This window comes from Streptomyces sp. NPDC054770 (assembly GCF_053611985.1).
This window is the reverse complement of record NZ_JBSHBL010000042.1, coordinates 54,894-100,371: the sequence shown is the minus strand read 5'-3', so window position 1 is coordinate 100,371 and position 45,478 is coordinate 54,894. Positions and strand designations below refer to the sequence as shown.

Genomic DNA, 45,478 nt, shown 5'->3' with positions numbered 1-45,478 from the left:
GAACGCGGGACCCAGCGGCTACGCGGCGGCCCGGCTGCGCCTCCTCACCGAGGGGGCGCGGTCCGGGCCGCCGCGCCGTACCGCCCTCGCCGAGCTGACCGACGAATGGCTGACCGGGCTGTTCGCGGCGGCCACCGAGGGCATCAGGGGCGGCGTCTCCCTGGTCGCCGTCGGCGGCTACGGCCGCAGCGAGCTCTCCCCGCGCAGCGACCTGGACCTCCTGCTGCTGCACGACGGCGCCGACTCCGGCGCGGTGGCCGCCGTCGCCGACCGGCTCTGGTACCCCGTCTGGGACCTGGGCCTGGCCCTCGACCACTCCGTGCGCACCCCCGCCGAGGCCCGCAAGACCGCCGGTGAGGACCTCAAGGTCCAGCTCGGCCTCCTCGACGCCCGCCACATCGCCGGCGACCTGGGCCTCACCTCCGGACTGCGCACCGCGATCCTCGCCGACTGGCGCAACCAGGCACCCAAACGCCTCCCCGAACTCCAGGAACTCTGCGCCGAGCGCGCCGAACGCCAGGGCGAGCTCCAGTACCTCCTGGAGCCGGACCTGAAGGAGGCCCGCGGCGGCCTCCGCGACGCCACCGCGCTGCGCGCCGTAGCCGCCTCCTGGCTGGCCGACGCCCCGCGCGAGGGCCTCGCCGACGCCCGCAGGCGCCTCCTCGACGTCCGCGACGCCCTGCACCTGACCACAGGGCGCGCCACCGACCGCCTCGCGCTCCAGGAGCAGGACCAGGTCGCCGCCGAACTGGACCTCCTGGACGCCGACACCCTCCTGCGCCAGGTCTACGAGTCCGCGCGCGTCATTTCGTACGCCAGTGACGTCACCTGGCGTGAGGTAGGGCGCGTGCTGCGTTCGCGCGCCGTCCGTCCACGCCTGCGCGCCATGCTGGGCGGCGGCAAGCCGGTCACCGAGCGCTCCCCGCTCGCCGAAGGCGTGGTGGAGCAGGACGGCGAGGTGGTGCTCGCCCGCGCTGCACGCCCCGAACGCGACCCCGTGCTTCCGCTGCGCGCCGCGGCCGCCGCCGCCCAGGCCGGCCTCCCGCTCTCCCTGCACGCCGTACGGCGCATGGCGGCCACCGCACGCCCCCTGCCCACGCCCTGGCCCGCCGAGGCCCGCGAGCAGCTCGTCACCCTGCTCGGCTCCGGCCGCCCGACAGTCGAGGTCTGGGAGGCGCTGGAGGCGGAGGGCCTGATCACCCGCCTCCTGCCCGACTGGGAGCGGGTGCGCTGCCGGCCGCAGCGCAACGCCGTGCACATCTGGACCGTCGACCGGCACCTCATCGAGACCGCCGTCCGCGCCTCCGAGTTCGCCCGCCGCGTCCACCGCCCCGACCTGCTGCTGGTCGCCGCCCTGCTGCACGACATCGGCAAGGGCTGGCCCGGCGACCACTCGGTGGCCGGCGAGATCATCGTCAAGGACGTCGCGGCCAGGATCGGCTTCGACCGCGCCGAGGTGGCGGTCCTGTCCACGCTCGTCCTGCACCACCTGCTGCTCATCGAGACCGCCACCCGGCGCGACCTGGAGGACCCGGCCACCGTCCGCCTGGTCGCCGAGGCGGTCGGCTCCCAGGGCACCCTGGAGCTGCTGCACGCCCTGACCGAGGCCGACGCGCTGGCCACCGGCCCGGCGGCCTGGTCGGCCTGGCGCGGCTCGCTCGTCGCCGACCTGGTGAAGCGGGTCTCCGCGGTCCTCGCGGGGGAGGACACCACCGACGAGCCCGAACCGGGCGCGCCCACGGCCGAGCACGAGCGGCTGGCCATCGAGGCCTTCCGCACCGGCGCCCCGGTCCTGGCCCTGCGCGCCCAGACCGAGCCGGCCGCCACGGACGAGGCGCCCGCCGGCGACCCCGAACCGCTCGGCGTCGAGCTGATCATCGCCGTACCGGACCAGCCGGGCGTCCTCCCCGCCGTCGCCGGCGTGCTGGCCGTGCACCGCCTCACGGTCCGCACCGCCGAACTGCGCGCCCTCCAGCTCCCGAGCGACGTCGACGACGGCACCGTCCTGCTCCTCAACTGGCGGGTCGCGGCCGAGTACGGCTCCCTGCCCCAGGCCGCCCGGCTCCGCGCCGACCTGGTCCGCGCCCTGGACGGCTCCCTGGACATCGGCGGCCGCCTCGCGGAGCGGGACGCGGCCTACCCGAGGCGCCGGGGCCGGGTGGCCCCGCCGCCGCGCGTGACGGTGGCCTCCGCCGCCTCCCGGCACGCCACGGTGTTCGAGGTACGGGCCCAGGACGCACCGGGCCTGCTGTTCCGCATCGGGCGGGCGCTGGAGGACGCCGGGGTCCGGGTGCGCAGCGCCCATGTCAGTACGCTCGGGTCCAACGCCGTCGACGCCTTCTACGTGACCGGCACCGACCACGCGCCCCTGCCCGCTGAGGAGGCGACCTCCGTGGCGCGCAAACTGGAGGAGACGCTCCGGGGCTGATCACACGGCCGTGCAAGGCGGGGACCACTTCCTTGCGCGGCCGGATACCCTGGAAGACGCTCACCGACCCCGACTCCGAGGACCGACGCCGCCGTGTTCGACACTCTCTCCGATCGCCTTTCAGCGACCTTCAAGAATCTGCGCGGCAAAGGGCGTCTGAGCGAAGCCGACATCGACGCCGTGGCGCGGGAGATCCGCATCGCGCTGCTCGAAGCCGATGTGGCCCTTCCGGTCGTCCGTGCCTTCATCAAGAACGTCAAGGAGCGGGCGCTCGGCGCCGAGGTCTCGCGTTCGATGAACCCGGCCCAGCAGGTCCTGCTGATCGTGAAGGACGAGCTGGTCACGATCCTCGGCGGCGAGACCCGGCGCCTGCGGTTCGCCAAGCAGCCGCCCACCGTGATCATGCTGGCCGGTCTCCAGGGTGCCGGTAAGACCACCCTCGCGGGCAAGCTCGGCCGCTGGCTGAAGGAACAGGGCCACTCGCCGGTGCTCGTCGCCGCCGACCTCCAGCGCCCCAACGCCGTCAACCAGCTGAGCGTGGTCGCCGAGCGCGCCGGAATCGCCGTCTACGCGCCCGAGCCGGGCAACGGCGTCGGCGACCCGGTCAAGGTCGCCAAGGACTCCATCGAGTTCGCCAAGCAGAAGGTCCACGACATCGTGATCGTGGACACCGCCGGCCGGCTCGGCATCGACCAGGAGCTGATGCAGCAGGCGGCCGACATCCGCGACGCCGTCTCGCCCGACGAGATCCTCTTCGTCGTCGACGCCATGATCGGTCAGGACGCCGTCACCACGGCCGAGGCCTTCCGCGACGGCGTCGGCTTCGACGGTGTGGTCCTCTCCAAGCTCGACGGTGACGCCCGCGGTGGTGCCGCGCTCTCCATCCGCCAGGTCACCGGCAAGCCGATCATGTTCGCGTCGAGCGGTGAGAAGCTCGACGACTTCGACGCCTTCCACCCGGACCGGATGGCCTCCCGCATCCTCGACCAGGGTGACCTGCTCACCCTGCTCGAGCAGGCAGGGAAGGTGTTCGACCAGGAAGAGGCCGAGAAGATGGCCTCCAAGCTGGCGTCCAAGAAGGGCCAGGACTTCACCCTGGACGACTTCCTGGCCCAGATGGAGCAGGTCAGGAAGATGGGCAGCATCTCCAAGCTGCTCGGGATGCTGCCCGGCATGGGCCAGATCAAGGACCAGATCAACAACCTCGACGAGCGGGACGTCGACCGCACCGCCGCGATCATCAAGTCGATGACCCCGGGCGAGCGCCAGGACCCGACGATCATCAACGGCTCGCGCCGCGCCCGCATCGCCAGGGGTTCCGGTGTCGAGGTCAGCGCCGTCAAGGGACTTGTCGAGCGGTTCTTCGAGGCCCGCAAGATGATGTCCCGCATGGCCCAGGGCGGCGGCATGCCGGGCATGCCGGGGATCCCGGGCATGGGCGGCGGCCCCGGCCGGCAGAAGAAGCAGCCGAAGCAGGCCAAGGGCAAGCAGCGCTCCGGCAACCCGATGAAGCGCAAGCAGCAGGAGCTGGAGGAGGCCCAGCGCCGCGAGGCCGCCGCCCAGGGCGGGAACGCCTTCGGGGTGCCGCAGCAGGGCGCGGAGAACTTCGAACTGCCGGACGAGTTCAAGAAGTTCATGGGCTGAGCCCACCGACGCGGTACGCGGGGCCTCACTCAGGGCCCCGCACCCCTGACCGCTGCGCATCTCAGCGCCCCGAGCCTCAGCGCCCCGAAAGGGGCGCGGGGAACTGCGCGACCAGCCCCCACGCGGCCGCACCCGGACGACGGCGGCCCCCCCCCGCAAAAACGTCAGCGCACCCGCGCAATCAGATACCGGAACACATTCGGCATCCACACCGTCCCGTCAGGACGAAGGTGCGGATGCAGCGCCTCGGCCAGCTCCTTCCCGACCTGCTCCTCGTCGGCCGCCGCGATCCCCGCGTCGAACAGCCCGGTCGACAGCAGCCCACGCACCGCGCTGTCCGTGTCGGCGTACCCGAACGGACAGGAGACCCGTCCGGAACCGTCGATCCGCAGGCCGGCCCGCTGGGCGACCTCCTCCAGATCGTCACGGCAGGCCGGCCGCCAGCGCCCCGCGCTGCGCAAAGGATCGGCCAACTTCGCGGCCACCCGCAGCACGGACGAGGTCGCACAGCGCTCCGGCGGACCCCATCCGGCCAGCACCACCGCCGCCCCGCGCTCCGCGAGCGGCGTCGCCTCGGCGAGCAGGTCACCGAGCCGCTCGGCGTCGCCGGCCCGGCAGCCGATCGGGTCGAAGGCGGTGACCAGGTTGTACGCCGGTGCCTCAGGGTCCGCCGCGTCCCGGGGTGCGCCCTCGACGATCCGGGCGGCCCGGCCACGCGCGCGTGCGCTCGGGGCCGGGTCGGGCAGCAGGCGTTCACGGGCGAGGGCGAGCCGTTCGGGGGCGGAGTCGACACCGGTGACCGTGGCCCCTCTGGCCGCCGCCATCAGCAGGGCGAGACCGGAACCGCAGCGCAGGCCGAGCAGCCGGGTGGCGGGGCCCACTTCGAGTCGCTCGTGGACGGTCTCGTAGAGCGGCACCAGCATCCGCTCCTGGATCTCGGACCAGTCACGCGCGCGTGCCCACAGGTTCACGCGGGGGGTGGAATCCGCGTGAGACCGGTGCTGCCGCACGAGCGTAGGTGTCATAGGTAAGCGCCCCAATCCGCCGAGAGTTACGCACTGACCGATTCCGTGGCCCCCGTGCCGTGCGCTCGCACTTCCCACCTATGCCACATAACTCCGGGCTCGCGGTGGCGTCCAGAGGTCGCGGGTCCCGGCTTGTACGAGGGCTGTGACTGTGGCGAGATTTCACATCCCGGCAACTTGGGGCTCTACCATCGGACCCACGACACGGCGGTTCTGGCCATGGTCGGCCCGCACCGTGCCCGCACGGAGTCCGGTCCACGGGGCCGGGCCGGTGCCGTACCGGCGACGGGCTGCGGGTAACGTCGGGGCCGCCGCGGACGCTGAGCAGGGTGGGGCTTCCGCCACGAGAGCGGCCGAAACGCCTCTTGCGCATCCGCCCACCTCCGTCGTCCAGGCGTCCGGGCCGGGGGTACGTGGCGGGTCGTACGTCAGACTACGCACCGGCTTGGTATGAGCTGTGAGGCTTCTCCGCAGATCAGCGCACCCGTACTCGTCTCCACGCATCAGTGGCAACTGACGGGTACGTGCAAATTATTTGGGATGGCCCGGAATAGGAACACAGGGGCCCTCCCGCTCGTTCTCATTACGTGAGCACGACACAGACACCACCTGTTCTCGCCGCAGAGCTGGCGCAGGCGTGGGCCGACATTCAGCGGTACCACCCCGAGCTGCCGGACCTTGCCGCGCCAGAGTCCCTGATCGGGGAGTCGTCGTCCGCGTGCGGTCACGAACTCTCCTTCGAACGGCTGCTCCATGAGGCAGTCCACGGCATCGCCGCCTCCCGCGGAGTCCGCGACACCTCCCGGGCCGGCCGCTACCACAACCGCCGATTCCTCGCGATCGCCGAGGAGCTGGGCCTGGACCACCCCGACGAGCCGCATCCCAGCAGCGGCTTCTCGCTGGTCACGCTCAACCCCGAGGCGAAGCGACGCTACCGCCCGACCATCGAGAGACTGCAGCGCGCCCTCAAGGCGCACACGGTGGCCACGTCCGCCGACACCTCCCGCACCTTCCGCGGCCCGGCCGCCCGCCACGGTTCCTCCGGCGGCGGCGTCCGGGTCAAGGCGGTGTGCGACTGCGGTCGCAACGTCCGGGTGGTCCCGTCGGTCCTGGCCCAGGCCCCCATCGTGTGCGGCGGCTGCGGCAAGCCGTTCCGCATCCCGGAGGTCGTCGGAGCGGCATAGACCACGGCTGCTCGTGGCAGCCGTGGCCATGGCCACCCTCGGTCTCCCGGCAGGCGGCGCACCCGACGTGACCTCACCTCCACGCCGGGTGCTTCTGCGGCATGCCTCCGTACTCCCGGCCGACCGTCGGCCAAAAGCGACCCGCGGGGTGTGGCACAATGGCTAGCTGTACTCGACAGCCGCACAGGACCCCTCTCTCCTCCGGCTGACGCGTCCATCGGGCACTCGGGTACCGCAACCCCACGCGGCAGTCTCGCCGTGCCCAACCACGTCAAAACCAGGAGAACCCACTCCCGTGGCAGTCAAGATCAAGCTGAAGCGTCTGGGCAAGATCCGTTCGCCTCACTACCGCATCGTCATCGCCGACTCCCGCACCCGCCGTGACGGCCGTGCGATCGAGGAGATCGGCAAGTACCACCCGACCTACAACCCGTCGGTCATCGAGGTGGACGCCGACCGCGTGGCGTACTGGCTCGGTGTCGGCGCCCAGCCGACCGAGCCCGTGCTCGCCATCCTGAAGAAGACCGGCGACTGGCAGAAGTTCAAGGGCGAGCCCGCCCCGGCGCCGCTGCTCGTGGCCGCTCCGAAGGCCACGCGTCCGTCGTTCGAGGCGCTCGGCGGTGACGACGAGGGCAAGGGTGAGGCGATCACCCAGAAGAAGAAGGCTGAGAAGAAGGACGAGGCCGCGGCTGAGTCCGAGTCGACCGAGGCCTGAGCAGCATGCTCGAAGAGGCGCTTGAGCACCTCGTGAAGGGCATCGTCGACAACCCCGACGATGTGCAGGTCGCTTCGCGCAACCTGCGCCGCGGGCGCGTGCTGGAGGTCCGGGTGCACCCCGACGACCTCGGCAAGGTGATCGGCCGCAACGGCCGCACCGCGCGTGCCCTGCGTACCGTCGTGGGCGCCATCGGCGGTCGCGGAGTCCGTGTCGACCTCGTCGACGTGGATCACGTCCGCTGACGCTTTTCGCAGCACCGGCTCGGGCCGGGGAGGGCCGTTACCGGCCGTCCCCGGCCCGTAGTCGTATGAGGGTCGTGCGAGCAGGAGATGACAGGAGAACAGGCACAGTGCAGCTGGTAGTCGCACGGATCGGCCGCGCCCACGGCATCAAGGGCGAGGTCACCGTCGAGGTACGTACCGACGAGCCGGAACTGAGGCTCGCACCCGGCGCCGTACTCGCCACCGATCCCGCGTCCACGGGACCGCTCACCATCGAGACCGGCCGGGTGCACAGCGGCCGGCTGCTCCTGCGCTTCGCGGGCGTCAAGGACCGCACCGGCGCCGAGGCCCTGCGCAACACCCTCCTGATCGCCGAGATCGACCCGGAGGAGCTGCCCGAGGGCGAGGACGAGTACTACGACCACCAGCTCATGGACCTGGACGTGGTCACCGCGGACGGCACCGAGGTCGGCCGGATCACCGAGATCTCGCACCTGCCCTCCCAGGACCTCTTCATCGTGGAGCGGCCCGACGGCAGCGAGGTGATGATCCCGTTTGTGGAGGAGATCGTCGTCGAGATCGACCTGGAGGAGCAGAAGGCGGTCATCACACCGCCGCCCGGTCTGATCGACGACCGGGCGGAGATCGTCTCGTCCAGGGACGACAGCGCATGAGGCTCGACGTCGTCACGATCTTTCCCGAGTACCTCGAACCCCTCAACGTCTCGCTCGTCGGCAAGGCACGCGCGCGTGGGCAGCTCGGCGTCCATGTGCACGACCTGCGCGCCTGGACGTACGACCGGCACAACACGGTCGACGACACCCCGTACGGCGGCGGTCCCGGCATGGTCATGAAGACCGACCCCTGGGGCGAGGCCCTCGACACCGTCCTCGCCGACGGCTACGAGACCGGCTCGCACGCGCCCGCGCTCATCGTGCCCACCCCGAGCGGCCGCCCGTTCACCCAGGAACTCGCCGTCGAACTCTCCGAGCGGCCCTGGCTGATCTTCACGCCGGCCCGCTACGAGGGCATCGACCGGCGCGTCATGGACGAGTACGCCGGCCGGATGCCGGTCTACGAGGTGTCCATCGGCGACTACGTCCTCGCCGGCGGCGAGGCGGCCGTACTCGTCGTCACGGAGGCCGTGGCCCGGCTGCTGCCCGGCGTCCTCGGCAACGCCGAGTCGCACCGGGACGACTCCTTCGCGCCCGGCGCGATGGCGAACCTCCTGGAGGGCCCCGTCTACACCAAGCCGCCGGTCTGGCGCGGCCGGGACATCCCGGACGTGCTGCTCAGCGGCCACCACGGCAAGATCGCCCGCTGGCGCCGCGACGAGGCCCTGAAGCGGACCACCGCCCACCGGCCCGACCTGATCGAGCGCTGCGACCCCAAGGCCTTCGACAAGAAGGACCGCGAGATGCTCTCCATCCTGGGCTGGGCCCCGGACCCGGAGGGCGCCCCCCACGGCCGATTTTGGCGCAGGCCAGAGGGCGTGGAAGAATAGACCGCTGTTGTGCGTCCGTCCGGTGTGCGCCCCTGCCGCAGGGGGACACGACGTCCGCCCCGACCCGCACGGCAGTCCTCATGGAACACCTAGTTTCCGTTGATGACCTGTGGCATCAGCGAAGAAAGCAGACGAAATGTCTCACCTGCTCGACACCGTCGACTCCGCGTCGCTGCGCAGCGACGTCCCGGCCTTCCGCCCGGGTGACACCGTCAACGTCCACGTCCGCGTCATCGAGGGCAACCGCTCCCGTGTGCAGCAGTTCAAGGGCGTTGTGATCCGCCGCCAGGGCAGCGGTGTCCGCGAGACCTTCACGGTCCGCAAGGTCTCCTTCTCCGTCGGCGTCGAGCGCACCTTCCCGGTGCACACCCCGATCGTCGAGAAGATCGAGCTCGTCACCCGTGGTGACGTGCGTCGCGCCAAGCTGTACTACCTGCGCGAGCTGCGCGGTAAGGCCGCGAAGATCAAGGAGAAGCGCGACAAGTGATGTCGCGTGCCGGCACCCGGAAGCCGTAGGCGAACGAGCCGGTAAGAAGGAGTCTCATCGAGTCCGGATAGCATCTGGCCTCGATGGACATCGATGCACAGCAGACGGAGCGCGACCGCTCCTCCAGCCCCGAACCAGAGGCCGCGGAGGACCGGTCGCGCTTCGCGTTGTCGGTGGCGCGGGTCACCGACTGGCTGCCGGGCGGCTGGATCACCGTCACCCTCTTCGCCTGCCTGGCGTTTTTGCTCGTCCTCAACACTTTCGTGGCGCAACCATTCCAGATTCCCAGCGGATCCATGGAACAGGGATTGAGGATCGGGGACCGCGTTCTCGTAAATAAGTTGGCGTACCGTTTCGGTGCCGGGCCGCGCCGGGGAGATGTCGTGGTGTTCGACGGCTCCGGGTATTTCGGGGACGCCGACTACATCAAACGCGTCGTCGGTGTGGGAGGAGACCATGTGGTCTGCTGCGACAAGAAGGGGAGGATCGAAGTGAACGGCCGCCCGGTCGACGAGACCGCGTTCCTCTATCCCGGGGACACCCCCTCCACCGTGCCCTTCAACGTCGACGTCCCCGACGGCACGCTCTTCCTTCTCGGCGACCACCGCGGCGACTCCAGCGACTCCCGCGACCACCTCGGCTCGCCCGGCGGCGGGATGGTCCCCGTCAGCAGGGTCATCGGCCGGGCCGACTGGATCGTCTGGCCGTACGCCCACTGGACGCATCTCACCCGTCCCGCCGCCTACGCGCGCGTGCCGTCGGCCGGAGCGTCCCATGGGTAACCGGGGCAAACCGCGCGGCGTGCCGGTCGACGCGGCCGCCAACCTGCTGCCCACCGGGGCCCGGCGCGCCTCCTCCGGCGCGTCCGGCGCCGGCCGGTCCCGCGCGGAGCGGCGCAAGCTGCAGCGCAAGGTCAAGCGCAAGCGGCGGCGCGGTGCGATGCGGGAGATACCGCTGCTGGTCGGCGTGGCCGTCCTGATAGCGCTCGTGCTGAAGACGTTCCTCGTGCAGGCCTTCGTGATCCCGTCGGGCTCCATGGAGCAGACGATCCGGATCGGCGACCGCGTCCTGGTGGACAAGTTCACCCCCTGGTTCGGATGGAAACCGCACCGCGGTGACGTCGTCGTCTTCCACGACCCGGGCGGCTGGCTGGCGGACGAGCAGACCACCAAGGCGAACGACCCGATCGTGGTCAAGCAGGTCAAGGAAGGCCTCACCTTCATCGGCCTGTTGCCGTCCGCGAACGAGAAGGACCTCATCAAGCGGGTCATCGGGGTCGGCGGCGACCACGTCAAGTGCTGCGACGCGCAGGGCCGGGTGACCGTCAACGGCGTACCGCTGACCGAGGGCGACTACCTGTATCCCGGGAACGCCCCCTCCACACAGGAGTTCGACATCACCGTGCCGAAGGGGCGGCTGTGGGTGATGGGCGACCACCGCGGCAACTCGGCCGACTCCCGGGCGCACCAGGACACCGACTACGGCGGTACGGTCGCCGTGACCTCGGTGGTGGGCCGGGCCATGATGATCGGCTGGCCCGTCGGCCACTGGACCAAGCTCGACGAACCTAAAACCTTCGCAAGCGTTTCTGACTCCGGGTCGGGGTCGACTGCGGCTCCCCGGCTGTCGCATAGGGTTGCCTCCGACGATCCGAACGGATACGTCCAACTCCCGAGCCCTGCGGAACTCCCGCTCGTTATGGGAGTGGTGGGCCTGCGCCGGGGACGACGCGGGCGGCGGCACGGAGTAAGGAGTTGGCGTGGGGGATGTGGCGGTTGGCGCACGGTCGGGACACGACGGCGAGGAGCACAGCGGGCGCCCCGTGGAGAATGTCCCCTCCCCGGAAGGCGCCTCGACCTCCGGAAACGGTACCGGGCCTGGCGGGGACGGCACCCCGGCAGACGGTCCCCACTCCGGCGGTGACGGCCCGGGTTCGGACGGGGACCCGGGCGACGTGGTGGCGTCCGCACCGAAGAAACCCCGCTCCTTCTGGAAGGAGCTGCCGATCCTGGTCATCATCGCGCTGGTGCTGGCCCTGCTGATCAAGACGTTCCTGGTGCAGGCGTTCTCGATCCCGTCGGACTCGATGCAGAACACCCTCCAGCAGGGTGACCGCGTCCTGGTCGACAAGCTCACCCCGTGGTTCGGCTCCAAGCCGGAGCGCGGCGAGGTCGTCGTCTTCCACGACCCGGACGACTGGCTGGCGGGCGAGCCCACCGCCCAGCCGAACGCGATCCAGACCTTCCTCAGCTGGATCGGCCTGATGCCGTCCGCCGAGGAGCGGGACCTGATCAAGCGGGTCATCGGGGTCGGCGGCGACACCGTGTCCTGCAAGAACAGCGGCCCGCTCATGGTCAACGGCCATGCGCTGAACGAGCCTTACGTGTACCCGGGCAACACCCCGTGCAGCGTCGACGACCAGGGCGGCCAGTTCACGGTGCACGTGCCCAAGGGGTACATCTGGGTGATGGGCGACCACCGCCAGAACTCCCGCGACTCGCGCTACAACCAGTCCGACAAGCACCACGGCATGGTCCCGGTGAAGGACGTCGTCGGCCGTGCCATCGTCAAGGCCTGGCCGATCAACCGCTGGGGCACGCTGCCGATCCCGGACACCTTCGACCAGAGCGGCATCAACACGCAGTCGTCCGCCGCGGCCTCCCTCTCGGTGGCGCCGGAGGGCGTGACCGTCGCCGCCGTGCTGCCGGTCGTGGTGTGGCGCCGTCGGCGGGGCGACCGGATCGAGCGGAAGTTCGACAAGCGCGTGGCGGCCGGCAAGCGCTGACCGCCTCCCGCGTGCCTCTGCTGACCGCCCCATGTGAAAGCCTTGGGGAGCTTGTGACCAGGGGCCCCGAAGAAGGGCTGCCCCTGCCCGGTACCGCCGGGTAGGGTGCGGCCTCATGGGCGACAGCACGATACGCACGGCCCCGCGCAGCGGCGCAGGCACCAGCACGAGCGCGGCACAGGCCGGCAGCAGGCTCGGACAGCGGTTGTCCGGGATCGCCGTCGCTCTGGGCATCGTGCTGTTCCTCGGAGGATTCGGCTGGGCGGCGGTGGCCTACCGGCCGTACACCGTGCCCACCACTTCGATGACGCCGACGATCGACGCCGGGGACCGGGTCCTCGGCCAGCGCATCGACGGCAGCGAGGTGCGCCGTGGCGACGTCGTCGTCTTCAAGGACAAGAGCTGGGTCACCAACGCGGACGTCGTCAAGCGCGTGGTCGCGGTCGGCGGGGACACGGTCGCCTGCTGCACCGACGGCAAGCTGACCGTCAACGGCAAGCAGATCGAGGAGCCGTATCTGCCGGCGGGCAGCCAGGCCGAGCTCCAGGGCTTCCCGACCGTCACCGTCCCCAAGGGCCGGCTCTTCCTCCTCGGTGACGAGCGCCAGGGCTCCCTGGACTCCACCGCCCACCTCACGGACGCGGCGAAGGGCACGGTCGCGCGCAGCGCCGTGACCGCCCGGGTGGACGCCGTGATCTGGCCGATGAAGGGCCTCCTCAAGCGCCCGACCGGATTCGAGACCCTGGGCACCCTCTCCCAGCCGGGCCCGCTGCGCCTCATCGAGTTCATGATCGTGGCCGGTGGGGTGCTGGTCCTCGCGGGCGGCGCCTACGGCCCGGTCGCCGGTCTGCTGGGCCGCTCCCGCACCCGTGCCCGTACGGAGCCCGCCGGTGGCCGCTGAGGCGCCGTCGGAGGGCGGCCTGCGCAAGGTGGCCCGGGTGGTCCTGCTCGACCCCGAGGACCGCATCCTGCTCCTGCACGGCCACGAGCCGGACGATCCGGCCGACGACTGGTGGTTCACGCCCGGCGGCGGTCTGGAGGGCGACGAGACCCATGAGCAGGCCGCTCTGCGGGAACTCGTCGAGGAGACGGGCATCACGGACGTCGAACTCGGTCCGGTGCTGTGGCGGCGGACCTGCTCCTTCCCGTTCGCCGGCCGCCGCTGGGACCAGGACGAGTGGTACTACCTGGCCCGTACGACGCAGACGGCCATCGATGTCACGGGCCTGACCGACCTGGAGCGGCGCAGTGTGGCCGGAGCACGTTGGTGGACGTGCCAGGAACTGACCCGGGCACATGAGACGGTGTATCCGACCAGACTCGCCGAGTTGTTCCGTAGGCTGCTCGACGAAGGTCCCCCCGCCGGGCCCGTCACCCTTGACACGGAAATCGTCTAGGGGCGCGCGGGACTGGCGCACAATGGTGGGATCGCACGGCTGAAGGGGAACATGCCATGAGCGCCGAGGACCTCGAAAAGTACGAGACCGAGATGGAGCTGAAGCTCTACCGGGAGTACCGCGATGTCGTCGGTCTGTTCAAATACGTGATCGAGACCGAGCGGCGCTTCTACCTCACCAACGACTACGAGATGCAGGTGCACTCGGTCCAGGGCGAGGTGTTCTTCGAGGTGTCCATGGCGGACGCCTGGGTCTGGGACATGTACCGGCCGGCCCGGTTCGTGAAGCAGGTCCGTGTTCTCACGTTCAAGGACGTGAACATCGAGGAGCTGAACAAGAGCGACCTGGAGCTTCCGGGCGGGTGAGCCGGTCGTTGACGGCGGCTCGCGGTGGTTTGCGGCGGCTCGCGGCGGCTTGCGGTGGCTGTGGTCCCTCGTGTGGGTGACGGAGTTGTCCACAACCGCTGAGTAACTCACCAAGATCCACTTCTTGGCGGGGGATGCGTGACGGTTGGCGCCGGAGGTGGTGCCGACATGAACACGAATCTGGCACGCAGTGCACTCGGCAGGTACGGCGAGTCGCTGGCCGCACGGCGGCTGGCCGAGGCCGGTCTGACGGTCCTGGAGCGCAACTGGCGCTGCGGCAGGACGGGCGAGATCGACATCGTGGCGCGGGACGGAGACGTCCTGGTCGTCTGCGAGGTCAAGACCCGGCGGGCGGGTGTCTTCGAGCATCCCATGGCCGCGGTCTCCCCGGAGAAGGCGCAGCGCCTGCGCGGCCTCGCCGAACACTGGATCCACGCCCACGGAGGGGCCCCGCCGGGCGGCGTCCGCATCGACGTGGTGGGCGTGCTCCTGCCACAGCGCGGGGCGCCCGTGGTCGAGCACGTCCGGGGGGTGGCGTGATGGGGTTCGCGCGTACCTGCTCGGTGGCGCTGGTGGGCGTCGAGGGCGTGGTGGTCGAGGTCCAGGCCGACCTGGAGCCCGGGGTGGCGGCCTTCACCCTGGTGGGGCTGCCGGACAAGAGCCTGACGGAGAGCCGGGACCGGGTCCGGGCTGCGGTGGTGAACTCGGGCGCCTCCTGGCCCTCGAAGAAGCTCACCGTCGGGCTGAGCCCGGCGTCCGTGCCCAAGAGCGGCAGCGGTTTCGACCTCGCGGTGGCCGCGGCCGTGCTCGGGGCGGCCGAGCGGATCGATCCCCGGGTGCTCGCCGAGATCGTGATGATCGGCGAGCTGGGCCTGGACGGCCGGGTCCGGCCGGTCCGGGGCATCCTGCCCGCCGTGCTGGCCGCCGCCGAGGCCGGGTACGAGCAGGTGGTGGTACCGGAGAGCGCGGTGCCGGAGGCCTCGCTGGTGCCGGGGGTGTCCGTGCTGGGCGTCCGCAGTCTGCGCCAGCTGATCGCGGTCCTCACCGACGAACCGGTGCCCGACGAGGAGCCCGTCCCCGGCGAGATCCGCCCGGACCCCTTCCTCGCCGGGCTCGCCCTCCCCGGCATGGGCCTCGGCACCGGCATGGTCACCGGAGACCACGCACCCGACCTCGCGGACGTCGCCGGGCAGCACGTGGCCCGGGCCGCCCTGGAGGTGGCCGCGGCCGGACGCCACCACGTCTTCTTCAAAGGCCCGCCCGGCGCCGGCAAGACCATGCTGGCCGAGCGGCTGCCGGGACTGCTGCCCGAGCTGGGCCGGCAGGAGTCCCTGGAGGTCACCGCCGTCCACTCGGTCGCCGGGATGCTGCCACCCGGCCACCCCCTGGTCGACAGGCCGCCCTACTGCGCCCCGCACCACTCGGCCACCATGGCCTCCCTGGTCGGCGGCGGAACCGGCCTGCCGCGCCCCGGAGCGGTCTCCCTGGCCCACCACGGCGTGCTCTTCCTGGACGAGGCCGCCGAGTTCCACAGCAGCGTCCTGGACGCCCTGCGCCAGCCCCTGGAGTCGGGCCACGTCGTCATCGCCCGGGCCGCCGGGATACTGCGGATGCCCGCGAAGTTCCTCATGGTCCTGGCCGCCAACCCCTGCCCCTGCGGCCGGCACGGCACCCCGGGCGACGCCTGCGAGTGCCGGCCCTCCTCGATCAAGCGGTACCGGGCCCGGCTCTCCGGCCCCCTGATGGACCGCGTGGACCTCAGGGTGGCCGTCGAACCGGTGGCCAGGGAGGAACTGCTGCGGCTGCACACCGGCGCCGAACCCTCGGCCGCCGTGGCCGACCGGGTGCGCACGGCCCGGGAGCGGGCCGCCCGCCGCTACGACGGGCTGCCCTGGCGCACCAACAGCGAGGTCCCCGGCCACGAGCTGCGCACCCGCTGGCACGTCCGGCCGGGCGCGCTGGTCAAGGCCGAGCTGGACCTCGACCGGGGCCTGCTCAGCGCCCGCGGCCTGGACCGGGTGCTGCGGGTCGCCTGGACCCTCGCCGACCTGGCGGGCCGCGACCGGCCCTCGGTCAACGACGTCAACCTGGCCCTGGAGCTGCGCACCGGTGTCCGGCGCGGGGCGGTCCTGGAAGGGGTCGCCACATGAGCGACGCCGAGCTGCTCGCCCGGGTCTTTCTGGCCCGGGTCGTCGAGCCCGGTGACGGGACCGCCGGGCGGTGGGTGCGGGAACTGGGCGTGCACGAGGTGGCGGACCGGCTGCGCGGAGGCGGGCAGGCCCTGCCGGGCGTCAGCGGCAAACGGTGGGCGGGGCTGCTGGCCCGGGCCGGACAGGCGGACCCGCACGCCGACCTCGCCGTCGCGCGGGATGCCGGCGCCCGGTTCGTGTGCCCCGGCGACGTCGAGTGGCCGAGCCAGCTCGACGACCTGGGCGACGCCCGCCCCCTCGGCCTGTGGGTGCGCGGCCGGCCCGGGCTGCGGATGTGGGCGCTGCGGGCCGTCGCCGTCGTCGGCGCCCGGGCCTGTACCGAGTACGGCGCCCACATGGCGGCCGTCCTCGCCGCGGGGCTCGCCGAGCGCGGCTGGGTGGTGGTGTCCGGCGGTGCCTACGGGGTCGACGGCGCCGCCCACCGCGGAGCGCTCGGCGCCGGTGGGGCCACCGTCGCCGTGCTGGCCTGCGGGGTCGACCGGCCCTACCCCCGGGGCCACACCGAGTTGATCAACAGGATCGCCGAACAGGGACTGGTGGTGGGGGAGTTGCCGCCCGGCGAGCACCCGACGCCGAGCAGGTTCGTGCTCCGCAACCGCGTCATCGCCGCGCTCACCAGGGGAACCGTCGTCGTGGAGGCCGCCCACCGCAGCGGCTCGCTGGTCACCGCACGGGCGGCGCAGCGGCTCGGCCGGTTCACCATGGGCGTGCCCGGACCGGCCACCAGCGGCCTCTCGGCGGGGGTGCACGAGCTGCTCCGCGGGGACGCCGTGCTGGTCACCGACGCCGACGAGGTCGTGGAACTGGTGGGCGAGATGGGCGAGCTGGCTCCGGCCAGACGCGGCCCCGTGCTCCCGCGTGACCTGCTGGAACCCGCCGCCCGGCAGGTCCTGGCCGCCCTGCCGGGGAACCGGCCGGCCTCACCCGAAGAGGTGGCACGCGGCGCTCAGACGTCCAAGGACGAGGCCGTCGCGAGGCTGTACGAACTCCGAGCACTTGGTTACGTCGAACGACACGGCGACGGCTGGAAGTTGACACGCCAGGCGATGATCTCGGTCCGGGCCGCCCGGAGCCGGTGCTGACCGAGCGTGTTCGGCCGTCCGGGGGAACTCCCGACGCCCTTGGGAATTCCCGGAGTTGACACTTCTCGCCGATCACGCAGAGCGACGCGCCGAGCGCGGTGGGGCGCGCCGTACAGGGGGTTCGCGCAGGGGTGGAGCCGCACTGTTCGCGCACCGCGACTCCTCAGTCACGCTACGCTCACGAAAGGCCTGGCGCAGACCGCGCCAACCGACATGAGACCGACACCCCGCCCAACCATCGCTATTCACCCCCCGCTCACCCCGCTGCGCAGCACATCGCGGCACATCACAGCACTTCCTGGCACTTCACGGCAGAACGGCACAAGGCGACGAATGCCCCAGCACACCTCCGGGTCCGACCGGGCGGCGCTCCCCCCAGCCGCCCGCGACGGTGGCAGCGTGCGGCCGCCCGCTCCCTCGACGCTCGACGAGCTGTGGCGGTCGTACAAGGCGACGGGGGACGACCGGCTGCGGGAACAGCTGATCCTGCACTACTCGCCGCTGGTCAAGTACGTGGCCGGGCGGGTGAGCGTGGGCCTGCCGCCCAATGTGGAGCAGGCCGACTTCGTCTCCTCCGGGGTGTTCGGGCTCATCGACGCGATCGAGAAGTTCGACGTCGACCGCGAGATCAAGTTCGAGACGTACGCGATCACCCGGATCCGGGGCGCGATGATCGACGAGCTGCGGGCGCTGGACTGGATCCCGCGCTCGGTCCGGCAGAAGGCGCGGAACGTGGAGCGGGCCTACGCCACGCTGGAGGCGCGGCTGCGGCGCACGCCCTCGGAGGGCGAGGTGGCCGCCGAGCTGGGCATCGAGGTGGAGGAACTCCACGCCGTCTTCAGCCAGCTGTCGCTGGCGAACGTGGTGGCGCTGGAGGAGCTGCTGCACGTCGGCGGTGAGGGCGGCGACGGGCTGAGCGTGATGGACACGCTGGAGGACACCGCCGCGGACAACCCCGTGGAGGTGGCCGAGGACCGGGAGCTGCGGCGGTTCCTGGCGCGGGCGATCAACACGCTGCCGGAGCGGGAGAAGACCGTGGTGACCCTCTACTACTACGAGGGACTCACACTCGCCGAGATCGGGAACGTGCTCGGGGTCACCGAGAGCCGGGTGAGCCAGATCCACACCAAGTCGGTGCTCCAGTTGCGGGCCAAGCTGGCGAGTTTCGGCCGTTGAGCGGGGCCGGCAGGGGGTTTTCGGCCGTCTGCCGCGGCCGGGCGTACTTCGTCCCGGTCGTGCTGCCTCCCGTCCGGCCCGGCGCGTCCGTAAAGTGGTCGGCGTGCCAAGGATTCGAGCGGCCTCCGTGGCCGAGCACCGGTCGATGCAGCGAGCCGCCCTGCTGGACGCGGCGCGGTCCCTCCTGTCCGAGGGCGGGACGGAGGCGCTGACCTTCCCCGCGCTCGCCGAACGCACGGGACTGGCCAGGTCGTCCGTCTACGAGTACTTCCGCTCCCGGGCCGCCGTGGTCGAGGAGCTGTGCGAGGTCGACTTCCCCGTGTGGGCGGCGGAGGTCGAGGCGGCGATGGAGCGGGCGGGTTCCGCCGAGGGCAAGGTCGAGGCGTATGTGCGCCGGCAGCTGGCCCTGGTCGGGGACCGGCGGCACCGCGCGGTGGTCGCGATCTCGGCGAGCGAGCTGGACGCGGGGGCGCGGGAGAAGATCCGGGCCGCGCACGGCGGGCTGGTCGCGATGATCGTGGAGGCGCTGGGCGAGCTGGGGCATGAACAGCCTCGGCTGGCGGCGATGCTGGTGCAGGGCGTTGTGGACGCCGCGGTCCGGCGGATCGAGCTGGGCGCGGCGGAGGACCCTGTGGTGATCACGGACGCGGCGGTGGCGATGGCGCTGCGGGGTGTCCGAGGCTGAGCCGGGGGCCGGGACCGGGGGTGGGGACGCTTACCGGCGCTGGCCGGGTGCCGCTGCGTCACGGCTGGACAGCGCCCCGTAAGGGGCGCGGGGAACTGCGCGAGCAACCCCCACGCACCCGCAGCCGTGCAACCCTCCGCAATCACCCCTCCGGCAGCGGAACCCCCAGCACCGGCAGCAGTCTCGACGGCCCCCCGTTCCGCAGCCACGGCGGCAACAGCAGCAGCGGGTCCACGTACCCGTCACCCCTGAGCAGCCCCCAGTGCACACACACCCGCCCACCGCAGTGCGCCGCACCCCCTTCCTCCACCGTCCCCACGACTTCCCCCGCCGCCACCTCGTCCCCCTTCCGCACCGTCGCCGTGACCGGCTCGTACGTCGTGCGCAGGTCCGTCCCCGCCAGTGCCACCGACACCACCCCTCGCCCCGCCACCCGCCCCGCGTAGGAGACCCGGCCGTCCGCCACCGCCCGTACCGGCTCGCCGGCGGACGCTGCCAGATCGACCCCCCGGTGCCCGGGGCCGTACACCGTCGCCGGTGGTTCCCAGCCGCGCAGGACCGGCGGCCGTACCCCCACCGGCCAGGCGCGACCGATCGCCGGCACGGGCTCGGCGGCGGGCGGCGGCGGACCGTCCGCTCCCACCCAGGCCCGGGCCGCGGTCGCCCCCAGGGCCAGCGGCAACGCCGTCGCCGCCCACATCCATCGCATCGCGCGTCGCAAGACCAACATGGTCAAACCGTCCCGCGGCCCGCCCGATCATGGCCGGTACCTGTGGATTACTCCCGGGTTGTGGACAGCGGCGTCACCCGGTACCCCGCCGGTCCCGTACACTTCTTCTGGCGATCCGGGTCACCGGGTCGACTTCGCACGCCCCGACATCTGGCCATCAACAGCAGGTGTCAGCGCTTCTCGGTCCTTCGCGGCACAGCGCACCCGGGCGTCAGGCGCGGGAGCCGTCCGGCACCCGCGGCACAACCGAGAAATTCAAGGAGATACGGCCATGGCCGTCGTCACGATGCGGGAGCTGCTGGAGAGCGGCGTCCACTTCGGTCACCAGACCCGTCGCTGGAACCCGAAGATGAAGCGCTTCATCTTCACCGAGCGCAACGGCATCTACATCATCGACCTGCTCCAGTCGCTGTCGTACATCGACCGCGCCTACGAGTTCGTCAAGGAGACCGTCGCCCACGGCGGCACGGTCATGTTCGTCGGCACGAAGAAGCAGGCGCAGGAGGCCATCGCCGAGCAGGCCACCCGCGTCGGCATGCCCTTCGTCAACCAGCGCTGGCTGGGCGGCATGCTCACCAACTTCTCCACCGTCTACAAGCGTCTGCAGCGCCTCAAGGAGCTCGAGCAGATCGACTTCGAGGACGTCGCCGCGTCCGGTCTGACCAAGAAGGAGCTTCTCGTGCTCTCGCGCGAGAAGGCCAAGCTGGAGAAGACCCTCGGCGGTATCCGCGAGATGTCCAAGGTTCCCAGCGCCGTCTGGATCGTGGACACCAAGAAGGAGCACATCGCGGTCGGTGAGGCCCGGAAGCTCAACATCCCGGTCGTCGCGATCCTCGACACCAACTGCGACCCCGACGAGGTCGACTACAAGATCCCGGGCAACGACGACGCGATCCGCTCCGTCACCCTGCTCACCCGCGTGATCGCCGACGCGGTCGCCGAGGGCCTCATCTCCCGCTCCCGTGTCGCCACCGGCGACAAGGGCGAGAAGGCCGCCGGCGAGCCGCTCGCCGAGTGGGAGCGCGACCTGCTCGAGGGCGAGAAGAAGGCGGACGACGCCGAGGTCCAGACCTCCGCCGAGACCGAGAAGGTCGCCGACGCCGAGCAGGCCGAGGCTCCGGCTGCTGTCGAAGCCGCTGTCGAGGCGCCCGCCGCCGAGGCCCCCGCCGCCGAGGACCCTGCGGCCGAGGCGCCGGCCGCCGAGGCTCCGGCCGCGGACGCCGAGCAGGCCTGACCCGTCAGCGTTGACGGCGGGGGCGGCGACATCCCGAACGCCCCCGCCGTTCACCCATAGATTCGCGCTCCACATCTACGTGTGGATCGTGGATCGGGCAGATCTCCCGACTTCGAGAAAGACTTAACGACTCATGGCGAACTACACCGCCGCTGACGTCAAGAAGCTCCGTGAGCTCACCGGCGCCGGCATGATGGACTGCAAGAAGGCCCTGGACGAGGCCGAGGGCGACGTCGACAAGGCTGTCGAGGCGCTCCGGATCAAGGGCCAGAAGGGCGTCGCCAAGCGCGAGGGCCGCTCCGCCGAGAACGGCGCCGTGGTCTCGATCATCGCCGACGACAACTCCTCCGGCGTCCTCGTCGAGCTGAAGTGCGAGACGGACTTCGTCGCCAAGGGTGACAAGTTCCAGGCCGTTGCCAACACCATCGCCGAGCACGTCGCCAAGTCCGCCCCGGCCGACCTGGAGGCCCTGCTCGCCTCCGAGATCGAGCCCGGCAAGACCGTCCAGGCGTACGTCGACGAGGCCAACGCCACCCTCGGCGAGAAGATCGTCCTGGACCGCTTCGCGCAGTACGCCGACGGTTACGTGACCGCCTACATGCACCGCACGATGCCCGACCTGCCCCCGCAGATCGGTGTCCTCGTCGAGCTCGACAAGCCGAACGTCGAGGTCGCCAAGGGCGTCGCCCAGCACATCGCCGCCTTCGCGCCGAAGTACCTCGCCAAGGAGGACGTGCCGGCCGAGGTCGTCGAGTCCGAGCGCCGCATCGCCGAGGAGACCACCCGTGCCGAGGGCAAGCCCGAGGCCGCGATCGCCAAGATCGTCGAGGGTCGTCTCAACGGCTTCTTCAAGGACGCCACGCTGCTCGGCCAGCCGTACGCGCTCGACAACAAGAAGTCGGTCCAGAAGGTTCTGGACGAGGCCGGTGTCACCCTGAAGCGCTTCGTGCGCATCAAGGTCGGCATCTGAGTCCGTACCGCGATCGACGCGCGACCCGCGGGGAAATCCCGATAGGGTCGGTCGACAGCAGTCGTCCGTACACACCGCCACACCCAGGGACGTGACGGACGGCGGCAGATCTGACGAGGAGGCCATTGCCGCGCATGGGCAGCGAAAAGCGACCCCACCGGCAATGGCCTTCTTCGTATGCGTATGTGCAACACGTGAAAGAGGCGGGATCTCCATGACCACCAAGCCCCAGAAGAGCGACGACGGCAAAGTACGCGGCCGGTTTCTGCTGAAGCTGTCCGGAGAAGCCTTCTCCGGTGGCGGCGGCCTGGGCGTGGACCCGGACGTGGTGCACAAGATCGCCCGCGAGATCGCGGCCGTCGTGCGGGACGGGGCGCAGGTCGCCGTCGTCATCGGCGGCGGCAACTTCTTCCGCGGCGCCGAACTCCAGCAGCGGGGCATGGACCGGGCCCGCTCCGACTACATGGGCATGCTCGGCACCGTCATGAACTGCCTCGCCCTCCAGGACTTCCTGGAGAAGGAGGGCATCGACAGCCGGGTGCAGACCGCGATCACCATGGGGCAGGTCGCCGAGCCGTACATCCCGCTGCGCGCCGTGCGCCACCTGGAGAAGGGCCGAGTGGTCATCTTCGGCGCCGGTATGGGCATGCCGTACTTCTCCACCGACACCACCGCCGCCCAGCGCGCCCTGGAGATCGACGCCGAGGCGCTGCTCATGGGCAAGAACGGTGTGGACGGGGTCTACGACTCCGACCCCAAGGCCAACCCCGACGCCGTCAAGTTCGACTCCCTCGGCTACGGCGAGGTCATCACCCGGGAGCTCAAGGTGGCCGACGCCACCGCGATCACGCTCTGCCGCGACAACAAGCTGCCGATCCTGGTGTTCGAGCTGGTGACGGAGGGCAATATCGCGCGCGCCGTCAAGGGTGAGAAGATCGGCACGCTGGTGGGCGACCAGGGCAGCCGGGACTGACCGGCAACGCCTGACGCACCCTGACCGGGGGATGGACAATGTCCTGCCGGTCGGGAACCGTCAGGGAAAGCAGACGCGACGCAGCCGGCCGCCGCCCCGCAACGGAACCGCAGCCGGGCCTTACTCAAGACACGCAGGAGCAAGTGGTGATCGAAGAGACCCTCCTCGAAGCCGAGGAGAAGATGGAGAAGGCCGTCGTGGTCGCCAAGGAGGACTTCGCCGCGATCCGCACCGGCCGTGCGCACCCGGCGATGTTCAACAAGATCGTGGCCGACTACTACGGCGCGCCGACGCCGATCAACCAGCTGGCCTCGTTCTCCGTGCCGGAACCGCGCATGGCGGTCGTGACCCCGTTCGACAAGACGGCCCTGCGCAACATCGAGCAGGCGATCCGCGACTCGGACCTGGGCGTCAACCCGAGCAACGACGGCAACATCATCCGGGTGGTGTTCCCGGAGCTCACCGAGGAGCGCCGCCGCGACTACATCAAGGTCGCCAAGGGCAAGGCGGAGGACTCCCGGGTCTCCATCCGCTCGGTCCGCCGCAAGGCCAAGGACGCGATCGACAAGCTGATCAAGGACGGCGAGGTCGGCGAGGACGAGGGCCGCCGCGCCGAGAAGGAGCTCGACGACACCACCGCGAAGTACGTCGCGCAGGTGGACGAGCTCCTCAAGCACAAGGAAGCGGAGCTTCTCGAAGTCTGATGAACGACTCATCCTGGGGAGCGCCGCCACCCGCCGGGCCGCAGGCCGGGTACTGGGGGCCGACCGATCAGGGCACCGGCCAGGGGTACGACCAGGGCTATGCGCACGGCTACGGCCAGGGGCATGTCCAGGGAGCCGCCCCGGCGGGTCCCGCATACGATGCTGACAACGCGCAGCAGACTCGCCCCATGCCCATCGTGCCCGACGACGTACCCGCGTACGGCGGAGACCAGGACGACGACCGGGGGGCCGCTCGGCTGAGCGGCCCCTTGTTCCGAGACGAGACGTTCCGCAACGACACCCCGTCGGCGCAGCCACTGCCCCAGACGGCGGCGCAACAGAATCCGGAGCCCATGCCCGACGCCCCGCAGCCGGCGCCCCCGCCGCAGAAGAAGAGCGCGGGCCGCGACCTGGGTGCGGCCATAGGGGTCGGCGTCGGACTCGGCGTCGTGATCGTGGCATCCCTGTTCGTCGTCAAGGCCGTCTTCGTCGGTGTCGTCGCGGTCGCGGTCGTGGTGGGACTGTGGGAGCTGACCAGCAGGCTCCAGGAGCGCAAGGGCATCAAGGCGCCCCTGGTCCCGCTGGCGCTCGGCGGCGCGGCGATGGTCGTCGCCGGCTATGCCCGGGGTGCCGAGGGCGCCTGGGTCGCCCTTGCGCTCACCGGGCTCGCGGTCCTCGTCTGGCGGATGACGGAACCGCCGGAGGGCTATCTCAAGGACGTCACGGCGGGCCTCTTCGCGGCGTTCTACGTCCCGTTCCTGGCGACGTTCGTCGCGATGATGCTCACCGCCGGCGACGGCCCCTTCCGGGTGCTGACCTTCCTGCTCCTCACGGTGGTCAGCGACACCGGCGCCTACGCGGTCGGCTGGCGCTTCGGCACCCACAAGCTCGCCCCGCGCATCAGCCCCGGCAAGACCCGCGAGGGCCTGGTCGGCGCGGTGCTGTTCGCCATGGTCGCGGGCGCGCTGTGCATGGAGTTCCTGATCGACGACGGCACCTGGTGGCAGGGCCTGCTGCTGGGCCTCGCGGTCGCGGCCAGCGCCACCCTCGGCGACCTCGGCGAGTCCATGATCAAGCGGGACCTGGGCATCAAGGACATGGGCACGCTGCTCCCCGGGCACGGGGGCATCATGGACCGTCTGGACTCCCTGCTGCCGACGGCCCCGGTGGTGTGGCTGCTGATGGTGCTGTTCGTCGGCAGCGGCTGACCTGCACTGCTTCGCCGGCAGCGGCTGACCTGCTCCACTTCGCCGGCAGCGGCTGATCTACAGACACGTCGGCAGTGGCGGGCGTACAGCTGACGTAGGGGAGCCCCCGTCCTTCGCAGGGCGGGGCTCAGCGGCATGTCGGCCCCGGATGACGCAGCAGAAATCGCATGGTCATGCAGGTCGGAGGCAGACTCCCTGTGAGGACGCTGTGTCTTCAGACGTGCAGGGAGTGCGCGTCTTCAGGCGTGCAGGGAGTGTGCCCATGCCCCTCGATCCGGCCCCGGCCTCCACCCCGTCCCCGACCTCGCCTCCGCCGCCGGTGCGGTTCTGGCCCGTCGACGATCTGCCCGCGCTCGACCCGGACCCGTTCCTGGACGAGATGCTGCGCGACGAGCCGGTCACCCGGATCAGACTCGCGCACGGCGAGGGGGACGCCTGGCTGGTCACCCGCTACGAGGACGTCCGCTTCGTCACCTCCGACCCGCGCTTCTCCCGGGAGGCGGTGGTCGGCCGCGACATCACCAGCATGCGACCGGCGCCGGTGGCCTCCCAGACGGCTGGCCTGCAGTACATCGACCCGCCCCGGCACAACCGGCTGCGCCGGGTCGTCGCCCGTGCCTTCACCGGGCGGGCCATGCAGCGGCTGCGGCCGATGGCGGAGCGCCGGGCCGGTGAACTCCTCGACACGATGGAGGCCGCGGGCCCGCCGGCCGACCTCATGGAGCATCTGCACGGCCCCTTCCCGATCGCCGTGATCCGTGACTTCCTCGGCGTCGACGAGAAGGACTGGCACCGCTGGGCGGCCACTGGCGAGGCGCTGCTCTCGGCGGGTCCCGACGCCGAGGCGCGCGCCCGGGAGGCCGCCCGGACCACCCGGGCCCGGATCGCCGAGCTGTTGCAGAGCCGCCGCGAGGAGCCCCGCGAGGACCTCGCCGGGGTGCTCGCCCAGGCCACCGCGGACGGCGAGATCACCGACGACGAGGCGATCTCCCTGGCCACCGCCATCCAGGTCAGCGGCGGCCACGCGGTCCGCAACAACAGCGGCTCGATGATGTACGCGCTGCTCACCCACCCCAAACACCTGGACCGGCTGCGCCGCGAGCCGGAGCTGCTGCCCAAGGCGGTGGACGAGCTGTTCCGCTACGTCCCGCACCGCAACGGCGTCGGCATCCCGCGGGTCGCCGTCGAGGACGTCGAGGTCGGCGGCCAGCTGATCCGGGCCGGTGAGGTGGTCTACAACGCCTATGTCGCCGCCAACCGCGACCCGGCCGTCTTCGACGACCCCGACGACCTGGACTTCGACCGCGCGAGCGGCCCCCACCTGGCCTTCGGTCACGGTCCCCACCACTGCATGGCCGCGATCATGGCTCGCATGGAGGCCGAGACCATGATCGGCTCGGTCCTCTCCCGCTTCCCGGAGATCCGTCTGGCGGTGGCCCCCGAGGAGGTCGAGTTCCAGCGCCAGGGCCTGATCCGCGGACCGCGTACGCTGCCTGTGACCTGGTGACCGCAACGGGCCGAGGAGGACCCCACCATGCTGACGACCACTTACGTCCCCGGCGCCCCGAACTGGCTCGACGTGGGCACCCCCGACACCGACGCGAGCGCCGCCTTCTACTCCGCCGTCTTCGGCTGGGAGTACCGGTCGGCCGGACCGGAGGCGGGCGGCTACGGCTTCTTCGAGCAGGACGGCAGGACGGTCGCCGGGATGGGCCCGCTCACCGAGGAGGGCGCGAGCGCGTCCTGGCGGGTGTACTTCCACACCCCGGACGCCGACGCCACCGCCAAGGCCGTGGAGCAGGCGGGCGGCAGCGTCCGGATCGCCCCGGCGGACGTCTTCGCCTTCGGACGGGCGGCCGCCTTCGTCGACCCCACCGGCGCGGACTTCGCGGTCTGGCAGCCGGGCGAGACGAAGGGCCTGGACCTCGTCGCGGTCCCCGGCAGCCTGGCCAGGACGGAGCTGTACACCACCGACGCGAACGCGGCGAAGGCGTTCTACGAGTCGGTCTTCTCCTGGCAGACGCGCGACGTGCCGATGGGCCCGGAACTGACGTACACGGTCCTCACCCCGGCCGGCGGCGGCCCGGCGGCGGCCCACGGCGGACTGATGCAGCTGCCCCAGGCCAACCTCGACGCCGGATCGACCCCGGAATGGCACCCCTACTTCGAGGTGCGGGACTGCGACACCACACTCGCCAGGGCCACCGAGGCCGGAGCCACCGCCATCATCCCGGTCACCGAAGCACCGGGCATCGGCCGCTTCGCCATGTTCCTCGACCCCTTCGGCGCCCCCTTCGCCATCATCACGACCGCCAGAACCTGACTACGACCATTGGGTCAGCCTCGCCATAGTCGAGTTGCCCGCCGAAGACGTCCCAGCGGCCTTCAGATGCCGTTTGACGAGGCTCTCGGATCGATCCCCCCGTCCCCACCGATATCGGCCGTACGGGTCCGTGGAATCGATCCGCTTCCGGGTGAGCCCGTCGTGCCGGCCCACCGCATGACGTGCGTCCCCGAGCGGGGGTGAGTCGTAGGTCGCGCAGCGATAGCCAAGAGACCGACCCGTGCCCGCCGCGTGCCGATCGAATGGGAGCGGCGGGGAGTAGCAGGGAACACCGGAGGGCGGCCCGAGGAACCGCAGGTCAGCGAACCGGCTGCTCAGCCCGCCTCCACATACGCGATCTTCCGAACTGGCTACGCGGGTTCGATTCCCGCCGCCCGCTCTGAATGCCGAAGGCCCAGGCAAGAGGTTGTTTCCCTCTCCCTGGGCCTTCAGTCGTTCCGGGGACGGGTAGCGCGCTCAGCGCTTGAAGGAGCCCCTGGCCTGTTCTTTCGCGCCCCGCATCCTGCCTCGTGTTTCGAGAGCGGCGCCTTTTGCTGCGAGGGTTTCTTTGTGCACCGCGTGGGCCGCCTTCCGCACGGTCTTTCCGACGATCTGTTCGGCCTTTGCCTTGGCCCGTTCTCCGGCGCTCATCTCGGTACCTCCGTGGGTTCTCACTGACCGTGTGCCCCTCGGGACAAAGGGGAAAAACCCTGTGGGACGTGTTGGTAACGGATGGCCGGGGGCCCGCGGGCCCGGCGGGGAGACGCCTGTCGATCTGGGTCCCAGACCCGCCCTCCGCCTGAATGATCGCCTCGATTCCTTCGTCGCGGCGGCACGCAGTCACGACTGGTAGCGACTACTGACGACAGTCGTCGCGAGCCGCAGACCCAGGCCACCCAATTGGATCTGCGACACTGGTACAGCCATGCCTAATCCCGGAGAACTCACTTTCGTCGCGCCGCGCGGAGCCAAGAAGCCGCCGCGGCATCTCGCTGATCTCTCGCCCTCCGAGCGCAAGGACGCGGTGGCCGAGGCCGGTGAGAAGCCGTTTCGTGCCAAGCAGCTGTCGCAGCACTACTTCGCGCGGTACACGCACGACCCCGAGGAGTGGACGGACATCCCGGCCGGCTCCAGGGAGCGGTTGCGCGAGGCGCTGTTCCCCGAGCTGATGACGGTCGTACGGCATCTGTCGACCGACGAGGGGACGACCCGCAAGACGCTGTGGAAGCTGTTCGACGGCACGCTCGTCGAGTCGGTGCTGATGCGCTACCCGGACCGGGTGACCATGTGCATCAGCTCGCAGGCGGGGTGCGGGATGAACTGCCCGTTCTGCGCTACCGGCCAGGCGGGTCTTGACCGGAACCTGTCCACGGCGGAGATCGTCCACCAGATCGTGGACGGGATGCGGGCGCTCCGGGACGGCGAGGTGCCCGGCGGGCCCGCGCGGTTGTCGAACATCGTCTTCATGGGGATGGGGGAGCCGCTCGCCAACTACAAGCGGGTGGTCGGAGCCATCCGGGCGCTCACCGACCCCGCCCCGGACGGGCTGGGGCTCTCGCAGCGCGGGATCACCGTGTCGACCGTCGGACTGGTCCCGGCCATCCACCGGTTCGCCGACGAGGGCTTCAAGTGCCGGCTGGCGATCTCGCTGCACGCCCCCGACGACGAGCTGCGCGACACCCTGGTGCCGGTCAACACCCGGTGGAAGGTGCGCGAGGTCCTCGACGCCGGGTTCGAGTACGTCGAGAAGAGCGGGCGCCGGCTGTCCATCGAGTACGCGCTCATCCGGGACATCAACGACCAGGCGTGGCGCGGGGACCGGCTGGGGCGGCTGCTCCGCGGCAAGCCCGTGCACGTCAACCTCATCCCGCTGAACCCGACGCCCGGTTCGAAGTGGACCGCGTCGCGGCCGGAGGACGAGAAGGCGTTCGTCGAGGCGATCGAGGCGCATGGTGTGCCCGTCACCGTCCGGGACACCCGGGGTCAGGAGATCGACGGCGCCTGTGGTCAGCTCGCGGCCACCGAGCGGTAGGATCTGGCCATTACATCTTCATATTCCGACAGGGGAGCGCCACAGCGCTGAGAGTGCGGCAACCGGGCCGCAGACCCTCTGAACCTCGCCCAGGTCATTCTGGGTAGGAAGTTCGGTCGTTACTCAAGCTGTTGCGCCCTGCCCGCACATCGCGGGCGGGGCCGCGTCTCTTCCTGGTCCACCCCAGGAGGAAATCACCAGTGCACACCAGGACCTTCGTGGCCGCGGCAGTCGGCCTCGGGCTCGTGACGCTGTCCGCGTGCTCGTCCTCGTCCTCGGACAGCGGGGCCGGCTCCAAGACCGTCACCCTCGTCAGCCACGACTCATGGGCCGTCTCCAAGAACGTGCTCCAGGACTTCGAGAAGCAGTCCGGCTACAAGGTGAACGTCCTCAAGGACGGCGACGCCGGGCAGGCCGTCAACAAGGCGATCCTGACCAAGGACAACCCGCAGGGCGACGTCTTCTTCGGCGTCGACAACACCCTGCTGTCCAGGGCCCTCGACAACGGTCTCTTCCAGCCGTACGAGGCGAAGGGGCTCGGCACGGTCGGCACGGAGTACCAACTCGACGCGGCCAAGCACCGCGTCACGCCCATCGACTACGGCGACATCTGCGTCAACTACGACAAGGCGTACTTCAGCAAGCACAAGCTGACCCCGCCGGCGTCGTACGCCGACCTCGTCAAGCCCCAGTACAAGAACCTCCTCGTCACCGAGAACGCGTCCACGTCCTCGCCGGGGCTCGGGTTCCTGCTCGGGTCCGCCGCCGAGTACGGGGACGGCGGCTGGCAGGGCTACTGGAAGAAGCTCAAGGCCAACGGCGTCAAGGTCGTCGACGGCTGGGAGCAGGCCTACGACGAGGAGTTCTCCGGTTCGGCCGGCGGCAGGAAGGCGGGCGGCGACCGGCCGCTCGTCGTGTCGTACGCCTCCTCCCCGCCCGCCGAGGTCATCTACGCCGACCCGAAGCCCAGCACCGCGCCCACCGGCGTCGCGACCGGCACCTGCTTCCGGCAGATCGAGTTCGCCGGACTGCTCAGCAACGCGAAGAACACCAAGGGCGGCAAGGCGTTCATCGACTTCCTGGTCTCCAAGGAGTTCCAGGAGGACATGCCGCTGAACATGTTCGTGTACCCGGTGGTCAAGGGGGCGAGCGTGCCGGCCGAGTTCACGAAGTACGGGCCCGCCGCCCAGGACCCCGAGACCATGGCGCCCGACAAGATCGCCGCCAACCGTGACCAGTGGGTCAAGACGTGGACGTCACTCGTACTGAAGTAACCGCCGGCCGCCGGCGCGGGAGCGCGGCGCGGCTCGGGCTGATGGCCCTGCCCGTCGCGTTCTTCGCCGTCTTCTTCGCCTGGCCGGTCGCCGCGATCGTCACCCGCGGGCTGAAGGTCGACGGGGTCTGGCGGTTCGGGCGGATCGCCGATGTGGTGGCCCAGTCCGACATCCGGCACGTGCTGTGGTTCACCACCTGGCAGGCGCTCGCCTCCACCGCGCTCACCCTGCTGGCCGCGCTGCCCGCCGCCTATGTCTTCGCCCGCCTCGACTTCCCGGGCAAGCAGGTGCTGCGGGCCGTGGTGACGGTCCCCTTCGTGCTGCCGACGGTGGTGGTGGGGACCGCCTTCCTCGCGCTCGTCGGGCGGGGCGGGCTGCTGGACGAGCTGTGGGGCGTACGGCTGGACACCACCGTCTGGGCCATCCTGCTGGCGCACGTCTTCTTCAACTACGCGGTCGTCGTACGGACCGTGGGCGGACTGTGGGCCCAGCTGGACCCGCGGCAGGAGGAGGCCGCCCGGATGCTCGGCGCCTCCCCGCTGAGTGCCTGGCGCAAGGTCACGCTGCCCGCGCTCGCGCCCGCCGTGGCCGCCGCCGCGCTGATGGTGTTCCTGTTCACCTTCACCTCCTTCGGCGTGGTGCAGATCCTCGGCGGGCCGACGTTCTCCACCCTCGAAGTGGAGATCTACCGGCAGACCTCCGAGATCTTCGACCTCTCCACGGCCGCCGTCCTCACGATCGTCCAGTTCGCCGCGGTCGGCGCGATCCTCGCCGTGCACGCGTGGACGGTACGGCGCCGGGAGAGTGCGCTGCGCCTGGTGGATCCGTCGGTGACGGCACGCCGGCCGCGCGGGTCCGGGCAGTGGGCACTGCTCGGCGGGGTCCTCGCCACCATCGCCGTGCTCCTGGTCCTGCCGCTGGCCGTACTGGTACGGCGTTCCCTGGACGGGGGGTTCGGGTACTACCGGGCGCTCGGCGACGCCGACGGCGGGACCTTCCTGGTCGCGCCGATCGAGTCGGTGGTCAATTCCCTGGAGTACGCGGTCGCGGCCACCGCCGTCGCGGTGGCGATCGGCGGACTCGCGGCTGCCGCGCTGGCCCGGCGGGACGCGGGGCGGCTGGTACGGGGGTTCGACGCGCTGCTGATGCTGCCGCTCGGAGTGTCCGCGGTGACCGTCGGCTTCGGCTTCCTGATCGCGCTCGACAAGCCGCCGCTGGATCTGCGCCAGTCCTGGATCCTGGTGCCGCTCGCCCAGGCGCTGGTCGGCGTCCCCTTCGTCGTACGGACCATGCTGCCCGTGCTGCGGGCCGTGGACGAGCGGCTGCGGGAGGCGGCGGCCGTGCTCGGGGCCGCGCCGTGGCGGGTGTGGCGGGAGGTCGATCTGCCGTTGGTGCGGCGGGCGCTGCTGATCGCGGCGGGGTTCGCGTTCGCGGTGTCGCTGGGGGAGTTCGGGGCGACGGTGTTCATCGCACGGCCCGACAACCCGACCCTGCCGGTCGCCGTGGCCCGGCTGCTGTCCCGCCCCGGTGATCTCAACTACGGCCAGGCGATGGCCCTTTCCACGATTCTGATGGTCGTGTGTGCGGTGGCGCTGCTGGTTCTCGAGCGGCTGCGGACCGACCGGACGGGGGAGTTCTGATGCTGCTGACGCTCGACGCGGCCACCGTGCGGTTCGGCGGGCGGCCCGTGCTGGACGCCGTCGGGCTCGGTGTCGCCGAGCACGAGGTGGTGTGCGTGCTCGGGCCGAGCGGGAGCGGCAAGTCGACGCTGTTGCGGGCGGTGGCCGGGCTGCAACCGCTGGATTCCGGGCGGGTGTTGCTCGACGGACACGACCAGGCGCGGGTGCCGGCCCATCGGCGGGGGGTCGGGCTGATGTTCCAGGACCACCAGCTGTTCCCGCAGCGGGACGTGGGCGGGAACGTGGCCTTCGGGCTGCGGATGCGTGCTGCCTCCAAGGCGCAACAGGGCACTGAGACAAGCGAGTTGCTGGAGCTGGTCGGGCTGCCGGGGGCGGCCCGGCGGGCGGTGGCCGGGCTCTCCGGCGGCGAGCAGCAGCGGGTGGCGCTCGCGCGGGCGCTGGCCCCCCGGCCCCGGCTGCTGATGCTCGACGAACCGCTCGGGCAGCTCGACCGCTCGCTGCGGGAGCGGCTCGTGGTTGAACTCCGGGAACTGTTCGGGCGGTTGGGCACCACCGTGCTCGCCGTGACGCACGACCAGGGCGAGGCGTTCGCGCTGGCCGACCGGGTGGTGGTGATGCGGGACGGGCGGATCGCCCAGACCGGCACGCCCCTCGACGTCTGGCAGCGGCCCGCGGACGAGTTCGTGGCCCGCTTCCTGGGCTTCGGCAACGTGGTCCGGGCGACCGTCGAGGGAGCGGTCGCGGTGACGCCGTGGGGGAAGGTGCCGGTGCCCGGGGGCTCCGGGCAGGGGGCACGGACGCTGCTGGTACGGCCGGCCGGTGTACGGCTGGTCGCCGCCGACGCGGGGCTGCCCTGCACGGTGGCCGCCCGCACCTTCCAGGGCACCCATGTCACCGTGCACCTCCAGCCCCAGGACGGCCCCCGCCTGGAGGCGGCCTGCGCGCTGCGGGAGGCACCGGAGGCGGGGGACGCGGTGGGCGTCGAGTTCGACGCGGCGGAGACCGTCGTACTGGACTGACCGCTTGCGCGGGTACGGCCGAGGCCCGCCCCCTGGGGTACGGGGACGGGCCTCGACGGTGTACGAGTGGTGAGGGGTGCGTCAGTTACCGCTGTGCGCCCCACGGCGGCGCATGCCGAACCAGACGGCGCCACCGCCGACCGCCACGAGTGCGGCCGCGACACCGGCGATCAGGCCGGTGTTGGAGTTGGCACCGGTCTCGGCGAGGTTCGACTCACCGACGGCCGGGGACGGCGCGTTGTCCGACGTGGACGCCGGGGCGGTGCTGCTGCTCTCCGTGGCCGACGGGGTCGGGGAGTCCGACTCGGCCGGGGTGGACTCCGACGGCGACGGGGAGGCCGACTCCGACGGGGAGGGGCTGGAGCTCTCGTCGGACTTGCACGCCGTCGACGAGGTCGTCAGGTTGGGAGTGATGTCCCTGTCGATCTGGATCTTGCCACTGTCGACCTTGACGTGGACGCGGTACGTCGCGTTCGGCGCCCAGTCCTCGGCGAAGGTGACCTTCGTACCTTCCTTGGAGCCCTTCATGGTCTGCGCTTCGCCGACCTGCTTGGCGTCGCCACCGTTGCTCTCGAGGAAGACGGTGATGGTGGCCGGAGTACCCGAGGCGTCCTGGTCGGTGACCGTGATGACACCGTTGGAGCCGTCGCAGGTGGCTTCGGCGGAGAACTCGGAGATGTTGCACGCGAGGGCGCTGCTGGAGAAGCCCAGGACCAGCGCGGCCGACGCGGAGGCAACACCCAGGATGCGCACGGAACTACGTGCACTGCGGCGGGATATGGACACGTTTGTCCTTACTGAATGCATAACAGCGGGGGGCTGAGGGGGAGTTGACGCGACGGTGAGGTGAGGCATCAGAATCCCCAAGAGTCCCTCAGGTCTATAAGTGTGTCGTAAGCAGTGTCAATCCATATGCGGTCCACGGATGTTGGCTTTGCCTGCTGTTTACCTGCCGAGACGTTTCAGCGCTTGTGAAGCTTGCTCGATCCGGTCAACGAGGGCGATACGGGACGCCATCGTCCGCTTTCCCGCGAGCGAGGTCAGCAGCTGCCAGGCCGGCAGTTCCCGGCTCCAGTGCGCCTCGTTCACGAGCACCATCGGGGTCGGCTCGCCCCGTGACTCGTAGTAGTTGGGCGTCGCGTTGTCGAAGATCTCCTGTACGGTCCCGGCGGCGCCCGGCAGGAACACCACGCCGGCGTTGGAGCGGGCCAGCAGGCCGTCCTCGCGGGTGGCGTTGGCGAAGTACTTGGCGATGTGCGCGGCGAAGGCGTTCGGCGGCTCGTGGCCGTAGAACCAGGTGGGGATGCCGACCGACGGGCCGCCCTCCGGCCAGTGTTCGCGGACCTCGAAGGCGGCGCGCGCCCAGTCGGTGACCGACGGCCGGAACGAGGGCGCCTCGGCGAGGAGCGCCAGCGCCTCGTCGAGCATCCCGTCGTCGAAGGGGGCCGCGTACGCGCCGAGGTTCGCCGCCTCCATCGCGCCCGGGCCGCCGCCGGTGGCCACCGTGAAGCCGGCCCGTGCCAGCTCCCGGCCGAGCCGGGCGGCACCGGCGTACTCCACCGTGCCGCGCGCCATCGCGTGGCCGCCCATCACTCCCACCACCCGGGCGCCGACGAGGAGTTCGTCCAGGGCGTCGGAGACCGCGTCGTCGTGGATCGAGCGCAGCATCGAGGCGAATATGTCGCCGTCCGCCTTGGTCTGCTCGAACCAGGCGTACGAACGGGCGTCCGGGGTCGCCTGGTAGCCCGCGTCGAGCGAGTCGAACAGCTCGTCGGGCGTGTAGGCGAAGGCGCGGTAGGGGTCGAAGGGGAGGTCCGGGACCGGCGGGAACACCAGGGCGCCGGACGCGCCGACCCGGGCGGCGGCCTCGGGGGACATCGGGCAGCCGAGGAAGACGGCGCCGGTGGTGTCCGTGGCCAGCAGGACGTCCGTACGGTCCGTCAGATCGACGGCTTGGAGCCGGTACCGGGCGAGCGTCCCGTGCGCGGCGACCACCTCGTCGAACTCGGCGAGGGACTCGATCTCACGGTCGCGGGCGGCCCGGTGCGGCTGCGCGGGGCGGGGCTGGGCGGGGTGCGGCTGGGCGGGTGTCGGATGCACCCGCCCATGCTAGGCATCGGCCGCACCGTTTCCCGGGGACGAGTCCCTGTCATGCTCGGGTCGGCTCAACACCCAGGCCGAGTCCGTGGAAGACGAGGCCCTTACGAAGGCGGAAGACATCATGGAGCTCAAGGATGTGCTGGCCGACTGGCTCGACTACGACGTTGCGGCGTTTCGGCTCGGTGTCTTTCTGGGCGTCTTTCCGCGTGACCAGAAATTCAGCCGGGTGAAGCGGATGTTCTGGATGGACGGATATCCGCTGGGTGACTTGTTGGTGGACATTCTCGACCGGATGGCGCAGGCCGGAGTTCTTCTCAAGGACGAGGACGACGCGCGGTACAAGTGGAACCCGGCGCCCATCGACCTGTCGTGAAGGTGCCGTGAGCGGCATGGGCCGGGCTCGTCCGCACGACCCATGCCAGGCACGGGGGATTTCGGTTTCGCAGGCTCAGCCCTGCACCGCCGCCGGGTCCATCCACACGACCTCCCAGCTGTGGCCGTCGAGGTCGTCGAAGGAGCGGCCGTACATGAAGCCCTGGTCCTGGGCGTCGTCGTTCGCCGTGCCGCCGGCCGCGACCGCCTTCTCCACCAGCTCGTCGACCTTCTCGCGGCTCTCCGCGCTCAGACAGATCAGCACCTCGCTGGTCTTCGTCGAGTCGGCGATCTCCTTCTTCGTGAAGTCGGCGTAACGCTGCTTGCTCAGCAGCATCGCGATGATCGTGTCGCTGATCACGACACAGGAGCAGTCGTCGGTGCTGAACTGCGGGTTGATCGAGTAGCCGAGCTCCGTGAAGAACTTCCGGGACGCGGTGACGTCATCGGTGGCCAGGTTCACGAAGATCATCTGCTGGTACATGCGGTCTCTCCCTCGGGTGTCGTGCCTTTCGCGGGGATAGACCGGAGGGTGCGGCGAAAGTCATCGGCCGGGTCCGGATTTTTTCGTACGGCCATTCAGCGTGCGAGCGGGAGTGCGGCGAGCTCGGCGATCAGCAGGGTGAGAGGGCCGAAGAAGGTCAGCAGGGCGCCGGCGCGCAGGGCCGCCGCGCTGCGCAGCACGGCCGTAGGGGCGCCCAGGCGGAGCAGGGCCGCGGTGGTGTCGGCGCGGGACTGGCGGGCCTCCACGGCGGCGGTGAGGAGGGTGGCGACCGTGCAGCCGGCCACCAGCAGGCCGCCGAGGGCGGTGAGGGGGCCGAAGGCGGGGGTGCCGCCGTCGTGGCCGGGGAGGGTGGTGGCCGCGAAGGCCGCCGACGCCACCGCGCAGACGACGCCGAGGGGGCGGCCGATGCGGGTGGCCTCCGCCATCAGGACACGGCCCGCGAGGAGGCGGTGGGCGCCGGGGCGGACGGCCTGGAGGAGGCGGCCGCAGAGGTGGGTGAGGCCGGGGGCGGCGAGGACCAGGCCGAGGGCGGTGAGGGACCAGCCGACGAGGACGCCGACGGGGCCTGCGGCCAGGCCGCCGGGGAGGGTGGTGCGGGGGGTGGTTTCGGTGACGCCGGCGTACGACTCCACGGCGAGGCCTGCGGCGAGGACGGCGATGCCCCAGGGGAGGCCGGTGGGGACGGTGCCGGTGGCGTTGCCGCGGGCCGGGAGGTCGGGTACGTGGTCCGGGGCTTCCTGCGTGCCGTCCGTGGGGGCCGGGGTGGGCGGGGTGTCGCTCACCGGCGCTTGCAGGGTGCCGGCCGCGCCCACCAGTGCCGCCCCAGCGGTACGACTGCCCGCGGGATGGCGTGATGGCTGGGGGCCGTCTGCGGGGTGATGGGGTGGGTGGGGGGTGGTTTTGGGGGTGGGGAAGATGCGGGCGCCGAAGCGGCCGTAGGCGCCGAAGGTTTCGGGTTTTGCTGTTCTGCCGTAGGCGCCGAAGCGGCCGTACACGCGGGAGCGGGTGTCGGGGTGGGGCAGGTCGCGGGGGCGGAGGGTCACCGCGACCGCCGTGGACGCCAGGACCGGGAGGACGGCCAGGAGGGTCAGGGCCGCCGGGAGGGGCAGGGGCTTGTTCGCTGCCAGGAAGTCCTTCGCGGCGCCGTCGAAGGGCATGCCCGTGAGGTCGCCGCGCAGGTGCAGGAAGACCAGGAGGGCCAGCAGGGAGCCCAGGGTGCAGGCGAGGGCCGTGTTGAGGGCGGCGATCGCCATCAGGCGGGCCGGGCCCAGGCCGAAGGCCGACAGGCCGGAGCGCGGCTTGGCGCCGGGGTCGGTGCGGGCCACCGCGACCGCGAGGTACACCGTGGCGGCGAGCGGGATCGCGCACCAGGACAGACGCAGGAGCGCGGCCGTGGTGTGGGTCGGGTGGGTCAGCGCGTAGCCGAGGGCGGAGAGGAGGAGGAAGCCCGTGCCCGCCGCCGCGGCGGCCACCAGGAGGCGGCGCAGGTGGACGGCCGGACGGGCGGCGCGGGTCAGACGGAGAGCGAGCACTCGGCCCGGCCTTCCGCTTCGGGGACCGGCGGCAGGTGGACCGTCTTCACCTGGCGGCCGTCGAGGAGTGCGACCTTGCGGTCGGCGAGCGCCGCCGTCTCCGCGTCGTGCGTGGCGAGGACGACCGTGATGCCGTGCGAGCGGGCCGCCGTGGTGAGGGTGCGCAGCACGTGGGCACGGTCGGCGCGGTGCAGCGGTGCCGTCGGCTCGTCCGCGAAGAGGACCGTGGGCGCCGGGGCGAGGGCACGGGCGATGGAGACACGCTGGCGTTCGGCCTGCTGGAGCTCGGCCGGGTGCTTGCGGGCCTTGTCGCCGACGTCGAGGCGCTCCAGCCACTCCAGCGCGGCCACCTTGGCCCGCCGCCTGCCGGTGCCCCGCAGCATCAGGGGCAGGGCGGTGTTCTCCCAGACGTTCAGCTCGGGGACGAGCGTCGGGGCCGGGTCGATCCAGCCGAAGCGGTCGCGGCGCAGCCGCTCGCGGGTGGACGGGCCCATCCGGTGCACGGCCTTGCTGTTGAACCAGACCTCGCCGCCCTGCGCCGGGACCAGGCCGCTCAGGCATCTCAGCAGCGTCGTCTTGCCGCTGCCGCGCGGGCCGCTGACGGCGAGGATCTCGCCGTCCCGGACGCCGAGCGAGATGCCGGCGATACCGGGCGAGCCGTCCTGGTGGCGGAAGTGCAGGGCGCGTGCCCACAGCACGTCGTTGTCCGGCGGGGCCTCCATGGGCGTACACCTCGGTTCTGATCCGTTTTGCCGTGCCTTCCCACGTCCGGGGGAACGAAGGCTGGGCCGATCGGTCACGTGCACGCTAGGCAGGCCAGGGGGCGGAGCCCGGACGGCACACGGCCCCGGGCCGCCGTTCTCACTCGAACGGACGGCGCCGGGGCCGGATCAGACCGCTGATCTGATGATCAGAGCATTGGTCAGAGCTTCGTCCACGCCTCCGTGAGGGTGGCACGCAGGATCTGCTCGATCTCGTCGAAGGTCTCCTGGTTGGAGATCAGCGGCGGGGCGAGCTGGACGACCGGGTCGCCGCGGTCGTCGGCCCGGCAGTACAGGCCGTTCTCGAACAGGGCCTTGGAGAGGAAGCCGTACAGGACGCGCTCGGTCTCCTCGTCGTTGAAGGACTCCTTGGTGGCCTTGTCCTTGACGAGCTCGATGCCGTAGAAGAAGCCGTTGCCGCGGACGTCGCCGACGATCGGCAGGTCGTGCAGCTTCTCCAGGGTGGAGCGGAAGGCCCCCTCGTTGTCGAGCACGTGCTGGTTGAGGTTCTCGCGCTCGAACAGGTCGAGGTTGGCGAGACCGACCGCCGCGGAGACCGGGTGGCCGCCGAAGGTGTAGCCGTGCAGGAAGGTGTTGTCGCCCTTGTAGAACGGCTCGGCGACGCGGTCGGAGACGATGCACGCGCCGATCGGGGAGTAGCCCGAGGTCATGCCCTTGGCGCAGGTGATCATGTCCGGGACGTAGCCGAACTTGTCACAGGCGAACATCGTGCCGAGGCGGCCGAAGGCGCAGATGACCTCGTCGGAGACCAGGAGTACGTCGTACTGGTCGCAGATCTCGCGCACGCGCTGGAAGTAGCCGGGCGGGGGCGGGAAGCAGCCGCCCGCGTTCTGGACCGGCTCCAGGAAGACCGCGGCGACCGTGTCCGGACCCTCGAAGAGGATCTCCTGCTCGATCTGGTCGGCGGCCCAGCGGCCGAAGGCCTCCGGGTCGTCGCCGTGGATCGGGGCGCGGTAGATGTTCGTGTTCGGGACCTTGTGGGCACCGGGGACGAGGGGCTCGAAGGGGGCCTTGAGCGCCGGGAGGCCGGTGATCGACAGGGCGCCCTGCGGGGTGCCGTGGTAGGCGACCGCGCGGGAGATGACCTTGTACTTGGTCGGCTTGCCCTGCAGCTTGAAGTACTGCTTGGCCAGCTTCCAGGCGGTCTCGACGGCCTCGCCGCCGCCGGTGGTGAAGAAGACCTTGTTCAGGTCGCCCGGGGCGTGGTCGGCCAGCCGCTCCGCGAGCTCGACGGCCTTCGGGTGGGCGTACGACCACACCGGGAAGAACGCCAGCTCCTGGGCCTGCTTGAAGGCGGTCTCGGCCAGTTCGGTGCGGCCGTGACCGGCCTGGACCACGAACAGACCGGCGAGACCGTCGAGGTAGCGCTTGCCCTTGTCGTCGTAGATGTAGGTGCCCTCGCCCCGGACGATGGTCGGGACGGGCGAGTTCTCGTACGAGGACATGCGGGTGAAGTGCATCCACAGGTGGTCGTACGCGGTGCGGCTGAGGTCCTTCTGGGTCACGGTTATCGGGTTCCCCACATGTAGGTCTGCTTCTTCAGCTTCAGATAGACGAAGCTTTCGGTGGAGCGCACGCCGGGCAGCGCCCGGATGCGTTTGTTGATGACGTCCAGCAGGTGGTCGTCGTCCTCGCAGACGATCTCCGCGAGGATGTCGAACGAGCCCGCGGTCATCACCACGTACTCGACTTCCGACATGGCCGTCAGCGCTTCCGCGATCGACTCGACATCACCCTCGACGTTGACGCCGACCATCGCCTGCCGGCGGAAGCCCACGGTGAGCGGGTCCGTGACGGCGACGATCTGCATGACGCCCTGGTCCAGCAGCTTCTGGACGCGCTGGCGCACGGCCGCCTCCGACAGGCCGACGGCCTTGCCGATCGCGGCGTACGGACGGCGGCCGTCCTCCTGGAGCTGCTGGATGATGGCGAGGGAGACGGCGTCCAACTGGGGGGTGCCGTTCCTGGACTCGCGGGACGAGTCCCTCTGGTCTGCGCTTCGACTGGCCACGACCTCACTGTGCACGACGTCTCGGCGGTTCCGCAAGGCCGTATCGATGAAATTCGTTGTTTGAGGTGTCGCAGATTGCGGATTTCGCAGACGCGGCGGCCGTGGGGGTGTTGAAAACGTGGGAACTCGGATTACTGTGGGTGTCTCAGTGAATGGACACCCGAACTTGGAGGGCCGGCAGTGAGCACCGAGCTGCGTCGTCTGCGTAACTACATCGACGGTGAGTTCCGGGACGCCGCCGACGGACGGACCACGGAGGTGGTCAACCCCGCGACCGGCGAGGCGTACGCGACCGCGCCGCTGTCCGGGGCGGCGGACGTCGATGCCGCGATGGCGGCCGCGGCCGCGGCCTTCCCGGCCTGGCGCGACACCACGCCCGCCGAACGGCAGAAGGCCCTGCTGAAGATCGCGGACGCGTTCGAGGAGCGGGCCGAGGACCTCATCGCGGCGGAGGTGGAGAACACCGGCAAGCCGACCGGGCTCACCCGCTCCGAGGAGATCCCGCCGATGGTCGACCAGATCCGGTTCTTCGCCGGTGCGGCCCGGATGCTGGAGGGCCGGTCGGCCGGCGAGTACATGGAGGGGATGACCTCGATCATCCGCCGTGAGCCGGTCGGCGTCTGCGCGCAGGTCGCGCCGTGGAACTACCCGATGATGATGGCCGTGTGGAAGTTCGCCCCGGCGATCGCCGCGGGCAACACGGTGGTCCTGAAGCCGTCGGACACCACCCCGGCGTCGACCGTCCTGATCGCCGAGATCATCGGGGGCATCCTCCCCAAGGGCGTCTTCAACGTCGTCACCGGCGACCGTGACACCGGCCGCGCGATGGTCGAGCACCCGACCCCGGCGATGGCCTCCATCACCGGTTCCGTGCGGGCCGGCATGTCGGTCGCCGAGTCCGCGTCCAAGGACCTCAAGCGGGTCCACCTGGAGCTGGGCGGCAAGGCGCCGGTCGTCGTCTTCGAGGACACGGACATCGCCAAGGCCGTCGAGGACATCTCCGTCGCGGGCTTCTTCAACGCCGGCCAGGACTGTACGGCCGCCACCCGCGTGCTCGTCCAGGAGTCCATCCACGACGAGTTCGTGGCGGCGCTCGCGAAGGCCGCGGCCGAGACGAAGACGGGCCAGCCGGACGACGAGGACGTGCTGTACGGGCCGTTGAACAACCCGAACCAGCTGAAGCAGGTCTCCGGCTTCATCGAGCGGCTCCCGGCCCACGCCAAGGTCGAGGCCGGCGGGCAGCGGGTCGGTGACAAGGGGTACTTCTACGCGGCGACCGTCGTCTCCGGACTCAAGCAGGACGACGAGATCATCCAGAACGAGGTCTTCGGACCGGTCATCACCGTCCAGTCCTTCACGGACGAGGACCAGGCCGTGCAGTGGGCCAACGGCGTCGAGTACGCGCTCGCGTCGTCCGTGTGGACCAAGGACCACGGGCGGGCGATGCGGATGTCCAAGAGGCTGGACTTCGGCTGCGTGTGGATCAACACGCACATTCCGCTGGTCGCGGAGATGCCGCACGGCGGCTTCAAGAAGTCGGGGTACGGCAAGGACCTGTCGGCGTACGGGTTCGACGACTACACGCGGATCAAGCACGTGATGACGTCGCTGGACGCGTAGGTCGTATCCGGACGCGTAGGCCGTATGTCGGCTGCGGGTGCGTGGGGGCTGGTCGCGCAGTTCCCCGCGCCCCTTGGGTATCTGGCGCTGCCCGGGGTCGGGAAGTCCCCGGGCAGCGCTTTCGTGTGTCGGTGACCGGGTGTGTAACGCCGTGTTGACCTAGGTCATCGACAAGGTGTCCGGTCCGTGTCAGGCGGCTCGACGCAGCGTCGATTGCCCGGCGACGGGCGGGCGCGACATGCTTCAGGTGTGCCCCAGACCTCTTCTCAGACGCCTGCGCTCTCCCGTCGCTCCCTGCTGCGCGCGCTCGGCGGCACCGCCGCGTTCGGCGCGCTGGCGGGCTGCGGGGTGCCCGCCGCCTACGTCAAGGCCGGCGACCGCGCCGTGACCGACGTGTCCGCCACGGACCACAGGCTGGTCTTCGCGAACTGGCCGCTGTACATCGACGTGGACGACGACAACCCGAACAAGCGGCCCACCCTCGACGCCTTCGAGAAGCGCACCGGGATCTCCGTCGACTACATCGAGGAGATCAACGACAACGACGAGTTCTTCGGCAAGATCAGCCCGGCGCTGATGAACCACCAGTCCACCGGCCGGGACCTGATCGTCATCAGCGACTGGATGTGCGCGCGGTTCGTCCGCCTGGGCTGGGTCGAGAAGATGGACCGCGCCCACCAGCCGAACGTGGCGAAGTACCTGGACCCGCTGCTGCGCTCGCCCGCCTTCGACCCGGGCCGCCTCTACACGGTGCCGTGGCAGTCGGGCATCACCGGCATCGCCTACAACCGCCGGAAGCTCGGACGCGAGATACGGCACGTCAAGGACCTGTGGGCGAGCGACCTCAAGGGCCGGGTGACCCTGCTCTCCGGCCTCGACGAGGCGTTCGCGCTGCTCATGCAGGGCAACGGCGTGGACATCACCAAGTGGACGGCCGACGACTTCTACGACGTCTGCGACGAGGTGCAGAAGCAGGTCGACCGGGGCCAGATCCGCCGCTTCACCGGCAACGACTACACCAAGGACCTGGTCAGCGGGGACGTCCTGGCCTGCCAGGCGTACTCAGGCGACGTCATCCAGCTCCAGGCCGACAACCCCGACATCCGTTTCCTCGTCCCCGAGGAGGGCGCGGAGCTCTGGTCGGACTCCCTGATGATCCCGGACCGCGCAATCCACAAGGCCAACGCGGAACGTCTCGTCGACTACTACTACGAGCCGGAGGTCGCCGCCGAGCTGGCCGCCTGGGTCAACTACGTCTGCCCCGTCCCGGCCGCCCAGCAGGTCCTCGCCGACTCCAAGGACAAGGACACCGCGGCCCTCGCCGACAACCCCCTGATCTTCCCGAACCCGGCCATGCGCAAGCGCCTCGCCATCGCCCGCGACATCACCTCGAAGGAGCGGGTGGAGTTCGCCAAGCGGTGGAACAAGATCGTGGGGTTGTAGGGCGCGCGTGGTTGTGTGTGACGAGGATTCCTGGTTGGCACAAAAGAGGGATGGTTGACGCCGGTCAGACGTTCGATCCGCAAGGAGCGAACCTGAGGTTTGCTGGAGAGGAACCGCTGTCCGTTTGCTCCAGTGCTGCGGATCCGCGGCGTGCATGCCTGGTTCGCCCGCGCCGGCGGCTGCCAAGCTGGCGCCGATAACTCCGCTCGCAGTGGTCAACTGGGGTTCCGATGCATGATGAACGATCCGGGTCCGTACTGTCCTCGGCCGGCTTCGACGCCGCGTGGTGCGCCACCGACCTCGGCGAGTACCGCGCCTGCCGTTACACCTATGAGCGCTACCCGTACGAGAGCCTGCCGCCGCTCGACTCCAGCCAGTTCACAGGAGCTTTCCAGTGGCTCGGTGGCACCCGAGGCCTCGACCCTGAGCGGTTCGCGAAGCTCAACGACTTGGCGGGGGATCTGGCAACCAGGAGCCTGTCTCTGCCGCAGGACTTCGTCACTTTCCAGACCAGCGCGAATCTGTACGGCTCGCTGGACGAGGTCTCGGTGACTGGCTGCTGGACCGACATCTCGCAACCACTACCCAGTCCCGTCGAGCCTGGTTCCTTCGTCGTGCGGTTCCTTCGGGATCAGCAGGACTGCGTCATCTGGTACCTCTACTTCCGCTCCTGGGGCGAGACGTTCGTGGTGCACTCCCACCTCGACTACGAGTACGAGTTCGAGGCCCAGCGTGACGGGGAGGAGACAGAAAGCACCCTCGATGACGCGAAGGAGCAGACGGCCGCGATCCTCTGGTGTGCACCGTCGTTTGAGGAGTTCGCCCATCGCTTCTGGATCGAGAACCGTCTCTGGCATGCGGTCAACGGAGGTGACCTGTCCGAACTCGAACCGCGGTTGCGCAACTACTTGCATCACTACGCACCACCTGAGGTTTCCGCATGACGGCGTGTCAGCACGATCATCTGCGGGTGGCGGAACGAGTACGCGTCCACGAGATCGATGGCGCCCAAGGCAAGCGCCTGCGGCGGATCGTGCGCCGGGGCACCGGGTCCGTGGTGACCTGGCGGCGGGCCCAGATGGTCCTGCTGCCCGCCCAGGGCATGTCCGTGGCGAAGATCGCCGAGTCCAAGCCGGCCGATCACGGTCTGCCGTTCTCGACCTGGAGCCCGGCCAAGCCGGCCGACTTCCCGGTCGCCGAGGGGGTGGTCGACGACATCAGCCACGAGGGCCTGCGGGTCCTGCTCCGCGAGGAGGGCGTCTCAGTTCAACGCATAAAGACCTGGAAGACCTCCCGGGACCCTGACTACGCCGCCAAGAAGTCCCGCGTCGAGCACCTGTACGCGATCGCCGACGGCGAGGCCATACCCGAAGAGGACGAGCCCGACGTCGTGTTCTGCCTGGACGAATTCGGCCCGCTGAACCTTCAGCCCCCACCGGGGCGACAGTGGGCCGAGCGCGGAGGACGGCACCAGGCCCCCGACCGGGAGCCCCGGCCCCGGCGGCGGGCGGCCTACACCCGACCTCACGGAGTTCGGCACCTGTTCGCCGCCCTGGACCTGGGCAGGGACAAGCTCTACGGCCACATCAAGCCGAAGAGGAACCGGACGAAGTCCCTGGATTTCTGCCGCTACCTGCGCAGCCTCTACCCGTCGGAAACGCGGATCGCGATCGTGCTCGACAACTTCTCCCCGCACCTGACCACGAAGAAGGACGCCCGGGTCGGCGACCGGGCCGCAGCCAGCAACGTCGAGTTCGCCTACACCCCGACCAACAGCTCCTGACACAATGAGCAGGGCAGCATGATCCGCCGCTACGTCATCAGGCGCAACAAGCACACCGCCGGTATTCGCTTGCGCACGATCGTCACCCGGGCCAACGTCGTCCGACACCTGGCGAAGGCAGAGAGATGACCACAGAGACCCACCACGTCGATCACGAACTCATCCAGGCCGCGGCGCATGTGGCTCGCACTCGCTGCCGGGGTGACAACCACACCATGGCAGCCGCGGCCCGCGCCCGGGACGGCCGGATCGTCACCGCGGTGAACGCCTACCACTTCACGGGAGGACCGTGCGCGGAACTGGTCCTCATCG

General features: G+C 70.6%; 45 protein-coding genes and 1 pseudogene (1 of these 46 running past the window's edge). 36 read left to right on the top strand and 10 right to left on the bottom strand.

The features are described from left to right. Both ACWGKQ_RS31315 and ffh read left to right on the top strand, forming a co-directional pair. Positions 1 to 2,428: [protein-PII] uridylyltransferase (locus ACWGKQ_RS31315; protein ID WP_453295364.1), on the top strand; the 2,428-nt coding region annotated here is incomplete at its 5' end. A gap of 93 nt (positions 2,429 to 2,521) precedes the next feature. Further along, on the top strand, positions 2,522 to 4,072 hold the full coding sequence (ffh, locus tag ACWGKQ_RS31310) for a signal recognition particle protein (protein ID WP_453295363.1): 1,551 nt from the start codon (positions 2,522 to 2,524) through the stop codon (positions 4,070 to 4,072). Between the two features lie 164 nt (positions 4,073 to 4,236). Here ffh and ACWGKQ_RS31305 read toward each other — a convergent pair whose 3' ends face one another. After that, complete coding sequence (locus tag ACWGKQ_RS31305) at positions 4,237 to 5,097, bottom strand: SAM-dependent methyltransferase (RefSeq protein ID WP_453295362.1); 861 nt, start codon at positions 5,095 to 5,097, stop codon at positions 4,237 to 4,239. Positions 5,098 to 5,684: 587 nt separating this feature from the next. Here ACWGKQ_RS31305 and ACWGKQ_RS31300 point away from each other — a divergent pair. The 17 genes from ACWGKQ_RS31300 to ACWGKQ_RS31220 all read left to right on the top strand — a co-directional run bounded on the left by ACWGKQ_RS31300 (position 5,685) and on the right by ACWGKQ_RS31220 (position 18,911). After that, the gene (locus tag ACWGKQ_RS31300) at positions 5,685 to 6,281 is read left to right on the top strand and encodes a hypothetical protein (RefSeq protein ID WP_089098503.1); all 597 of its coding nucleotides are present in this window, start codon (positions 5,685 to 5,687) and stop codon (positions 6,279 to 6,281) included. 295 nt (positions 6,282 to 6,576) lie between these two features. Beyond that, entirely contained in the window at positions 6,577 to 6,996 is a 420-nt protein-coding gene (gene rpsP / locus ACWGKQ_RS31295; protein WP_089098502.1) for a 30S ribosomal protein S16, read from the top strand. 5 nt (positions 6,997 to 7,001) lie between these two features. Next, positions 7,002 to 7,241 carry an RNA-binding protein gene (locus tag ACWGKQ_RS31290; protein ID WP_003973401.1) on the top strand — a complete coding sequence of 80 codons (240 nt, stop codon included), beginning with the start codon at positions 7,002 to 7,004 and terminating at the stop codon, positions 7,239 to 7,241. Positions 7,242 to 7,348: 107 nt separating this feature from the next. Beyond that, entirely contained in the window at positions 7,349 to 7,894 is a 546-nt protein-coding gene (rimM, locus tag ACWGKQ_RS31285) for a ribosome maturation factor RimM (protein WP_453295361.1), read from the top strand. Further along, positions 7,891 to 8,724, top strand: coding sequence for a tRNA (guanosine(37)-N1)-methyltransferase TrmD (gene trmD / locus ACWGKQ_RS31280; RefSeq protein ID WP_453295360.1), 834 nt, complete (start codon positions 7,891 to 7,893; stop codon positions 8,722 to 8,724). The genes rimM and trmD overlap by 4 nt, the downstream gene beginning before the upstream one ends. Positions 8,725 to 8,860: 136 nt before the next feature. Continuing rightward, positions 8,861 to 9,211 carry a 50S ribosomal protein L19 gene (gene rplS / locus ACWGKQ_RS31275; protein ID WP_383705104.1) on the top strand — a complete coding sequence of 117 codons (351 nt, stop codon included), beginning with the start codon at positions 8,861 to 8,863 and terminating at the stop codon, positions 9,209 to 9,211. Positions 9,212 to 9,294: 83 nt separating this feature from the next. Beyond that, positions 9,295 to 9,993: a signal peptidase I gene (gene lepB / locus ACWGKQ_RS31270; protein ID WP_453295359.1), complete on the top strand. Its 699-nt coding sequence runs from the start codon at positions 9,295 to 9,297 to the stop codon at positions 9,991 to 9,993. After that, positions 9,986 to 11,134, top strand: coding sequence for a signal peptidase I (lepB, locus tag ACWGKQ_RS31265; RefSeq protein ID WP_453295358.1), 1,149 nt, complete (start codon positions 9,986 to 9,988; stop codon positions 11,132 to 11,134). The genes lepB (ACWGKQ_RS31270) and lepB (ACWGKQ_RS31265) overlap by 8 nt, the downstream gene beginning before the upstream one ends. Further along, positions 11,034 to 11,996 carry a signal peptidase I gene (gene lepB / locus ACWGKQ_RS31260; protein ID WP_453295357.1) on the top strand — a complete coding sequence of 321 codons (963 nt, stop codon included), beginning with the start codon at positions 11,034 to 11,036 and terminating at the stop codon, positions 11,994 to 11,996. The genes lepB (ACWGKQ_RS31265) and lepB (ACWGKQ_RS31260) overlap by 101 nt, the downstream gene beginning before the upstream one ends. 115 nt (positions 11,997 to 12,111) lie before the next feature. Further along, the gene (gene lepB, locus ACWGKQ_RS31255; RefSeq protein WP_453295356.1) at positions 12,112 to 12,897 is read left to right on the top strand and encodes a signal peptidase I; all 786 of its coding nucleotides are present in this window, start codon (positions 12,112 to 12,114) and stop codon (positions 12,895 to 12,897) included. Then, positions 12,887 to 13,393 (top strand): NUDIX hydrolase, encoded by a 507-nt coding sequence (locus ACWGKQ_RS31250; protein WP_453295355.1) that lies wholly within the window; start codon positions 12,887 to 12,889, stop codon positions 13,391 to 13,393. Before lepB (ACWGKQ_RS31255) ends, ACWGKQ_RS31250 begins: the two co-directional genes overlap by 11 nt. A 56-nt stretch (positions 13,394 to 13,449) precedes the next feature. After that, the gene (locus tag ACWGKQ_RS31245; protein WP_003965949.1) at positions 13,450 to 13,758 is read left to right on the top strand and encodes a DUF2469 domain-containing protein; all 309 of its coding nucleotides are present in this window, start codon (positions 13,450 to 13,452) and stop codon (positions 13,756 to 13,758) included. 168 nt (positions 13,759 to 13,926) lie between these two features. Further along, positions 13,927 to 14,298, top strand: coding sequence for a YraN family protein (locus tag ACWGKQ_RS31240; RefSeq protein ID WP_453295354.1), 372 nt, complete (start codon positions 13,927 to 13,929; stop codon positions 14,296 to 14,298). After that, positions 14,298 to 15,908 (top strand): YifB family Mg chelatase-like AAA ATPase, encoded by a 1,611-nt coding sequence (locus tag ACWGKQ_RS31235; protein ID WP_453295353.1) that lies wholly within the window; start codon positions 14,298 to 14,300, stop codon positions 15,906 to 15,908. Before ACWGKQ_RS31240 ends, ACWGKQ_RS31235 begins: the two co-directional genes overlap by 1 nt. Then, positions 15,905 to 17,050 carry a DNA-processing protein DprA gene (gene dprA, locus ACWGKQ_RS31230; RefSeq protein ID WP_453295352.1) on the top strand — a complete coding sequence of 382 codons (1,146 nt, stop codon included), beginning with the start codon at positions 15,905 to 15,907 and terminating at the stop codon, positions 17,048 to 17,050. The genes ACWGKQ_RS31235 and dprA overlap by 4 nt, the downstream gene beginning before the upstream one ends. A gap of 333 nt (positions 17,051 to 17,383) precedes the next feature. Continuing rightward, positions 17,384 to 18,226, top strand: a complete 843-nt coding sequence (gene whiG, locus ACWGKQ_RS31225; RefSeq protein ID WP_453295351.1) for an RNA polymerase sigma factor WhiG — start codon at positions 17,384 to 17,386, stop codon at positions 18,224 to 18,226. 127 nt (positions 18,227 to 18,353) lie between these two features. After that, positions 18,354 to 18,911, top strand: coding sequence for a TetR/AcrR family transcriptional regulator (locus ACWGKQ_RS31220; RefSeq protein ID WP_453295367.1), 558 nt, complete (start codon positions 18,354 to 18,356; stop codon positions 18,909 to 18,911). A 142-nt stretch (positions 18,912 to 19,053) separates the two neighbouring features. Here the strand turns inward: ACWGKQ_RS31220 and ACWGKQ_RS31215 are convergent, their stop codons facing one another. Next, positions 19,054 to 19,641 (bottom strand): murein hydrolase activator EnvC family protein, encoded by a 588-nt coding sequence (locus ACWGKQ_RS31215; protein WP_453295350.1) that lies wholly within the window; start codon positions 19,639 to 19,641, stop codon positions 19,054 to 19,056. 271 nt (positions 19,642 to 19,912) lie between these two features. Here ACWGKQ_RS31215 and rpsB point away from each other — a divergent pair, with 271 nt between their 5' ends. From rpsB to ACWGKQ_RS31180, 7 genes are all read left to right on the top strand, one after another. After that, entirely contained in the window at positions 19,913 to 20,875 is a 963-nt protein-coding gene (gene rpsB, locus ACWGKQ_RS31210) for a 30S ribosomal protein S2 (protein ID WP_453295349.1), read from the top strand. 133 nt (positions 20,876 to 21,008) lie between these two features. After that, positions 21,009 to 21,845 carry a translation elongation factor Ts gene (gene tsf, locus ACWGKQ_RS31205; RefSeq protein ID WP_453295348.1) on the top strand — a complete coding sequence of 279 codons (837 nt, stop codon included), beginning with the start codon at positions 21,009 to 21,011 and terminating at the stop codon, positions 21,843 to 21,845. A gap of 214 nt (positions 21,846 to 22,059) precedes the next feature. Next, a complete protein-coding gene (gene pyrH / locus ACWGKQ_RS31200) occupies positions 22,060 to 22,818 on the top strand; it encodes a UMP kinase (RefSeq protein WP_453295347.1) in 759 nt (252 codons plus the stop codon). Positions 22,819 to 22,964: 146 nt separating this feature from the next. Beyond that, positions 22,965 to 23,522, top strand: coding sequence for a ribosome recycling factor (gene frr / locus ACWGKQ_RS31195; protein WP_132889831.1), 558 nt, complete (start codon positions 22,965 to 22,967; stop codon positions 23,520 to 23,522). Continuing rightward, the gene (locus ACWGKQ_RS31190) at positions 23,522 to 24,730 is read left to right on the top strand and encodes a phosphatidate cytidylyltransferase (protein WP_453295346.1); all 1,209 of its coding nucleotides are present in this window, start codon (positions 23,522 to 23,524) and stop codon (positions 24,728 to 24,730) included. The genes frr and ACWGKQ_RS31190 overlap by 1 nt, the downstream gene beginning before the upstream one ends. A 262-nt stretch (positions 24,731 to 24,992) precedes the next feature. After that, positions 24,993 to 26,237: a cytochrome P450 gene (locus ACWGKQ_RS31185; protein WP_453295345.1), complete on the top strand. Its 1,245-nt coding sequence runs from the start codon at positions 24,993 to 24,995 to the stop codon at positions 26,235 to 26,237. A gap of 27 nt (positions 26,238 to 26,264) precedes the next feature. Beyond that, on the top strand, positions 26,265 to 27,053 hold the full coding sequence (locus ACWGKQ_RS31180) for a VOC family protein (RefSeq protein WP_453295344.1): 789 nt from the start codon (positions 26,265 to 26,267) through the stop codon (positions 27,051 to 27,053). Between the two features lie 477 nt (positions 27,054 to 27,530). On the opposite strand, the gene ACWGKQ_RS31175 is transcribed toward ACWGKQ_RS31180, so the two are convergent. Continuing rightward, entirely contained in the window at positions 27,531 to 27,704 is a 174-nt protein-coding gene (locus ACWGKQ_RS31175; protein ID WP_453295343.1) for a hypothetical protein, read from the bottom strand. A gap of 274 nt (positions 27,705 to 27,978) precedes the next feature. Here ACWGKQ_RS31175 and rlmN point away from each other — a divergent pair, with 274 nt between their 5' ends. From rlmN to ACWGKQ_RS31155, 4 genes are all read left to right on the top strand, one after another. After that, positions 27,979 to 29,085, top strand: a complete 1,107-nt coding sequence (gene rlmN, locus ACWGKQ_RS31170) for a 23S rRNA (adenine(2503)-C(2))-methyltransferase RlmN (RefSeq protein WP_453295342.1) — start codon at positions 27,979 to 27,981, stop codon at positions 29,083 to 29,085. Between the two features lie 200 nt (positions 29,086 to 29,285). Beyond that, positions 29,286 to 30,359: a thiamine ABC transporter substrate-binding protein gene (locus tag ACWGKQ_RS31165; protein ID WP_453295341.1), complete on the top strand. Its 1,074-nt coding sequence runs from the start codon at positions 29,286 to 29,288 to the stop codon at positions 30,357 to 30,359. Positions 30,360 to 30,400: 41 nt separating this feature from the next. Beyond that, entirely contained in the window at positions 30,401 to 31,999 is a 1,599-nt protein-coding gene (locus ACWGKQ_RS31160) for an ABC transporter permease (protein WP_453295340.1), read from the top strand. Then, on the top strand, positions 31,999 to 33,018 hold the full coding sequence (locus tag ACWGKQ_RS31155) for an ABC transporter ATP-binding protein (RefSeq protein WP_453295339.1): 1,020 nt from the start codon (positions 31,999 to 32,001) through the stop codon (positions 33,016 to 33,018). The genes ACWGKQ_RS31160 and ACWGKQ_RS31155 overlap by 1 nt, the downstream gene beginning before the upstream one ends. A gap of 81 nt (positions 33,019 to 33,099) precedes the next feature. Here the strand turns inward: ACWGKQ_RS31155 and ACWGKQ_RS31150 are convergent, their stop codons facing one another. Both ACWGKQ_RS31150 and ACWGKQ_RS31145 read right to left on the bottom strand, forming a co-directional pair. Then, positions 33,100 to 33,825 (bottom strand): LAETG motif-containing sortase-dependent surface protein, encoded by a 726-nt coding sequence (locus ACWGKQ_RS31150; protein WP_453295338.1) that lies wholly within the window; start codon positions 33,823 to 33,825, stop codon positions 33,100 to 33,102. Positions 33,826 to 33,963: 138 nt separating this feature from the next. Further along, positions 33,964 to 35,118 carry an LOG family protein gene (locus ACWGKQ_RS31145; RefSeq protein WP_453295337.1) on the bottom strand — a complete coding sequence of 385 codons (1,155 nt, stop codon included), beginning with the start codon at positions 35,116 to 35,118 and terminating at the stop codon, positions 33,964 to 33,966. Between the two features lie 85 nt (positions 35,119 to 35,203). Between ACWGKQ_RS31145 and ACWGKQ_RS31140 the strand changes: the two genes are divergently transcribed. Then, entirely contained in the window at positions 35,204 to 35,491 is a 288-nt protein-coding gene (locus tag ACWGKQ_RS31140; RefSeq protein ID WP_453295336.1) for a hypothetical protein, read from the top strand. A 75-nt stretch (positions 35,492 to 35,566) separates the two neighbouring features. Here ACWGKQ_RS31140 and ACWGKQ_RS31135 read toward each other — a convergent pair whose 3' ends face one another. The 5 genes from ACWGKQ_RS31135 to ACWGKQ_RS31115 all read right to left on the bottom strand — a co-directional run bounded on the left by ACWGKQ_RS31135 (position 35,567) and on the right by ACWGKQ_RS31115 (position 40,335). Next, on the bottom strand, positions 35,567 to 35,974 hold the full coding sequence (locus ACWGKQ_RS31135; protein ID WP_453295335.1) for a VOC family protein: 408 nt from the start codon (positions 35,972 to 35,974) through the stop codon (positions 35,567 to 35,569). 95 nt (positions 35,975 to 36,069) lie between these two features. Next, positions 36,070 to 37,527, bottom strand: a complete 1,458-nt coding sequence (locus ACWGKQ_RS31130) for a hypothetical protein (RefSeq protein ID WP_453295334.1) — start codon at positions 37,525 to 37,527, stop codon at positions 36,070 to 36,072. After that, positions 37,509 to 38,249: an ABC transporter ATP-binding protein gene (locus ACWGKQ_RS31125; protein WP_453295333.1), complete on the bottom strand. Its 741-nt coding sequence runs from the start codon at positions 38,247 to 38,249 to the stop codon at positions 37,509 to 37,511. Before ACWGKQ_RS31125 ends, ACWGKQ_RS31130 begins: the two co-directional genes overlap by 19 nt. 200 nt (positions 38,250 to 38,449) lie before the next feature. Further along, entirely contained in the window at positions 38,450 to 39,814 is a 1,365-nt protein-coding gene (locus tag ACWGKQ_RS31120) for an aspartate aminotransferase family protein (protein WP_453295332.1), read from the bottom strand. Between the two features lie 2 nt (positions 39,815 to 39,816). After that, on the bottom strand, positions 39,817 to 40,335 hold the full coding sequence (locus ACWGKQ_RS31115; RefSeq protein WP_351323573.1) for an Lrp/AsnC family transcriptional regulator: 519 nt from the start codon (positions 40,333 to 40,335) through the stop codon (positions 39,817 to 39,819). Between the two features lie 165 nt (positions 40,336 to 40,500). Here ACWGKQ_RS31115 and ACWGKQ_RS31110 point away from each other — a divergent pair, with 165 nt between their 5' ends. The 5 genes and pseudogenes from ACWGKQ_RS31110 to ACWGKQ_RS31090 all read left to right on the top strand — a co-directional run. Beyond that, positions 40,501 to 41,940, top strand: coding sequence for a gamma-aminobutyraldehyde dehydrogenase (locus tag ACWGKQ_RS31110; RefSeq protein WP_453295331.1), 1,440 nt, complete (start codon positions 40,501 to 40,503; stop codon positions 41,938 to 41,940). 249 nt (positions 41,941 to 42,189) lie between these two features. Next, entirely contained in the window at positions 42,190 to 43,383 is a 1,194-nt protein-coding gene (locus ACWGKQ_RS31105) for an extracellular solute-binding protein (protein WP_453295330.1), read from the top strand. A 230-nt stretch (positions 43,384 to 43,613) separates the two neighbouring features. After that, the gene (locus ACWGKQ_RS31100) at positions 43,614 to 44,327 is read left to right on the top strand and encodes a hypothetical protein (protein ID WP_453295329.1); all 714 of its coding nucleotides are present in this window, start codon (positions 43,614 to 43,616) and stop codon (positions 44,325 to 44,327) included. A 26-nt stretch (positions 44,328 to 44,353) separates the two neighbouring features. Further along, positions 44,354 to 45,163, top strand: a pseudogene (locus tag ACWGKQ_RS31095) (IS630 family transposase); the annotation flags it as partial. Positions 45,164 to 45,291: 128 nt separating this feature from the next. Continuing rightward, positions 45,292 to 45,478, top strand: the start of a protein-coding gene (locus tag ACWGKQ_RS31090; RefSeq protein WP_453295328.1) for a cytidine deaminase family protein. Its footprint extends 227 nt past the window's final position; only the first 187 of its 414 coding nucleotides appear in the window; its start codon is at positions 45,292 to 45,294; its stop codon lies off the right edge, out of view.

Bases quoted from the DNA above. Each gene is read 5' to 3' on its own strand.
- ACWGKQ_RS31305 (WP_453295362.1), bottom strand. From the start codon at position 5,097: ATGACACCTACGCTCGTGCGGCAGCACCGGTCTCACGCGGATTCCACC.
- ACWGKQ_RS31290 (WP_003973401.1), top strand. From the start codon at position 7,002: ATGCTCGAAGAGGCGCTTGAGCACCTCGTGAAGGGCATCGTCGACAAC.
- trmD (WP_453295360.1), top strand. From the start codon at position 7,891: ATGAGGCTCGACGTCGTCACGATCTTTCCCGAGTACCTCGAACCCCTC.
- rplS (WP_383705104.1), top strand. From the start codon at position 8,861: ATGTCTCACCTGCTCGACACCGTCGACTCCGCGTCGCTGCGCAGCGAC.
- lepB (WP_453295359.1), top strand. From the start codon at position 9,295: ATGGACATCGATGCACAGCAGACGGAGCGCGACCGCTCCTCCAGCCCC.
- lepB (WP_453295358.1), top strand. From the start codon at position 9,986: ATGGGTAACCGGGGCAAACCGCGCGGCGTGCCGGTCGACGCGGCCGCC.
- lepB (WP_453295356.1), top strand. From the start codon at position 12,112: ATGGGCGACAGCACGATACGCACGGCCCCGCGCAGCGGCGCAGGCACC.
- ACWGKQ_RS31245 (WP_003965949.1), top strand. From the start codon at position 13,450: ATGAGCGCCGAGGACCTCGAAAAGTACGAGACCGAGATGGAGCTGAAG.
- ACWGKQ_RS31240 (WP_453295354.1), top strand. From the start codon at position 13,927: ATGAACACGAATCTGGCACGCAGTGCACTCGGCAGGTACGGCGAGTCG.
- ACWGKQ_RS31235 (WP_453295353.1), top strand. From the start codon at position 14,298: ATGGGGTTCGCGCGTACCTGCTCGGTGGCGCTGGTGGGCGTCGAGGGC.
- dprA (WP_453295352.1), top strand. From the start codon at position 15,905: ATGAGCGACGCCGAGCTGCTCGCCCGGGTCTTTCTGGCCCGGGTCGTC.
- whiG (WP_453295351.1), top strand. From the start codon at position 17,384: ATGCCCCAGCACACCTCCGGGTCCGACCGGGCGGCGCTCCCCCCAGCC.
- ACWGKQ_RS31215 (WP_453295350.1), bottom strand. From the start codon at position 19,641: ATGTTGGTCTTGCGACGCGCGATGCGATGGATGTGGGCGGCGACGGCG.
- rpsB (WP_453295349.1), top strand. From the start codon at position 19,913: ATGGCCGTCGTCACGATGCGGGAGCTGCTGGAGAGCGGCGTCCACTTC.
- tsf (WP_453295348.1), top strand. From the start codon at position 21,009: ATGGCGAACTACACCGCCGCTGACGTCAAGAAGCTCCGTGAGCTCACC.
- pyrH (WP_453295347.1), top strand. From the start codon at position 22,060: ATGACCACCAAGCCCCAGAAGAGCGACGACGGCAAAGTACGCGGCCGG.
- ACWGKQ_RS31190 (WP_453295346.1), top strand. From the start codon at position 23,522: ATGAACGACTCATCCTGGGGAGCGCCGCCACCCGCCGGGCCGCAGGCC.
- ACWGKQ_RS31185 (WP_453295345.1), top strand. From the start codon at position 24,993: ATGCCCCTCGATCCGGCCCCGGCCTCCACCCCGTCCCCGACCTCGCCT.
- ACWGKQ_RS31180 (WP_453295344.1), top strand. From the start codon at position 26,265: ATGCTGACGACCACTTACGTCCCCGGCGCCCCGAACTGGCTCGACGTG.
- ACWGKQ_RS31175 (WP_453295343.1), bottom strand. From the start codon at position 27,704: ATGAGCGCCGGAGAACGGGCCAAGGCAAAGGCCGAACAGATCGTCGGA.
- rlmN (WP_453295342.1), top strand. From the start codon at position 27,979: ATGCCTAATCCCGGAGAACTCACTTTCGTCGCGCCGCGCGGAGCCAAG.
- ACWGKQ_RS31160 (WP_453295340.1), top strand. From the start codon at position 30,401: ATGGCCCTGCCCGTCGCGTTCTTCGCCGTCTTCTTCGCCTGGCCGGTC.
- ACWGKQ_RS31155 (WP_453295339.1), top strand. From the start codon at position 31,999: ATGCTGCTGACGCTCGACGCGGCCACCGTGCGGTTCGGCGGGCGGCCC.
- ACWGKQ_RS31150 (WP_453295338.1), bottom strand. From the start codon at position 33,825: ATGCATTCAGTAAGGACAAACGTGTCCATATCCCGCCGCAGTGCACGT.
- ACWGKQ_RS31135 (WP_453295335.1), bottom strand. From the start codon at position 35,974: ATGTACCAGCAGATGATCTTCGTGAACCTGGCCACCGATGACGTCACC.
- ACWGKQ_RS31125 (WP_453295333.1), bottom strand. From the start codon at position 38,249: ATGGAGGCCCCGCCGGACAACGACGTGCTGTGGGCACGCGCCCTGCAC.
- ACWGKQ_RS31100 (WP_453295329.1), top strand. From the start codon at position 43,614: ATGCATGATGAACGATCCGGGTCCGTACTGTCCTCGGCCGGCTTCGAC.